Here is a 57,671-nt window from a genome sequence, read left to right on the forward strand (position 1 = left end):
ATAACCTTATTTTGTAAGTCATCTATACCGTTAAAATAATCAACAAGACCTTCCTTATCATTATAGGCGAAAGCATTTATTGTAAAGTCACGTCTAGATAAGTCTTTTTTAATATCACTTACAAATTCAACTTTTTCAGGATGTCTATTGTCTATATAGTTTCCTTCTGTTCTATAGGTAGTAACTTCAAAATTTTCTTTATCAATTACAACAGTAACTGTGCCATGTTTAATGCCAGTAGGAATTGTTTTAGAAAATAAATCTTCAGTTATTTTTGGTAAGGCAGATGTTGTAATATCAAAATCTTTTGGCTTTAATCCTAGTAAGGAATCACGAACACATCCTCCTACCATAAAGGCTTCATAATTATTATTATAATAAGTGTCAATTATATATTTAACATTTTTAGGTATATTAATATTCATATAAAACATCCTTTTAGATTTTAATAATAAATATTTTAACATATATTATAATATAATCACTATAGAGGCGTTGAGTAAAGTTTTAATTTAATTAATAATAACCTTAGTGTCATCATCAATAGTATCATAAATCCATTTGGCATCTTCTGTATTTAAGCGTATACATCCATGGGAAGAAGGAGTTCCTAGAGTATAATCAAGAATTTGATTTTGACTTTCATCATAAGGTAAAGAATGAAACAAATAATCGCCTAGAAATTGCACCCAGTACTTACCACCTTGACCATAATCTTTAGAATAAAACCATTCACCACGATTAGTTACAGTAAAAATCCCCATAGGAGTATCTTCGCCAGCAATTCCTGTTGAACAAATATATTTATTTACTAGTGACCAATTATTAGTATAGCCATTGTAGATAGAAACAGTTTGATTATTAATATCTACATGAATTAAATATGGTGTATTGCTGGAGATATTTAAAGTGTTAATATTGGTAGAATTTATGGTAGTTGAAATTAAATTAGTGGCTGCTTCATCATCTGAGTATGTTATTGCAGCAAGATAATCAGTACGTTTATCATCAATTTCAGATATTTTGATGTTAATTTTTTCATCATCAGCTGGCAATATTGAAGTATCATAGTTTGATAATAAATCTATAGCTTTGGAAAAGTATTCATTATCAGATAACTTTTCTGCTTCAGCAATGAGATTATTTCTATATTTATTCCTACACTTTTCAAGCATATTTTCAGCCTTGGCATGATAATATTCTTCACTTGTAGGTATTTTTTTTAATAGTTTTATGGCATAAGAAAAATTATTATTATCAAAAGCTTCATTAGCTAGTTCTAAAATAGAATTATAGCCATGAGAAGTTGATGGGCAATAATTTTCATCTAGAACAAGAATTAGTTTATCTAAAGATGAATTTAAAATATTATAAGAATTTATTTCGTTAAGGTAAACTAATGCTTGATACTTTGTAATAGAGTTAATTTTTAGATCTTTACAAAGAGTATCTATCACTGAAGTAAAGTATTTATTTAAGTCAGAGCTTTGGGAATTTTTCTTCAGGACATTGATAATTTTATTATCTGATAAAATTTCTTTGGCTGTTTTAAAATTACCAGAACTAAATTCAGTATAGAAATTATTCATAATATTAGAGTACGAAACATTTATATAGTAATTAAAAGCAATTAAAAGCATAGCTAAAAGTATAAAATAAGTAAAAAATTTAAAAATATTAAATTTTTTAAAGTTTAACTTTTTAAACAAGGTTATCCCTCCTTAGTATATTCATATAATAATGTTTGACAAAAGAGTGAAATTATAAACATTAGATAAGTTTTTTATTTTACTAAAATATCACAAAGAAATTGTAACTGATTGAAAAATATGGTAATATTAAAATAATCAATAAAATATCTTGGGGGATGTAAGTAAATGGAGGATAATAATAGAAAGTTATCAAGTGATGAAAGTAGTTTGATGTCGATAAATGAACTATTGAAGAATAATGATCAATATTTATTAAATATCATTCATGATTTGAGAAGCCATTTAAATGTTATAACATCAGCTGCCCAGTTTATGGAACATAACTATAAAGATGATAAGAGCCTTAAATATATTGAGATAATAAAGAGAAATAGCTTTAAAATGTTAAAGTTAATAAATAATTTAATAGATTCTAACAAAATAAAGAATAATTATTATAAATTAAATAAGAAGAATATTGATATTGTTCCGATGATAGAAAATACTATAAGTTGTATAGAGAAATTTGCTTCGGAGAGAAATATAAACCTTATATTTGACACAAATGAAGAAGAATGTATTATGGCAATAGATCCAGAAGCAATAGATAGGGTTATAATGAATTTATTATCTAATGCAATAAAGTTTTCTAATGAAAATTCAAATATTTATATTAATTTAGTTGTAAAAGATAAAGAAATTGAACTATCTTTTAAAGATGAAGGCTGTGGTATTTCTAAAGAAGAAAAGGAAAGAATTTTTGATAGATTTTATAAAGGGAAAAATAATGACAATATAGAAGGGAGCGGAATTGGCTTAAATTTATGTATGCTTTTTGTTAAAGCTCATGATGGAAAGATATTTTTAGAAAGTGAAATAAATAAGGGTTCTATCTTTACGGTAATTTTACCAAGAAAGATAGAAGATCATATTGAAACAGTAAAAGAAGAAGGCAATTTAATTAATAAAAATCAAGAGGTAGAAATAGAATTTTCTGACACATATAAGTTTTAAAATATATTTTTGTATTGATATATTAATTAGTTTATGTTAATATTAATACTGTTAAGGAGCGTTAGTTAAACGGATATAACACGCCGCTACGGACGGCGCATTAAGGGTTCGATTCCTTTACGCTCTGCCAAACACCGATTTTTATAAATCGGTGTTTTTTTCTTTATTATATTTTTTTTGACAATGGTTAAATTAATAATATAAGTTTATATAAGGCGGTAATTATATGGCATTGTTGATAAATCAATTAGACGAACATAATGAAAGTGGTATTATTTATTTAATTAAAAATAAAATAGAGGAAGTATTGTTTTTATACGATACTGAACAGATAGATTTGATGAAAAGTATAAGGGAATATTATTCATCAAATTTTTCCGATATAAAATTATATGAAGAAATAGTTACTGAAGGTAATATAGATGGCTTGAGGAATATACTTAAAAAATATAAACAAGATGATATGGTTATTAACCTTACTGGTGGAAAGCGAATAAATTCATTAATATTATTGAGTTTATGTAAAGAAAACAAAATTAAATGTTTTTATACAGATATAAGAAAAAAATTTATCTACAGTTTTAATGAACAGTTATTAAAGGTCAATGAAGAAATAGAAGATTTAAATTTACTATCAATAATAAAGGGTTTTGGTGGAAGTATAGTAGATGATTCCTATGAATTATGTTTAAAGGATGATTTAATATATTTTTCAAAGCAAATTTATAATAATTTAGATTTGTGGAATAAACATAAACAAAAATTATATGATAAGTCAATTTTTCTACATGAAGAAAATAATCCTGAAATTATTAATATAGATTATAGTAGAATTGAAGATGAAGAGAGGAATCTTCTTGATTTAATACTTAATAAGATGAAGGAAATGAATGAAATAGCCTTTAGCAAGAATAATGATAAAGTAAAGGTGCGTTTTTTAAATAACTATATTAAGGGATTTATCTTTAAAAGTGGAACATGGTTAGAGATAGCTACTAATAATTTACTTAAGAATATTAAAGAAATAGATGAATGTAGGAATGGCGTTATTTTTTTATGGAATAATGGTAGAAAAACAGTAAGAAATGAATTGGATATAATAGCAGTAAAGGATTCAGTACCTATATGTATATCTTGTAAAGATAGTGATAAGTACAATGAAATGGCTTTAAATGAATTAAATGTTTATGCCAGTAAGATAGGTGGGGAAAATGCTTATAAGATTCTTGTTGCTACAAAAGAGCCAATAAAAGAACCAGTAAAGATGAGAGCAAAGGAAATGGGAATACATCTTGTTATATTTGATGGCAATGAAAAAAAATTTATCAACACAATAAAGAATATAATTAAAAATTGATAATTTAAAGGAGCAGATACTAAAAAGTACTGCTCCTAATTTTATAGTTAAACAGTGAATGTTTCTTTGTATTCACTTAGTTAAGTTGCTTATTAATTAGTAGAAGGACATTTAACCCCAATTTTTTCTCCCATTTGTACCGCTGTTTCAAAGCCTAGGGAAGATTGTATAATGATATCTTCATCTATGTCTACAGTATTGGGTTTAAAGAAGAGAATAGTTGTTGATCCACCAAATTTAAAGTATCCTTTTTCATCACCTTTTGATACTTTTTTATTAGGACAGTAGCTTTGAATTATTGATCCAACGCATGTAGCACCAACCTCTACATGAATTATATCTCCAAAGTTTTCTGATTTAAAAATAGACCATTCTCTTTTATTTTGGCAGTAAAGCTTAGCAACTCTTTCTAAAGCTGTAGGATTTACAGAATAATAATTACCCTTTATAAAGTGATTTTCTAAAGGAACTCCATTATCAATAAAGTGAAAACGGTGATAATCAGTTGGACATAATCTCAAGACTAAACATGTTCCACCTTCATATTCTTTTGCTAGAGCATTATCTTCTAATAATTCAGCCAGGCTATAATGAATATTTTTTACTTGTACTAAGTTTTCCATAGATATATTAGTATAAGCTAGTAATCTTCCATCACCGGGAGAAATAAGTGTATTTGAATTTTTATCAAAAGGTCGTGCTTCTGGAAGTAGTTTTCTTATGAAGAAATCATTAAAACTTTTATAAGTATTTATACTATCAGCACATTTACTCATATCTATAGAAAATGAGTTGATAAATGATTTAATTTTTCTTTTACTAAATTTCGTATTACAATAAAAGCCATAAATTTTTGAAAAAAGCTTTCTTTTTATAAAGAGTTCTAATAAGCTTTTGCCTAAAGGAGATTCATATGTCCATTTAATATATTTTTCTCCAGCCACCTTTTCAATGTCATATTTTCCTGTTTTTCTGTTGTAAATTCGTATCATCACTTAATACCTCAATAAAAGATTTTTAGTATGTATATTATTCATATTATCACATTTTCATAAAAATATGATAAATAAAAAAGTGGCAAAAGCCACTTTAATAATAAAATATATAAATTATAAGCTGAATTTTTCTAAGAATTCATCATATGACATAGATCTATCGAATATTGAACCATTGTCATCAATTCTTATTATTCTATTAGCTATAGTTTGAACGAATTGGTGGTCATGAGAAGCAAATAAAATATTGCTGTTATAATCCTTTAATCCGTTATTTACAGCTGTGATTGATTCAAGGTCTAAGTGGTTAGTAGGACCATCTAAAACTAAGACATTAGCATTAGTAAGCATCATTTTAGAAAGCATACATCTAACCTTTTCTCCTCCTGATAATACGTTAGCTTGTTTTAAAGCTTCTTCTCCAGAGAATAACATTCTACCTAAGAATCCTCTTATATAACTTTCAGATTTTTCTTCAGAATATTGTCTTAACCAGTCAACTAGGTTTAAGTTACAATCATTGAAGTATTCAGAGTTATCCATTGGGAAGTAAGCAGATGTTATTGTAATTCCCCATTTGTATGAACCTGCATCTGGTTCCATTTCGCCATTGATTATTTTAAATAAAGTAGTTATGGCAATTTCGTTACCAACGAAAGCTATCTTGTCTTCTTTATTAACTCTGAAGCTTACATTATCTAATACTTTAACACCATCGATAGTCTTGCTTAATCCTTCAACTGTTAAGATATCATTTCCAACTTCTCTTTCAGGTTTGAATCCAACGAATGGATATCTTCTGCTTGATGGTTGAATATCATCTAAAGTGATTTTATCTAATAATTTCTTACGAGATGTGGCTTGCTTAGATTTAGAAGCATTAGCACTGAATCTAGCAATGAAGTCTTGTAATTCTTTAATTTTTTCTTCTTTTTTCTTGTTTTGATCTTTAGCCATTTGAGCAGCTAATTGGCTTGATTCATACCAGAAGTCGTAGTTACCAACATATAATTTTATTTTTCCAAAGTCAACATCAGCCATGTGAGTACAAACTTCATTTAAGAAGTGTCTATCATGTGATACTACTATAACTGTACCTTCAAAGTCACCTAAGAAGTTTTGAAGCCATCTAATTGATTTAATATCTAAGTGGTTAGTAGGTTCATCTAGGATTAATATTCCAGGATTTCCAAATAAAGCTTGAGCAAGTAATACTTTTACCTTTTCTGCTCCTGTAAGTTCTGCAATTTTTTTATAGTGCATATCAGTTCCGATACCTAAACCTTGTAAAAGTGATGATGCTTCAGATTCAGCTTCCCATCCGTTTAACTCAGCAAATTCACCTTCAAGTTCAGATGCTTTAATACCATCTTCATCTGTGAAATCTGGCTTAGCATATAAAGCATCTTTTTCTTTCATTATGTCATATAATCTTTTATTACCCATTATAACAGTTTCTAAAACTTCGAAATCATCATATTGGTAATGATCTTGTTTTAAGACTGACATTCTAGTATTTGGAGCAATTACAACTTCACCAGTGTTTGGTTCAACTTCTCCAGCTAATATTTTTAAAAATGTACTCTTACCAGCACCATTGGCACCTATAACACCATAACAGTTACCAGGAGTAAATTTTATATTTACATCTTCAAATAATTTACGAGAACCATATCTTAAACTAACGTTTAATACATTTATCACTAAATCTACCTCATTTCATTTATTATTCTTTCGATATTATAACATAAATTAATATTAAATAAATGAAAATATGCAATATTAGGATAGTAAATTAGTGAGAAAACTGTAAAAAAACATTGCTATATTACATAGCAAAATACTGAAATAAAGTGACTTAAGCTTCCTAATATAATAAATATGTGAAAAATTTCATGAAATTCAAATTTACCGATTTTTAATTTAGCAGGCTTTGCACCATAGATTATTCCACCAACTGTATATAGTACGCCACCAAGTACTAGCCAAAATATGCTCATGACAGGAAGATTAGCACATAGCGGTTTTAGCATAAAAATTGAGGCCCAGCCCATTCCTATATACATAGAAGTTTGTAACCATCTTGGACAATTAAACCAACAAAGCTTAAATACTATACCAATTATTGCAATAGTAAACATAATTAAAAGCATAGGCAATCCAATTGAATTTCTTAAAGAAATTAAACAAAATGGAGCATAAGATCCAGCAATTAAAACGAAAATCATTGAATGATCTAATTTTTGGAAAAAATTAATAACTTTTTCACTAGACATTATTCCATGATATGTTCCAGAAACTGTATAAAGTAATATTAAACAGATACCGAATATTGTAACAGAAATTATAGAAGTAAAGTTTGGATCAGTTAATACAACTTTTGATAGCATAGCGATTAATGCAATAAAAGATAGTATTGCTCCAGCTAAATGAGTAATAGAATTTATAGGTTCTCTAAGTTTATTTATCATCAAAAGCACCTCACAATTAATATAGTTTTTTAAACTACTTATTACTATATTAATATTATGAGATGTATATAGATATATGTCAAAAGTCATTAATCTCGAAATTTTGGGATATTTTATTGAAAAATAAGATTAACATTGAAATTTTAATAAAATACTATTAATATTAAATTATATTAACTGTATGATATAGTTTTAGAAACTATATGGAGGTATTATGGAAGTTAAAGATATTTTTAATGAAATGAATTTTGATAATAGAATTGAACTGGAAGAAATGCCAGAGCTTGATTTATATATGGATCAAGTTATACAACTTTTTGAAAATAAACTTTCTTCGTTAAAGAGGAATGATGAAGAAAAGATATTAACTAAAACAATGATTAATAATTATGCTAAGGGTAAACTATTATTACCTATTAAAAATAAAAAATATACTAAAGAACATCTTATTATGATGGCTTTTATTTATAATTTAAAAGGTGCATTATCTATAAATGATATTAAGATTAGCCTTGATGAAGTTATAGCAAATTATAGTGAAGAAAAATCTAATGATTTAAGAGAGTTATATAATAACTACTTATATGAAAGTAAAGAGGATGAAGAAATTTTTAAAAGTAGTATTAAAGAAAAAATAGAAGAATTGGATAATAGAGTTTGTACATCAGAGAATTTATCAAATGATTATAAAAAGAATTTTCTTCTTTTATGTTCATTAGTAAATATGAGTAATATGTATAGAAGAGCCAGTGAAAAATTAATAGATGAGTTTTTTACAAAAAATAATGAATAAAAGGAGAAAGAGAAATGAAGAGTTCTGTGGAGCTTAAAAATGAACTTTTTAAGATTGATGGTAAAGGGTATAAGGCATATAAAGTATTAGAAGGAAAATATGATTTTAAAAAATATGTTTTATCCATAGATCATGTTCAGGGAGATCCATTTGCTTCACCATCAAGAGTAAGGATTATTATTGATAATAAAATTGCTCAAATTCCTGAAGAGTTATTTGATAATAAGAATAAGGAAATTGCTGTATGTGATTTTTTAACTAGATTATTTAGCAAAAATATCAAAAATCAAAGTGAGAAAATATTTGGTTCTGGAAAAAGTGGTTTAATTGAAATAAGTAGATGTCCACAAGAAATATTAGAAAGAACAGCAATTATAAGAAATAAAAATTTTTTTGAAGCAAGATTTTATGTAGGATTTCCAGCTAGAGGAAGAAGCGTGTTAGCAAGAGAGTTAGAAAAGATAATATTTAATATAATTCCTAACATAGTGGAAAATACATTTATTTATAAAAATATTAATAAATTAAATTTAATTAATAGAGTTAAATTAATAGAAGATCAGTTTTATATAAGAAAAAATCTTAAGGAAAAAGGGTTGGTAGCTTTTGTGGCCAATGAATCAATATTACCTAGAGAAAGTGGTGTTTCTGCAAGGCCATTAAGAAATGGTAAGAAATTTATTTCACCACAAGCTTTAGAAGTGGAATTTGATACGCCAAATAGAGGGAAGATAAAAGGGATGGGAATACCAAAAGGAATAACTCTTATTATAGGAGGGGGATACCATGGAAAATCAACTTTATTAAGGGCATTAGAATTAGGTATATATAATCATATAGAAGGTGATGGCAGAGAGTTTGTAATTACAGATGAAAGTGCATTGAAAGTAAGAGCTGAAGATGGTAGGGCAATAACATCAACGGATATTTCTTTATTTATTAATAATTTGCCTAATGGAAAAGATACCATTAAATTTAATACGGAAAATGCCAGTGGAAGTACTTCTCAAGCCGCTAATATTATTGAAGCAATAGAAAGTAAGTCTAAAGTTCTTTTAATAGATGAAGATACATCAGCTACTAACTTTATGATTAGAGATGATATAATGCAGCAGCTGGTGGTTAAGGAAAAGGAGCCAATAACTCCATTCATAGATGTGGCAAAAAGTTTATATAAACAATTAGGAATTTCAACTATTTTGGTAGCAGGAAGTTGTGGTGATTTCTTTGATATAGCAGATTTAGTGATACAGATGGATAGTTATGAACCATATGAAGTGACAGCTAAGGCAAAAGAATTAAGCAGAGGAAAAGTAAGCTTAAGAGATGATTTAGATATAAGTATTGATTTTGGAAGAGTTTTAGATAAGGGCTCTATTTCTGAAGGACCTAAAGGTATTAAGATTAAAACCTTAGGAAAAGATGGGTTATCTATTAATAAAGAGAATATTGATTTAAAGTCAGTGGAGCAAATTGTTGATGGTGAACAAATAAATACTATTGGTATGGCAATTAAATTTATAGAAGATAAATATTCTGGCAAAGATTTAACCATTGAAAAAATAGCAGATGAAATAGAAAAGGATATTACTAAAAATTTAATAGGTATAGATAACATAAAAGGTGGAAATGGAAGTTTGGCTATGCCGAGAAAACAAGAAATACTTTGTGCAATAAACAGACTTAGAACTTTAAAAATTAAAAAATAATTTTTAAAGATAAACTTATATAATTATAAATTAAGAATGATGAGTTATGAATTTTAATTCACCTCATTAATTCTTAATTTTTTATTTATATGTAAATTTATAGAAAAATTAATAAAAAATGTAGAATAAATTTTTAAAGTATGGTAATATTAGTTATATAAAGAAATAATAGCCTGTTGGTCAAGCGGTGAAGACGGCACCCTCTCACGGTGCAATCAGGGGTTCGATTCCCCTACGGGTCACCACATAAAAAAAGCAGTACGGAGATACTGCTTTTTTTATTAAAATAGTAAATTTGCTATTAATACTATCACTGGTAGTGTAACTAAAGTTCTTTCCAAAAATATTAGTATTAAGTCTTTTAAATTTACAGGTATTTTTGACCCTAGTAAAAGTCCACCTACTTCAGACATATATACAAGTTGTGTTACTGATACACAAGCAACTATAAATTTTGTCATTTCATTAGTTATTGTATTAGCAGCTAAAACAGATGGTAATAACATATCTGCAAAGCCAACAATTAATGTTTGAGATGCAGCTGTAGCTTCAGGAACCTGAAGAAGTTTTAAAATAGGTATAAAAGGTGTACCTAATACCTGGAATATAGTTGTATACTCAGCTATTATTAAAGCAAGTGTAGCAAGACACATAACCACAGGTAAAACTCCAAGCCACATATCTAATACATTCTTAAATCCTTCAGTAAAGAATTTTTTTATATCATAAGCGTTAACAGCTTTTTCTAATGCATTTTTATATCCCCATGAAAAAGAGTTATATCCTTCAGGAATTACCTCTAAATTTTCCTTAATATTGTCATTATAATACGTATCACTTTTTCTTGATAAAGGTGGTATTCTTGGAACAATTATAGCAGCAACAATTCCAGCAAAAGAAACTGTTAAATAAAATGGAATAAACATATGAGAAAGTCCAACTTGACTTATAACTATTAAACTAAATGTAATTGATACAGCAGAAAAAGTAGTACTTATTGTAGCAGCTTCTCTTTTTGTATAAAATCCATCTTCGTATTGCTTACTAGTAAGCAATATTCCAAGTGTACCGTCACCAAGCCATGAAGTGATACAATCAATTGATGAACGTCCAGGTAATTTGAATATTGGTCTCATAACTTTTGTTAATAATGCACCAAAGAATTCTAAAAGTCCAAAATTTAAAAGTAATGGTAATAGTAAACCTGCAAATAAGAAAATAGAAAATAAAACTGTTAATAGATCGTTTAACACAAAGGCACCAGTTGAATCTCCAATAATAAATTCAGAACCTATACCAAAAAGAGTTAATAAACTAAATATTGCACCAAATATTCTTGCTAAAAGCCATAAAGGTCCAACATTAAATAATGTTTTTAAAAAGCTATTTTCTAAAATGAATTTTGGCTTGAATATTTTAGTAATTATACTAATTACAGCAGAAATTACTAAAATAAAAGTTATTATGTAAATTAATGATGAACCTAAAAAGTTTACTAAAGCATTTGAAAAAATAGCTACTGGAATAGTTATTTGGTCATTATACTTAATAGGAATCATAAAAAGAATTATTCCTAATAAAGAAGGTAGTATAAATTTTAAATTGTTTTTTATATTAGAATTTGAATTATATTTTATATTTGAACCTTCCATTTCTTCCTCCTTTACATATATTAAAAATTTATAAATATACACTAGTATTCATTCTATATGCAAAAATATTAAAAATCAAGAGTGAATATGTGCAAAAAAGTTAAATATTTAATTATAGTTTGGATAAATTTAAGGATAAATATAGCTTTGTAATTAAAAATATAGAAAAATAGAATAAAAGTAATTATAATTAAATAAAAAATACTTTATTATTTTATTTCGATAGAACATAAACATAAAAGGATAAGAAAAACTATGTAGGAGCTGGGATAGTGGATTATAGACAAAATATTAAAAACCATAAGAGGATAGTAGTCAAAGTAGGGACTTCAACATTAACATATAGCAATGGCAATATAAATTTATCAAGAATAGAAAAATTAACTAGAGTATTATCAGATTTAATGAATAGCGGTAAAGAAGTAGTTCTTGTTACTTCAGGAGCTGTTGGCGTAGGGGTAAATAAGCTTAAACTTAAAGAAAGACCAAAAACAATAAAGGAAAAACAGGCAGCTGCAGCTATTGGTCAAAGTGAGCTTATGCATATATATAGTAAGTTGTTCGGGGAATATAGCCATATAGTAGGGCAAGTATTGTTGACAAGGGATGTAGTTGAAGATGACCATGTAAGAAAAAATGTTGTTAATACTTTTGAGACATTAATTGAAAATAAAATAATTCCAATAGTAAATGAAAATGATACAGTAGCTATAGATGAAATTGAAAATATAGTTAAGTTTGGTGATAATGATAATTTATCAGCAATTGTTGCAGGATTAGTATCAGCAGATTTATTAATAATATTATCAGATATAGATGGATTCTATGATTCTGATCCAAGAAAAAATCCAGATTCAAAGATGATTAAGGAAGTAATTGAAATTACTAGAGAATTAGAAGAATGTGCTGGAGGAGCAGGAACAAGTTTTGGAACAGGAGGAATGGCCACAAAATTAACAGCTGCTAAAACAGCTACAAATTTTGGGGTTGATATGATATTAGCTAATGGAGATGATCCAAAAATTCTTTTTGATATAGTTAATGGAGAGGAAATAGGAACGTTATTTATTAAAAAGTAGGGGAGGTAAATATGAGTAGTTTAATTAGTTTAGGGAAGAAAGCTAAAGAAGCAAGTTATATTTTAGGTAATCTTTCTTCTAAAGATAAAAATGATGCATTATATGCTATGGCAGATTTTCTTATTGAAAATTCTAAAGTAATAATTGAAGCCAATAAGAAGGATCTAGAAACATCAAGAATAAAAGGAACTAGTGAAAGTATGCTTGATAGATTGGCTTTAAATGAAGCAAGAATTGAAGGTATGGCTAATTGTCTTAGACAGGTAGCGGCACTTGAAGATCCTGTAGGCGAAGTTTTAGGAATGTGGACTAGACCCAACGGATTACAAATAGGTAAGAAGAGAGTTCCTATGGGTGTTATAGGAATTATATATGAGGCAAGACCAAATGTTACTAGTGATGCAGCGGGACTTTGCTTTAAATCAGGAAATGCTGTGATTTTAAGAGGTGGAAGTGAAGCAATAAATTCTAATAAAGCTATTGCAGAAGCGTTAAGAGAAGGGTTAAAGTCTGTAGGATTAGTGGAAGATGCAGTACAATTAGTAGAAGATACATCTAGAGAAGTTGCCACAGAAATGATGAAACTAAATGATTATATAGATGTATTAATACCTAGAGGTGGAGCAGGTCTTATAAAAGCTGTAGTTAATAATGCAACAGTACCTGTTATTGAAACTGGAACAGGAAATTGCCATATATATGTAGATGAAGATTGTGATTTTGAAATGGCAAAAAATATTATAGTTAATGCTAAAACTTCAAGACCATCAGTATGTAATGCAGCAGAAAAGTTATTAATTAATGAAAAGATAGCAGGAAAGTTTATGCCAATTATCTTTGAAGCATTAAGGGAAAATGGTGTTGAAATAAGAGGCGATGAATCACTAAAAGCCTTAGATGATAGTGTTATTTTAGCATCTGAAGAAGAGTGGTATAATGAATATTTAGATTATACTATTGGTGTAAAAATAATTAAAGATATAGATGAAGCTATTAATCATATAAATAAATTTGGTTCAGGGCATTCAGAAGCTATAGTTACTAAGAGTTATGAAGCCTCTCAAATATTCCTTCAAAAAGTTAATGCAGCAGCTGTATATGTTAATGCATCAACAAGATTTACTGATGGAGAGGAATTGGGATTTGGAGCAGAAATAGGAATAAGCACCCAAAAGCTTCATGCAAGAGGGCCAATGGGACTTAAAGAACTTACAACTATTAAGTATATTATTTTTGGTAATGGACAAATAAGATAATAAGAAATAGGCATTTTTTATATGCCTATTTCTTATTTTGATATATTTCAAAAATTTTTAAAGTTTATTAATTCTTAAAGTGAAAAAAATCCTAGTGTTATTAAGTTAGGGGGATAAATAACTCTAGGTTAGGAGTAATAATAAATTTTAACTACTTTATAATATTATAATAACTTATTAATATGTCAATTTAGTGTCATATTAATAAATAAATTAAAAAAATTAACATTAGGAGGAAATTTATGAAATTTAGGATTTGTAAATTTAATGAGCTTACAGCTATGGAGATGTATGAAATAGCTAGATCAAGGTTTGAAGTATTTGCAATGGAACAAAAAATAATTCAAGAACCTGAATTAGATGGAATAGATAATGAATGTTATCAGGTTTTCTATATGGATAATAATAGAGTTGTAGCATATTGTAGAATAGTGCCTGCAGGAGTTGCCTATAATAATATATCTTTAGGAAGAGTATTAGTGCTAAATGATTATAGAAGGAAAGGCTTAGCACTAATAATGATAAAAGAGGCTCTTAAATTTATAAAAGAAGAGTTGCAGGAAGATACTGTAGTATTATCAGGTCAAGTTTATGCAAAAGGATTATATGAAAGTGTTGGATTTAAGATAATATCAGATGTATATGATGAAGTTGGTATCCCTCATGTGAAAATGAAAATTGAATTATAGTGGGCTTAGTATTGACTAAACTCTTTTTTCTATATAAATATACAAGAAAAATTTACAAGCAATAAAAAATAAGTACAAAAGTAAAAAAGATATCATACTATGGTACAAAGAAAAAAGAGGTGAGAATAAGTGGTTTATTTAATCGCATTTTGTTTGTTTTTAATATTAACTATATTAACTATATTTGGTATATATGAATACTATGAAAGAAAATATATAGTAAATTTAAAAGAGCTTCCAAAGTCTTATGATGTAATTATTGTGCTTGGTGCTGGTATAAGGCCTGATGGTACTCCTTGTGATATATTAAAAGATAGGTTATTTACAGCTGCAAAGGTATATAATGAATGTATATGTAGGAAAGTTCTTTTAACAGGTGAACATAAAGATGAAGATTATAGTGAGATATTTTCTATGAAGAACTGGATAATGCAATATAATATTCCAGAAAAAGATATAATTCTTGATGGATATGGATATTGTACTTACGATAGCATTTTTAGGGCAAAATATAAATTAAAAATTAATAAAGCTATAATAGCAACTAATAGATATCATTTGCCAAGAGCAATTTATATTGCTAGGAAGATTGGGATTGAAGCATATGGTATTGCTTCAGACTTAAGGCAATATGATAGAATGAAAAAATATATAAAAAGAGAAAAATTAGCACAAATTAAAGATTTCTTTTTAGTTAACTTTTCACTGAATAAGGGAAAATAGTTGCAGGGGGAGTAAATATTGAGTAATTACGTATTAATAACTGGTGGAAGTGATGGCATTGGTTTAGAGCTAGCAAAATTATTTTAAAAACTAACAAAATTTAAAATAAAATTTGAATATTTAATCTTGACAATAAGTGGAAAAAAATATAGAATAGTATAAAAGAATAATAAAAATAGTTAAAAAGTACACTTTAAATTGGTTCAGAGAGGCCAGAAAGGAGTATGTAGGTATGTTATACGCAAAACACTATAACTATAGTTACATCGTTGAATTATTAAATAAGTTTTCTAACCACGGTTTTAAATATTTAAAGGATAATAAGGAGATAATTTTACATTAAATTATCTCTCTATTATCCTTTTCTTTTTAAGGATTTTTGTAAGTGAGAAACAAGCAAAAGGCATTTAAGATTGAGAAGTTTATAGGTGTATTTTTAAAAAAAAGTTTATACATAAAGCTAAAGGGAGGACTAAATAATGAAAGCAAGGCTTATACTTGAAAATGGAATGATTTTTGAAGGCAATGCATTTGGGTATTTAAAAGAAAGTGTTGGAGAAGTTGTATTTACTACAGGAATGACAGGATATCAAGAAATTCTAACAGATCCGTCATACTATGGTCAGATTGTAATAATGACATATCCTCTTATAGGAAACTACGGAATAAACCTAGAAGATTCAGAATCTAATATGCCAAAGGTAAAAGGATTTGTTGTAAGAGAAAACTGTCATTTTCCAAATAATTTTAGATGTGAGATGCAATTAGATGATTATTTAAAACAAAATAAGATAATAGGTCTAGAGGGAATAGATACAAGGGCTTTAACAAAAATATTAAGAAATAATGGAACTATGAAAGGTATTATTTCTTTAGAAAGTGAATCATTAGATACAGTGAAAGAAAAAATGGAAGGCTTTTCAAATAAAGAAGCAGTTAAAATAGTAACTACTAAAAAGCAATATACCATTGAAGGTTCAGGCAAACATGTAGCTATAATTGATTTTGGTATAAAGGCAAATATAATAAAAAACTTTAAAAAGAGAGGCTGTAAAATCACAATATTCCCAATGGATGTAGATGCCCATGAAGTTTTAGCAGTAAATCCTGATTTAGTATTTTTATCAAATGGCCCTGGAGATCCAGAGGATTTAACAGAAGTAATAGAAAATGTTAAAAAGTTAGTAGGGGTAAAACCAATAGTAGGTATTTGCTTAGGCCATCAATTATTAGCATTAACACTTGGTGGACATACTACTAAATTAAAATTTGGACATAGAGGATGCAACCATCCAGTTAAAGATTTAGAGACAAATAGGGTTCATATTACATCACAAAATCATGGATATGTGGTAAATGAGTTACCAGAAGATGTGGTAGCAACACATATAAACATAAATGATGGAACTGTGGAAGGTATGAAACATACTAAACTACCAATATATTCAGTTCAATTTCATCCAGAGGCTGCAGCAGGACCAAAGGATAGCGAATATATATTTGATAAATTTATGGAATATGCACTTTAGGAGGATTTTAAGATGCCATTAAATAGAGATATTAAAAAAGTTTTAGTTATAGGATCAGGTCCAATTATTATAGGTCAAGCAGCAGAGTTCGATTATTCAGGAACTCAGGCATGCCAAGCATTAAAAGAAGAAGGGGTAGAAGTTGTTTTAGTAAATTCTAACCCAGCTACTATAATGACAGATAAGGAAGTTGCAAACAAAATTTATATAGAGCCATTAACAATAGAGTTTGTGGAAAAAGTAATTGCTAAAGAAAAACCAGATAGCTTACTTGCAGGAATGGGTGGACAAACAGGGCTAAATCTTGCTGTAGACTTGCATGATGCAGGAATATTAGATAAATATAATGTAAAAGTAATAGGAACTTCAATAGAATCTATTAAAGAAGGGGAAGACAGAGAACTATTTAGAGACATGATGAATAGAATCAATGAACCTGTTATCACTTCAGAAATAGTAACAGATATGGAAGCAGGGATAGCTTTTGCAAATAAGATAGGATATCCAGTTATAGTAAGACCAGCATATACTCTTGGAGGTACTGGTGGTGGTATAGCTGAAAATCAAGATGAATTAAAGGTTATCTTAGCTTCAGGTTTACAATTAAGTACAATAGGACAAGTTTTATTAGAAAAATCAGTTAAGGGATGGAAAGAAGTAGAATATGAAGTGATGAGAGATTCTTACGGAAACTGCATAACTGTATGTAACATGGAAAATATCGATCCAGTAGGTATTCATACAGGTGACAGTATAGTAGTGGCACCATCTCAAACTTTATCAGATAAAGAATATCAAATGCTTAGAACAGCAGCTATTAATATTATAAATGCTGTAGGAATAGAAGGTGGATGTAATGTACAGTTTGCCTTAAATCCAAATTCATTTGAATATGCAGTAATAGAAATTAATCCAAGAGTTTCAAGATCATCAGCACTAGCTTCCAAAGCAACAGGATATCCAATAGCAAAGTTAGCAGCTAAGATAGCTTTAGGTTATGGTTTAGATGAAATAAAAAATGCAGTAACGCAAAAGACTTATGCATGTTTTGAACCTACTTTAGATTATGTAGTGGTGAAGATTCCTAAATGGCCATTTGATAAATTCTTTACAGCAGATAGAGAGCTTGGAACAAAGATGATGGCAACTGGAGAAGTAATGGCTATTGGTGCTAACTTAGAAGCTGCTTTATTAAAAGGTATAAGAAGTTTAGAAATAGGAAAATACTCTTTAGACCATCCAAAGTTTAAGGAAATGAGCATTCAAGAATTAAAAGAAGCAGTAATGAAGCCAGATGATGAAAGATTATTTGCTTTAACAGAAATGATAAGAAGAGATTATAGAATAGAAAGTATTGCTAAGATAACAGGTATCGATATGTTCTTCTTAGAAAAATTCAAATGGATAGTTCAGGAAGAAACAAGATTAAAATTATCTTCTATAGATAAATTAGATAAGGAATGGCTATTAAAGCTTAAGAAAAAAGGATTTTCAGATAAAGCAATAGCAGATATGCTTAGAGTTACACCAGATGATATTTATAGATTAAGAAATATATGGAACATAAAGCCAGCATATAAAATGGTTGATACATGTGGTGGAGAATTTGAAGCATTATCACCTTACTATTATTCAACTTATGAACAATATGATGAAGTTGAAGTTTCAGATAAGAAGAAGGTAATTGTAATTGGTTCAGGACCAATAAGAATAGGTCAAGGCATTGAGTTTGATTATGCATCAGTACATTGTGTAATGGCTCTTAAGAAAATGGGCATTGAAACTATAATTGTAAATAACAATCCAGAAACAGTAAGTACAGACTTTAATATTTCAGATAAGTTATACTTTGAGCCATTAACTGAAGAAGATGTATTAAATATAATTGAAAAAGAAAATCCAGATGGAGTAATACTTCAATTTGGTGGGCAAACAGCCATAAAGTTAGCTAACTTCTTAAAGGAAAAGGGTATTAAGACTTTAGGAACTACAGCTGATCAAATTGATATGGCTGAAGATAGAGAGAAGTTTGAAGAATTACTTGAAAAGTTTGATATAGCAAGACCTAAGGGAAGAGGTGTATGGACTTTAGAAGAAGGTATTGAAGAGGCAAGAAGACTTGGATTCCCAGTACTTGTTAGACCTTCATATGTATTAGGTGGGCAAGGCATGGAAATAACTTATGATGAAGAAGAATTAATATATTACTTAAAAAATGCCTTTATAAAGGATAAGAAAAATCCAATTTTAATTGATAAATATTTAATGGGTAGAGAGATAGAAGTAGATGCTATATCTGATGGAGAAAATATCTTAATTCCAGGTATCATGGAACATTTAGAAAGAGCAGGAGTTCACTCAGGAGATTCTGTAACCATGTATCCAAGTCAAAATATCAGTGATAAGATTAAGGCGGATGTTTTAGATTATACTAAGAAGCTTGCTTTAGCAATTGGTATAAGAGGTATGATTAATATTCAGTTTATAGAGTTTGATGGGAAACTATATGTTATAGAAGTTAATCCAAGAGCTTCAAGAACAGTACCATATATAAGTAAGGTTAGTGGAGTGCCAATTGTTGATATAGCAACAAAGGTAATGCTAGGAGAAAAATTAGTTGATTTAGGATATGGAATAGATATATATCCAGAACCAGAACTAGTGTCAGTAAAAGTGCCAGTATTTTCAACTCAAAAACTTCCTAAGGTTGAAGTATCTTTAGGACCTGAAATGAAATCTACAGGAGAAGTTTTAGGTGTTGGTAGAAATGTTAAGGAAGCATTATATAAAGGTTTTGTAGCAGCTAATATGTATCCTTCTAATGAAAAAGGAAAAATACTAGCCACAATTAATAAGCATGATAAAGTTGAATTCTTACCAATAGCAAAGGAATTAGCAAAGGCAGGGTATAAATTTATTGCTACAGAAGGAACTTGCAAATTATTAAGAGAAGCTGGTATAGAAGTAGAACAAGTAAGAAAACTTAATGAAGAATCACCAAACATCCTTGATATAATTAAAAATAAAGAAGTAGATTTGGTAGTTAATACACCTACTAAAGGAAATGACTCTAAGAGAGATGGTTTCTTAATAAGAAGAGCAGCTGTTGAAAGAAATATAGGAGTAATTACGGCACTGGATACTTTAAGAGCTATAGCAGATGTAAAAGTTGAAGAAATTGAAAATAACAATTTAGAAGTTTTTAACATGGCAGAGTAGAAAAAAAGTGGGCATTAAAGCCCAAAAAAAGAATCAGTTCGCATTAGATTTAAGCGAACTGATTTTTTTTATAAACTTTATTTATATTAAACAAAAATTTGTTCAAAATTTAATCTGTGGATAATGTGGATAACATTTCACAAACTGTGGATAACTAAAGAGAAAAATACTTAAAGCATATATTTTTACTAATAAGATAATATAAGATATACTATATATATGTAAAGTAAAAATAATCTTTAATAGAGAAGATATAAATTGGAGTGAGATTATTATGGATAAAAAATATGAAGCTATAGGAGTGTTGGATTCTGGGCTTGGTGGTTTAAGTGTTTTAAGAGAAGCAATAAAAATAATGCCTAATGAGAATTTTATATATTATGGTGATTCAAAAAATGCTCCATATGGAGTAAAAAGTTCAGAGCAAGTAAAAAAGCTAACCTTTGATGTTGTAGAATATTTATTATGTAGAGGTGTTAAAGGTATAATGGTTGCATGTAATACAGCAACTAGTGCAGCTGTAGCAGAGCTTAGAATTAAGTATACAGATATTCCAATAGTAGGTATAGAACCAGCTTTGAAACCAGCAGCTAATAGTAGTAAAGAAGGCAAGATATTAGTTATGGCAACACCAATGACTTTAAAAGAAGTTAAATTTCATAAACTTTTAGATAGATATAGAGATATGAGAGAAATAGAGCCTGTACCATGTGGAGGTTTGATGGAATATGTGGAGCAGGGAATTTTAGAAGGTGAAGAACTTGATGCTTATTTAAGAGAAAAACTAGAGCCATTTATGGATACTAAAATAAGCTCTATAGTATTAGGATGCACACATTATCCATTTGTAAGAAGTGCCATAGCAAAAGTGGTAGGACAAGATATAGATATAATTGATGGAAGCTTAGGTACATCTAGAGAGTTGATGAGAAGATTAAAGGAAAGGGATTTATTAAATGATAGCATGGAAAAAGGAACTATCGAAATGATAAATTCATCTAATAAAAAAGAATTAATAGATTTATGTTGGAAGCTCATAGAAATGTAAAAGAATCGTTTTATTAATGATTCTTTTTTGTTTTTAAAAAAAGTTTGTTAAAAGCTTGACAAATAGATAGAAGAAGAATAAGATATAAGTATAGAAAGAATTTTCAGAAAATTTTAAAATATTGAGGGGATGTTACATATGAAAAAGAATGTCAAAGTAAGAGAAATATTAGGAAAAGAGTGTAATATAGAGGATGCAATATTATTAAGAGAAATAATAAGAAATAATTTAGAAGATGGAATCCAACTAGATTTTGAAGGGGTTAATAGAGTAGCAACAACTTTTCTTAACTGCTTATTAAATGATTTGATTACAAAGTATGGTAGAAAATATGTTTTTCAACAAGTTGATGTTAAAAATTTATCAAATGTTAGGGATTTTTCAAGAGTAGTGTTAGGAACTACCTTTTAATGAAGATAAAAATACATACAATAAGAAGGTATATAGAAGCATTTAGTATAAGTATTATAAGAGAAAAGAATGGATATATAAGATAAGGTTAATTATAGGAATTAACTTTATCTTATTTTTTTGTGGAAATAATACAAAAGATTAAAATATTTTTATAAAATAAGCAATTAACCTTGAATTACTATGGATAAATATGATAATAATAAACTATAAATAAATGAAAGAGAGGAACTTTTTATGAAGAATCCAATAGTTACAATAGAAATGGAAAATGGAGGAGTTATCAAAGCAGAATTATATCCTGAAATAGCTCCCAATACAGTTAGAAATTTTATAGATTTAATTGATAGAGGATTTTATGATGGAATTATGTTCCATAGAGTAATACCAGGATTTATGATTCAAGGAGGATGCCCAGAAGGCACAGGAATGGGAGGCCCAGGGTATAGAATTAAAGGTGAATTCTCAAGAAATGGATTTAAAAATGAATTAAAACATAAAAGAGGAGTTCTTTCAATGGCAAGAACTATGATTCCAGATTCAGCAGGAAGTCAATTCTTTATAATGGTAGCAGATGCACCACATTTAGATGATCAATATGCTTCATTTGGTAAAGTGATAGAAGGAATGGAAGTGGCTGATAAGATAGTTTCAACTAAAACTGATTATAATGATAAACCATATGAAGATCAAGTAATGAAGAAAGTTACAGTAGATACTTTTGGTGAAAAATATGATGCACCAACAATAATTGAAGATTAATAAATAATCAGGAATGATGAGTTAGCTTAATTCATCATTCTTAAATTATAATTTTATATTTAATAAATAGGAGAAAAGATGTTAAAGAATAATAAGTGTATATTAGTTTATAATCTTAAAGATGAAGAATTACAAAAGCTTAAAAGGCTTCCTTTTAAAGTAATTGAAATTACAAAAGAAATGGCTAGTATGACCGTTAAAGATATAATTGAAGGATTAGAAGTAGAAACAGAAACAACAAATGAAAATAGTCCAGAAGAAAAAATGATTTTATTTAATAATTTTGCACAAAGAGAAATGAAAAATATGATTTCTACAACAAGAAAGATAGTTAATGGAGGAATATTAGCAATGGTAACACCAATATCAATTAATTGGACTGTAAACTATCTAGTGAACCATCTTGTTTTAGAAAGAGAAACTATGTCTAAGGGTAGGAGATAAGAATATGAGTAGAGTAGGGGAAAAGATTAAAGAGGCAAGATTAAAATCTGGTATGACTCAAAAGGTTTTAGCTAAAAAGCTAGGTGTAGCAGAAAAATATATAAACGAAGTTGAAATGGGAAAAAAGGTAGTACAGGAATCTTTTATTGATAGAGCTGCTAAAATATTAAAGGCTGATTTAAATGATATAAGTATGGTAGTTACAGATGAAGCTTTAATGGAAGAAAGAAAAAATGAAGCTGTTAGTAAAAAGCCCAATAAAATTGAAGTAAATGAATTTTGGAATGATGCTTTTTCTTCAGTTTTAAAGAGCGTACCTGTCTATGGATATGGTTTAAATGTAGCAAAAGGAAGAAAAGAGTTGCCAGTGCATTCTAATAAAATAGAAGGTTTCCCACAAGATAAAGTTTTATATATAGAAATTGAAGATAGTGAAATGTCTGGTTTTAGAATGATGCCGGGAGATTTGGCTTTTGCTCATTTAGTAAAGGAAATAAGTAATAATGGATTCTTCTTAGTTGAGTACAAGAATAAGAGAAAAATAAGACAGATTAAGAATCTTGGAAATTCAAAAGTTCTTCTAGTAAGTAATGGAGGAGCTCTTATGACTGAAACTGCAGAAATAAAAGAGATAGAAGTCTTAGCTAAACTAGAAAGAATAGAAATAAAATTATAAGAAGTGCCGAAAGGCACTTTTTTTTGTTATAAAGACATATATTGTTATAAACCAATATAATGAGGTGTTAGATATAGAAACTAATTTAGGATTATTAAAAGAACTTCCAAAGGAAGTCCTTAGTAAATTAAATATTTCTAGTAGCTATCTTTTAGGTGAAACTGAAAAAGAAATAGAGGTTGTGATTATTTCAGGAGATAATCCTGATAATATTTCAAAAATTGTAGATAATTTAGGTGGGAAATACTTAAATTTAGGATATAACTTTGGAATTGTGACAATACCTTTTGATAAAATAATTAATTTAGCACTGATTCCTACAATACAATACATTGAATTTCCTAAAAATTTATACACAACAGATTTTGAAAGTAATAGAGCTAGTTGTATAACACAGATATCAAAGGCTAATGGACTAAATGGAAAAGGAACTATTGTAGGGTTTCTTGATACAGGAATTGATTATACTCATCCAGCTTTTATAAATGCAGATGGTACTAGTCGAATAGAGTATATATATGATTTAAGTTTAGGTGGAGTAGTATATAGTAAAGCACAAATAAATGAAGCTTTAAAGACTGAAAATCCTTATGATATTGTACAGTCTAGAGATGATGTAGGTCATGGTACTCATGTTACAGGAATTGCTTGTGCAGGTGGAAATATTCCATCTAGATATTATGGAGTTGCACCTGAAAGTTCAATAATAATGGTAAAGGTAGCTAGAGGATTATTTACTTTAAGTACTGATATAATGAAGGGCATAAAATTTCTTATAGATAAAAATAAAGAGCTTAATATGCCATTGGCAATTAATATAAGTTTAAGCACAAATGATGGAGCACATAATGGTAGTAGCCTTCTAGAACAATACATTTCAACAGTTTCAACTTTAGAGCGAGTAACCATTGTTATTGCAGCAGGAAATGAAGGTGAAGCAGCGCATCATATATCAGGAAATTTAGAAGAAGTAAATGAAATACTTTTTAATGTTTCATCTGATGAAACTACAGTTGTAATAAATTTATATAAGTCATTATTACCTTCATTGAGTATAAAGCTAATTTCTCCAAGTGGAGGTAGTACTGGAGAAATAACAATAAAAGAAGGATTTCAAGAAGGTGCAATTGGTAATTCAAGATATTCTATATATTTAACAGGACCTAAGCCATTTGATATAAGTGGTGAGATTGGAATTATAATAAGTGGAATTAATGAATATATAACACCAGGTGAATGGAAAATAAATTTAAGAAAATTGGATAATTATGATGGAACTTTTGATATGTGGTTACCTATTTCAGAAGGGTTAAATATTAACACTAAATTTGTAAATCCAGTTGTTTATAATACTTTAGGAATTCCTGCTACAGTAAGAAATGTAATATCTGTTGGTAGTTACAATTACTTAATAGACACCATATCACCATTTACAGGAAGAGGAAAAAAATTTGAAGGTCAATATATAAAGCCAGATATAGTTGCACCAGGAGAAGGAATTTATTCAGCTATTCCTAATAGAAGTTTTGATAAAAAAACAGGTACATCTATGGCTACACCACAAGTTACAGGAGCTGCTGCACTTATGATGCAATGGGGTATAGTAAATGGAAATGATTATTACTTATATGGAGAAAGATTAAAGTATTTTTTAATATTAGGTGCTAAAAAAAATAGAAAAGATATAATATATCCAAGTCCATCATGGGGATATGGTGAACTTTGCTTAAGAGATAGTTTTAATATATTAGCACAAACATTAGGCATAGGATTTAGAGATATTGATATTGAAAATAGACAAAATAGTAATTTTGATTTAGAGCTGTCAAATATAGGTGTTAAATATGATACAACTAGTGAAGATAATGTATTTCTTTTAGTAGAAGTTACAGGAAAAACCAATCTTGATGATATATTAAAAATACTGAATATTTCAGGTGTTATGGTATCCTCAAATTTTGCTATTATAATAACACCAGCTAATAAAGTTAATGAAATAAGTAATATAGTTTTAAGGATAGTTAATATTGAAGTTTCAACAATATTAACATTAAATGCTATATCTCCGTTGGAAGCTAGTGGCGCACCAGTATTTAATAATAATCCTTATTTAAGGCTTAATGGAAGAGGTGTATTAGTAGGAATAATAGATACAGGAATAGATTATCTTAATAAAGAATTTCAAAGAGAAGATGATACAACAAGAATAGTAAGAATATGGGATCAAACTATACAAGGAAATAAGGAGATATATAGCTTGAAATATGGAACAGAATATACTGAAGATCAAATAAATCAAGCTATAAGATTACAAGCTTCAGGAGGAGATCCATATAGTATAGTTCCGTCTAAAGATGATATAGGACATGGAACAAGAATGGCTGGAATTATTGGAGGAAGAGGAATAAACCCAGATTTAAAGGGAGCTGCTTCAGATTGTCAATTTATTATTGTTAAATTATCTAGAGCAACTAAAGTAGAACTTGATGTAGCTGTCATTGATAAAACAGATGTGCCTTCATATAGTCCATGGAGTGCATTATTAGCATTAAGATATATAATTGCTGTTGCCAGAGAATTAAAGCGTCCAGTAGTTGTTTTTGAACCTCTTGGAAGTAATATGGGTTCACATACAGGAAATGGGATTGTTGAACAATCTATAAATAACTATTCAACACAATCAGGAACTGTTGTTGTTGTTCCTACAGGAAATCAAGGAAATACAGATACTCATACTGAAGGGATAATAGAAAGTTCTGGTGATATAAAAGATATAGAAATAAGAGTTGGTGAAAAGCAAAAGAATTTACCAATAGAAATATGGGTAAATAAGCCTAATAGGGTGAAGCTTTCTATAATTTCACCTTCAGGAGAGATGATAGATAATTTAGATTCTAAAAATGCGAATAATGAAAGAATTAAATTTTTATATGAAGGAACTGAAATGATAGTTAATTTTACTTCCCCTGAATTATCAACTGGAGATTCTCATATTTTTATAAGAGCTTATAATTTAAAAGCAGGAATTTGGAAGTTTAGATTAACTGGTCAATATATAGTTGAAGGAAAATATTATGCTTGGATACCACAAAGAGAACTTTTAGATAGTGAAACTAAGTTTTTAAATTCAGTTGGTTATACTACACTTACATTATCTAGTACATCTAATAGAGCAATTTCAGTGGCATATTACAATCAAGAGGATAATTCAGTTGTAACTGAATCAGGAAGGGGTTATACAAGAGATAAAATGATAAAACCAGATATAGCAGCAGGAGGATTTAATGCGATAGTTACTAATCCAGGTGGTGGAACTGCTGTAATTAGTGGAGCTTCTGTTGCAGGAGCTGTAGTTGCAGGTTGTTGTGCTCTTATTCTTCAATGGGCAGTTACTGACAAAAACTATCCTGATATATATGCAGAACAAATAAAGGCATATATCATAAGTGGGGCTAAAGGAAGGCCAGGAGATGTTTATCCTAATAAGGAGTGGGGATATGGAATGTTTGATATGAAGGGAATATTTGATAGGATTAAAGATACGTATAATCCTAGAAAAAGTGAAGATTATGAAGAATATAGAGTTAATAACTTATTCATAAGGATTCCAAAATCTAGATATAATAGAACTATTAACTAAAAAAAGCATATTAATATAATGGATTAATATATTAAGGAGTAATATATGGCAGAGCAAGGTGGATTAAAGATTCAATGTTTTGTAGAAGATAGTTATGTGCCTGTAGATAAAGTAACAGCAACTTTAACACCAGCAGAAGGACAAGTGGGTGAAAGTCAGTCAATAGATCTTACTACTAATTCGTCTGGGGAGTCTCAAATAATATCATTAGAAGCTCCGCCTCTTGAATATTCACAGCAGCCAATAGGAAAAATTCCCTACAGTCTGTATGATTTAAGAGTAGAAAGAGAAGGATTTCAAAGCATAGTAGTTAATGGGATTCAGATATTTCCAACACAGATAGCAATACAACAATGCTTTCTAATAGAATCCTCAAGAAAATTTGGTTCAAGGGCAGATATAATAAATATTCAACCTAATACATTAAATGGAAATTATCCTGCTAAAATTCCTGAAGAGGTAGATAAACCTTTGCCAGCTCCCACCAGTGGAGTTGTTTTACCTAAACCTGTTATACCAGAATATATTACAGTACATCAAGGCTCACCTAACAATACATCAGCTTCAAATGTTACAGTGCTCTATAAAGATTACATTAAGAACGTTGCTTCATGTGAAATATATTCTACATGGTCAGAGTCGACAATTAGAGCAAATGTTTATGCAATAATTTCATTTACCCTAAATAGAATTTATACAGAATGGTATCGTGGAAAAGGGAAAAATTATCAAATAACTAATTCAACAGCATATGATCATGCCTTTAATTATGGCAGAAATATTTATGACAATATAGGTGCCATAGTAGATGATATTTTTTCTACTTATATAAGGAGGTATGGCAGGAAGCAACCACTTTTAACACAATATTGTGATGGGAAAAATGTTCAGTGTCCAGAATGGATGACTCAATGGGGAAGTAAATATCTTGGTGATAAAGGAAAGACTCCATATGAAATACTAACTCATTTTTATGGTACAGATATTGAGCTTGTTACAGCAGAACAAGTTGCTGGTAGTCCTGCATCATACCCAGGATATGACCTTATTGTAGGTTCAACAGGTGACGAAGTTAGTACAATTCAAGAACAACTTAATAGAATAGCAAGAAATTATCCACTAATACCTAAGGTAGCTGTAGATGGAGTTTATGGAAGTACAACGCAGGAAGCTGTAAAAGTATTTCAACAGGTATTTAATCTTCCACAGACAGGTGTGGTAGATTATGCAACTTGGTATAGGATATCTGATATTTATGTAGGGGTTTCTAAAATAGCAGAACTTAAGGATGCAAGAAAAGGAACTAAGAAAATATTCAGACCACCAGTTTCAATTGATATGATAAATGACCCTAATGTACCAACCTTCGAGTACTTCGATTAGAAAGGTTCTGGGAATAGTAAATTAGAGAGAAGCTTAGCTTTAGCCAAGCTTTTCTTTATTTTTGTAGAAAAAGTAAATGCATTGGGTAATAAAAATTAGGCTGAGTATACCAAACATAGGATAAAGGGTGGTAATAAGATTAGAAAACCCTATTTGTGATATTGGAAGGGCAAAAGCTAAGACAATAAATATTCCTTTTTTAAAAGGTAGCTTAAAGGTTTGTTCTAAAGTCTTGCTAATGGAATAAACATCTGATACTTCTGTAGAAAACATTTCAAGCCAGATTATAATTAATAGCAGTGCTTGAATTATGTTACTAAACCTTTGGGCACATAAAAGAAGTGGTATTTCATATTTATATATATAAGGCTGATTCATTAATAATAAAATATTAATTATGGTAGATAAAACAGTTAGGCCAATGGCACCAAGAGCGATGCCAGATACCATAATTTTAGATTTACGTGTTTCATTGCTTAAAGGCACTAATACACCACAACAGCAAAGAGTGTTATATCCAGCATAAAGTATGGTGGATATTAAAACTCCTTTTTTAGGAGGAGTAAATTGAGAAATATAATTTATGCTGAGATTATCACCACAAAATATAATATATAATATGAATATTAAAGTAATAGTAGTAAGTAAGGCAGGAACGATAAATGAATTTACTTCAATAAGTCCATTGGTTCCTCTAAGAAGAAAGAAAGAAGCTAAAGCAATCATTATTAGAGTTCCGATTATTTTAGGAATACCAAAAAATTGATTAATAAGTGCTCCGCTTCCGGCTAAAATAATAGAGGCACTGGAAATTAAGTAAACGGTAGTAATGGCACCAGTAAATTTTCCAAGAAGATTGGGGCTTATTACTTTAATTACATCACTATAGGAGTTGAGTTCGTATCTGATGCTTATTTTTGATATAATGGTGCCAATAATTATATAAAAAATTCCACAAAAAATAATGCCAATAAAGCTTATTAAACCATAGGAAGTAAAAAATTCTGTAATTTCTTTGCCAGAAGCAAGTCCGGCACCAACAATTGTCCCAATAAAAACAAAAGCAATTTGAAAAATTTTATATATGTCTTTTTTCAATCATATCACTCCAGCTATTAAAGTATTATTTAATTTTCCCTCAATTAAGTATATAAAGATTACAGTATATTTATTCTTTATTTAATTTTTATGAATAAGCTATATTTTTATATGAAAAAATATAATTAAGCTAAACCATAATATTTTGAGGGAGGAATTATCAGTGAAGAATAAAAGATTTATTAGTTTATGTGTGGTATTATTCAGCTTATTTAATTTTACGTCTTGTAAAAAAACAGAAAAGGAAGAAGTCAAAGTAGACTTATTTGATAGCAAAAAAGCATTAAATATAAGTAAAGAATATTTATTTAATATTAAAAATGGAAATATTGATGGTGCTAATAAGTTATGTACTGAAGAGTTATTAAAGGATAATGTAAATATTGGTGAAGGAATATCACAAATTACTTCGTTTGATAAAGAAAAGTCCATTGAAGGAAATAACTTTGCATACTATATTTACAATATAATAAGAACTTCCTCTACAGAACCTAAAAGTGATTTGGAAAGTTTAACTATTAAAGTTGAAAAGATTAAAGATCAATATTTAATAAATGGAGTTAAGTCTCAATCTAAGAAGGAGCTTTTTGTAGATGGAAAATATTTAAGAATATTAGAAGAGGAAGGAAGCAATAGTAACTTGGTGGTATCTTTAAATAGCATTCCTAAAGATACTTATGTAAGTGAGAATGATATAATGCTTTATAAAGCAAAGGTTCCTAATGAAGCTTTTGGCAAAGTAGGATTGAGTTTTACAGGAAAAAAAGTTGCTATATCTACAAAAGGACAAGAACAGACATATATATGTGTAGCTAATATTGAGGATAGTATAACAACATTTATGGGAGATAATTCAGCTACTAGTGGAGGTAATGGAGATAGCACTATGTCCCAGCTAGAAGAATTATTTGAAAAGCCAATAGCTAAGAAAATAGTATCACTAGATTTATTAAAAGATTGTAATATCAATAATTTTATTTTTTCAAAGAAGGAAGATTCTTTGGCTGTTGTTTATAGTAATGGTAATGGTGTGAGAAGGGTCAACATATATAATGCCAATGAGGGAAATATCATAAGCAAAGCAATAAATGAAGAATTTAACGAAGCAGAATATAATATTGATGAAATTGGTTTTAATCAAGAAGAATTTATTTTTAATGTAAGTAAAGCAAAATCAGATGGAGCTATTAATGAAAAAGAAGGTAAATATTCTTTTGATGTTGAAAGTTATGAGATTAAGAAATTGTAATATCCTAAGAAGTAATTTATAATTATTAAACAAGGAAATGAATAAAGGAAACTTTATCATTTCCTTTTACTTATAACTTTTAGACTAGATGAAAGGTTGATATATATGAAAGAATGGAATGGAAAGAGATATCACAGCTTAAATTATTTTTTAAGAAATAAATATGGTGAAAAAATTTATAAGATTCCTTTAGATGGAGGATTTACATGTCCAAATAGAGATGGAAAGGTAGCTAAAGGAGGATGTACTTTTTGTAGTTCACACGGTTCTGGAGATTTTGCAGGAAGTAGAATTTTAACTATAACAGAGCAATTTGATGATAGAAAAAAAGTCATGGAGAAGAAATGGAATAAGGGAAAGTACATAGCGTATTTCCAAGCGTACACTAATACATATGCACCAATAGAAGAGTTAAGGGAAAAATATAGTCAAGCTATAGCAGAAGAAAATGTTGTTGCTTTATCCATAGCAACAAGACCAGATTGTTTAGGTGATGATGTACTTGAGCTATTAGAAGAAATGAGTAAGAAGGTTTACTTATGGGTAGAATTAGGGCTACAAACTATTAATGATGAAACTGCAGAAAATTTTAATAGAGGATATAAATTTGAAGTTTTTAAAGAAGGTATAAAGAAATTACAGGATAGAGGGATAGAAGTTGTTGTTCACTCTATATTTGGACTTCCTGGAGAAACAAAAGAAGATATGCTTAAGACAATAGATTACATAGCTCATAGTGGGGCACAAGGAATCAAATTCCACTTACTACATTTAATGAAGTATACAAAGATGGCTGAGCAATATTATAATGGAGAATTTGAGTTATTAAGTGAAGAAGATTATATAGACCTTATTTGTGAGGGAATATCTATGATTCCAGAGGATATGGTTGTACATAGACTTACAGGAGATGCTCCAAGAGCAACGCTTATTGGACCAATGTGGAGTCTTAAGAAATGGGAAGTGTTAAATGCTATTGATAAAGCACTTGTAGATAGAGATATATGGCAAGGGAAAAACTTTAAATAATTAATAATTGAAAATTGATAATTTAATAAGTTATGTTGTTTACAGCACAAGTACAGATGAAGTTGAAAATTTACAAAAAGAGATATCCAATTTAATTTCAAATTAATTGGATATCTTTTTTGGTGTTAATCACTTATTTAGACTACTTGGAAGATAAAGAATTTTAAGTAGTAAGATTCATCTGAGTTCCAAAGGATTGGATGGTCACAGCTTTGAGTTCTAACTTCTATTTGTCTTAAAGTTCTTCGTGCATCATGAGCAGCTTCTAATACTGTTTTCTTTAATTGTTCTTCACTCATGTAATGAGAACATGAACAAGTTGCAAAATATCCACCAGGTTTAACCATTTTTAAACCTCTAAGATTTATTTCTTTATATCCTCTGATGGCAGCATTAACAGTTCCTCTTGATTTAGTGAAAGCAGGAGGATCTAATATTACAACGTCATATTGTTTACCTTCTCTTGACCATGTACCAAGGACATCAAATGCATTATGACATTCAAATTTTACAATATCTTGTAAATTGTTAAGTTCAGCATTTCTAGTTGCACAATCAACAGCATGTTGAGAAACATCGATTCCAAGTACTGATTTTGCACCAGCTATACCAGCATTTAAAGCAAAAGACCCTGTATGAGTAAAGCAGTCTAAAACGTCTCTTCCTTTACAAATCTTATGTATAGCAGCTCTATTTTCTTTTTGGTCTAAGAAGAATCCAGTTTTTTGTCCGTTTTCAATATCAACTATGTACTTAACACCATTTTCAATTATTTCAACATCTGTGTTGAAAGGTTCAGTTAAGAAGCCTTTTCTTTGCTCTAAGCCTTCGATTTCTCTAGTCTTTATATCACTTCTTTCATATACACCTTTAGCATTATATTCTTCAACAAGTATTTTAACTATTAAATCCCTATATTGATCCATTCCTAAAGTTGATATTTGAATGACGTAGTAATCATTAAACTTATCTATTGTAAGTCCAGGTAGAAAGTCAGCTTCACCAAAGATAAATCTACAAGAAGATGTATCTATTACAGTTTTTCTATAATCCCATGCAGCAGCAAATCTTCTTTTAAAGAATTCCTCATCAATTTCTTCGTTTATATCTCTAGTCATTATTCTAATTGTTATCTTACTTTGATCATTTATGTATCCTTTTCCAATGAAATAATTCTTGTGATTATACACTTCAACAATATCTCCATTTTCATAATCACCATCATATTCATTTATTTCATCAATATATATCCAAGGACGACCATTTTCAGCTTTTTTATTTTTCCCTTGGTGCAAGTAAAATTTACTAGACATTATATAAAAACTCCTTTCAAGACAATTCTCAGCCATATGGGTTATGGGAGAATGTGTATGTATTTTAAATAAATAAAAGTAACTAAATTATAGCATAAAGAAAAGTAAAGGTAATGAATATTATGAAAATAAAGAATTTTGAAAAAATAATAGCGTTGTATAAATATTTAGTAAATTATTAACATATAAAGAAAAATATTGACAAGTTAATAAAGCAGATATAAAATATTACCAAATAAGTTAAAAATAAATATAAATAGGTAAAAATAGAAAAAGATAATATATTGTATTATTAAAGTGCATATATAACTTTTTACTATATATTTAAATTAATGGGGGGTATATTTATGAACAAAAAGAGAATTTTATCATTACTTTTAGCTAGTTCATTAGTAGTAACAGCTTTTGTTGGATGTGGAAGTAGTGAAGACGAAAGTAAAAATAATGGAGGTGCAAGCTCTTCTGATAGCCAGCAAGTATTAAATACTTTATATATGCAAGCGGCTACATTAGATGTTAATGATTGTTCTGATGCAGAAACAACTACATTACTAGGAGCTTTACAAGAAGGTCTTGTAAGAATTTATAACGATGGAAATGGAGATGAAATTAAACCAGCAGGGGCTGAAAGTTGGGATACTTCAGAAGATGGATTAACTTGGACATTCCATTTAAGAGATAATAAATGGTCAGATGGAGAGGCAGTAGTAGCTCAACATTATGTTGATTCAGTTTTAAGATTATTAAATCCTGATAATGCATTCCAATATGCTTTCTTTGCTTATGACATAGTTGGTGCAGAAGATTATAACTTAAATGGTGGTTCAGCTGATAATGTTGGAATAAAGGCTATTGATGATAGTACGTTAGAAATAAAATTAAAAGAAGCAGTTCCATACTTTTTATCTAAGTTACAATATACTGTATTTAAGCCAGTTAGATTAGATATAATTGAAAAATTAGGTGATAATTACTCAAGTGATTATAAAAATAATGTTTATTGTGGACCATTTAAATTAACGGAATGGGATAATATGAATAAAGAAGTACTTGTTAAGAATGATAGCTATTGGGATGCTGATAATGTTAAGTTAGAACAAATTAATGCAACATATATTAAAGAAATGGCTACAAGAGCTCAATTATTTGAGTCAAAAGAACTAGATAATATGGGGCTTAAATTAATTGAATATATTGATAAATACGATTCATTAGCAGATGAAGGAGATTGTCAATTAATAACGGGTAATGCACCTTCAGTATTTTATTTAGCATTTAACCAAGATAGTGAAAATGGAAATGGAATGTTAAAGAGTGCTAAGGTTAGAAAAGCAATTGGTTTGGCTTTAGATAGAGATGAGTATGTAGGAGAAATTAAGGGTAGATATAATGCAGCAGCAGGATATGTTCCTCTAGATGTTGATTTTGATGGAGATTTCTATAGAGAGCAAGTAGATGAACCATTAACAGATGACATTACTAAATATAATAACAATAGTGATGAGCTTAAAGCATTATTAAAAGAAGGTCTTGCTGAATTAGGACTTCAAACTGATGATTTAAGTCAATATACATTAACTTACCTATCACAAAGTGATTCTGAAGATGGTACTATTGAAAATGAATGGATACAACAACAAATTGAAACTAAGCTTGGAATAAATATTGATATTAAAGTTCAAAATGAATGGGCATTATTCATAGATATGTATAATAATCAAGAGTTTGATTTTGTGTTAACTGGTTGGTCAGCAGACTATGATGATCCAATGACATTCCTTGATATGTGGGTAACTGATGGTTCTAATAACCATACAGGATATGGAAGTGAAGAATATGATAATTTAGTAACTTCATTAGCAGGTGAAAATGATAATACTAAGAGATTAGAAACTTATTCAAAATTGGAAAATATTTTAGTTGATGAAGATGCAGTTATATCACCAATATTCTACTATGACACATATTCAGTAGTTCAAAACAATATTAAAAATCTACAATACCCAGAGTTTGGACCAAAAATAGAATTTAGATGGGCTTCAGTTGAAGATAAATAAAAATTAAAAAATAGAATTTAATGCATATCAGCTGAGCTGATATGCATTAATAAAATAAAGAGGTGTGAAAATTAATGACAAGATATATATTAAGAAGGTTTTGTGAGATGGTTTTAACACTTTTTCTTGTAGCTTCAGGAACATTTTTTCTATTATCAGCTGTTCCAGGTAATGCATTAAGTCAAAAGATCAATAAGCTGCCAGCTGCTACACAAGAAAGGGTTTTGGCAAAGTATGGTTATGATAAGCCTGTATTAGAAAGGTATGTAGTAACGCTTAAAAATTATATAGTAAATAGAGATTTTGGAGAATCTATTGTACAAGCAGGAGATACAGTTTCAGGAATTATTTCAAGTAAGCTTCCTGTTTCAGCAAGGCTTGGATTACAACAAATAGTAATAGGTGTGACACTAGGAATTCTTTTAGGAACAATAGCAGCAATGAAGCGTAATACAATAATTGATTACATAATTTTAGTTGGGTCAATGTTATTAAAATCAGTTCCTGTAATAGTTTTAGCTTTATTACTACAAAAATATCTAACTAAGGGAGCTGTTTTTGATTTCCCAATAGTAGGATGGGCTAGCGGTAAAGAATTATGGTTTGGTGGATGGAAATATACTATACTACCAACAATAGCTGGTGCAGGTATTTATCTAGCATATTATTGTAGGCTTACAAAAACAAGTATGCTTGATTGTATAAATCAAGAATATACACTTACAGCTAGATCTAAAGGTTTATCAGAAGCGAATATAGTACGTAAGCATGTGCTTAGAAATTCATTTATTCCAATAGTTACAGTATTACCAGTTACTGTTTCAGGGATAATGGAAGGTGCATTTTTCATTGAAAATGTATTTGCTATTCCTGGAATAGGTAAATACTTCATAAGTGCAGTAAATCAAAGAGATGTAGCAATAGTAATGGGATTAACTATATTTTCAGCAACAATTTATATAATAGCTATTTTTATAACAGATATATTATATACATTGGTTGATCCACGTATAAATCTAGCAAAGTAGGGGGACAAACTAATGGAAAAGGTAAAAGATAAGAGATTTGAATTAGTAGATTTGTCTAAATTAAATAGTGAAGAAGTTGTGAGACCTAATATAAGCTATTGGAAGGATGCTTGGAGAAGATTAAAAAAGAATCCAGTAGCAATGGTAGCTTTAGTAGTATTAGTGCTAGTGACAATTATTGCTATCATAGGACCTCATATTAAAAATTTAGATTATTTAACAATTGTTACATCAGCAAAAAACAAAGGACCAAGTTCAGAGTTTTGGTTTGGAACTGATAACTTAGGTAGAGATTTATTCACAAGAGTATGTATAGGTACTAGAAAGTCACTTCTTATAGCATTATTTGCTACATTAATTGATGTGGTAATTGGATGTTTATATGGAGGAATAATGGCTTATACTGGTGGCTATGTTGATGAAATTATGATGAGGGTAGTAGAAGTTTTAAACAGTATTCCTTATTTAATTGTTACATTAATAATAATAGTTGTTTTAGGAAATGGATATTTACCACTGATGATTGCCTTATGTATAACTGGATGGACAGGAACTGCCAGAATGGTAAGAGGTAAGGTACTTCAATTAAGAGAAAGTGAATATGTATTAGCAGCAGAAGCTTTAGGAGCATCTACAATGAGAATAATAATTAAACATTTATTACCTAACACAATTGGTCTTATTATTCTTGATGTTGCACAAACAATACCAGCAGTAATTGTTGCGGAAACATCGCTTGCATTCTTAGGATTAGGATTAACAACACCAAGATTTAGTTTAGGTTCATTATTATCATCTGGACAAGCAAGTATGTCTTTTTATCCATATCAATTATTATTCCCAACTATAGTATTAGTACTTTTAATATTATCATTTAATATATTGGGGGATGGGCTTAGAGATGCTTTAGATCCAAAACTTAGACAATAGGAGGAAGAAACTATGAACAATACAAATAATGAAAAGAAGAACACTCCAATGTTAGAGGTTGAAGATTTAAAGGTATCTTATCATACTTATGCAGGAGAAGTACAATCAGTTAGAGGAGTTTATTTTTCTGTAGATAAAGGTGAAGTTTTAGCTATTGTTGGAGAATCAGGTTGTGGTAAAAGTGTTACTTCAAGAGCCATAATGAGACTTGTTGAAGCACCACAAGGTGAAATTAAAAAATGTAGTAAAATACTTTTTAATGGTGAAAATATTTTAAATTATGATAAGAAAAAGATTAGAGAGTTTAGAGGTGGAGATTGTGCAATGATATTCCAAGATGCACTTACTTCTCTAAATCCAACAATGAAAATTGGTAAGCAAATAATGGAGAACTTAATTATTCATAGACATATGAATAAAAAGGCTGCAAAAGAAGAAGCAATAAAAATATTAAAACTTGTAGGAATTCCTAATGCTGAAAAAAGAATTAATCAATATCCACATGAATTTTCAGGTGGTATGAGGCAAAGAGCTATGATTGCTATAGCAGTTGCTTGTGAGCCTAAAATATTAATAGCTGATGAGCCAACAACAGCTCTAGATGTTACAATACAAGCGCAGATATTAGAGCTTATAAATGACTTAAAAGAAAGATTAAATACATCAGTAATATTGATAACACACGACTTTGGTGTTGTTGCAGGAATGGCTGATAAGATAGCAGTTATGTATGCAGGACAAATTATAGAAAGAGGAACTAAAAAAGAGATATTCTATAATCCTAAGCATCCATATACATGGGCATTATTAAATGCAGTGCCTAAGTTAGAATGGAAAGGGAAACAAATTCTTGAGACTATACCAGGAACACCTCCAGATTTAATAGCACCTCCTAAAGGATGTGGATTTGCTAAGAGATGTAAGCATTGTATGAATATATGCCTAGAAGAAGAACCGGCAGAATATAATTTTGAAGATGGACACGTTGCGAAATGTTGGTTATACAATGAAGAAGTTCCAAGCGCTGTTTTGGAATTAGCTATTGGAGGTAGAGATTAATGGGTAAAGAAGGAAATGTAATACTACAAGTTAAAAACTTAAAAAAACATTTTAAAGTTGATGGAGGTGCTACTTTAAAAGCAGTTGATGATGTTTCTTTCTTTGTTAGAGAAGGAGAAACTTTAGGGCTTGTTGGAGAGTCAGGGTGTGGTAAAACTACTTGCGGAAGAACTGTAATTGGAATGTATGATAAGACAGACGGGGAAGTTTTTTATAAAGGAAAAAGTGTTCATGGATTAAAAGGAAAAGATAGGAAGGACTTTACAAAAGAAGTTCAAATAATTTTCCAAGATCCATATGCTTCTTTAAATCCAAGAATGACAGTTGCAGATATTATAGCAGAAGGTATTGATATTCATGGACTTGCAAAAAGCAAGGGAGAGAGAAGTGAAAGAGTATATAAACTATTAGAACAAGTTGGATTAAATAAAGAACATGCCAATAGATTTGTTCATGAATTTTCAGGTGGGCAAAGACAAAGAATAGGTATCGCTAGAGCACTTGCTGTAGAACCAAAATTCATCCTTTGTGATGAGCCTATATCTGCCCTTGATGTTTCTATTCAAGCGCAAATAGCAAATATGCTTATTAAGTTTCAAAAAGAACTAGGACTTACTTATCTTTTTATAGCTCATGATTTAGCTATGGTAAAGCATATATCAGATAGAGTTGCTGTTATGTACTTAGGAAGTATGGTTGAACTTGCTGAATCGGAAGCATTGTATTCAAATCCTAAACATCCATATACTGAAGCCCTTATGTCAGCTATTCCAATAGCAGATCCAGATGTGGAGGAAAGCAGACAAAGAATAATGCTTGAAGGAGATGTACCAAGTCCAATAAACACTCCTCCAGGATGTAAGTTCCAAGGAAGATGTAGTAAATGTATGGATATTTGTAAGAAAGAATCTCCTTTATTTAAAGAAGTTGAAAAAGACCACTATGTAGCATGTCATTTATATGACTAAAATATAAGATAGGTGATACAAATGAAAAAGATAAGTGAACTATTTAAGGATATAGTTAGATGTATAGCTATTGGAATAACAATATCTGCAATTATATCCATAGCAATATCAATAATGTGTGTATTTATGTATAAAGGAAATATAGTTAATATTGTATGTGGAATAAAGACAGTGCTTATTTGTATTGGAGCATTTGGAATGATATTAGTAGCAATGCTTTTGATGAAAAAGAAGAAAGAAAAGCCAATGAAATATATTAATGAATGGAAGAAAAAATATAAAATCTTTTCATATGAAATGGTTATGTTATTTATTACACTAACAATATTAATTTGTGGGGGAATTATTGATTGGTTTTTATTTTATAAGTTATAATGTATATATTAATTAATTTAGGAATGATAGTAAATGAATTATGTATATATTTTAAGTTGTAGTGATAATACATTATATACAGGATGGACAAATGATTTAGAGAGAAGGATTAATGTTCATTCCAGTGGAAAGGGAGCAAAATACACTAGAGGAAGGCTTCCAGTAAAGCTGGTATATTTTGAGAAGTTTAATGATAAAAAGTTAGCAATGAAAAGAGAATATGCAATAAAGAGGTTAAGCAGAGAGGAAAAGCTTAAGCTTATAAAAGATTGGAATGTGTAATTAATGCACTTCCATCTTTTTTTATTAATAAATTAATGACAAGGTGTAAATAAATTTTAAAAAATATTTAGTAAGTAATTAAGATGTACGAATAAATAAGTGTAAAATAATTATTATAGAAAGAGGAGGCGGTTAGAATATTATATTCTAGCAAGAATTAAGATGAAGACTATTTTACATATTGAGCCAAGTGCCTTTTTTGTTGAAGTTATACGAAAGAAATTTAATGACAGTGAATACGAATATTTATCTACAGATAGTTATAATGAAGCTTTAATATTATTGGAAGAGTTTGATGTAGATTTAATTATTAGTTCTTTTGAAGGAAATGGTATGACTTGTGAAGAGTTTATTAAGAATGTAACTTATTCATATCAGGATATTCCAGTTTGCATTTTATCAGGAAATAAATTAAATTCTAATATGCAACAGTTTATGAATTTAGGTGTTATTCAATATATAGATAAAGAAGAGGTTAATGAAGCATTAATAAAATATATAGATAATATATTTAAGATGGATAAATATTTACAGATATTAAAAGAAAAAGAAATTGCAGTAATAGAAGATAGTCATTTTTCAAGGTTACATTTAAAAGATATATTTGATAGATATAAAATAAAATCAGTGAGATACTTTGAATCAGGAACAGAATTAGCAGAAAGTAAAAAGATTTATGATATATACCTTGTAGATTTAGTATTACAAGATGAGTTCGGAAAAAATATTATTGCAGAACTAAGAGAAAAAAGTGATGAATCATTAATTTTTGCTGTAACATCTTTAAATAATCCAAATCTTCTAGCTGATGTGATAGATAGTGGTGCTGATGATATAATAATTAAGCCAATAGAAGAAAAAATATTCATTGCAAAACTAAAATCATTCGTTAGAAAACTACAGTAGATAATTGATAATGGACAATTGAAAATTTATGAAGAAAGTCCTTAGGGACTTTCTTCAAAAAATTATTACATTGAATCTAAGTGCTCTGTAATTAACTCTTGAATCTTAGATCTACATCTACAGCCTTTGCAGCTACCAGTAGTTGCACCAGTTTCTTTAGCAACAGCTTCTACAGTGTGAGCACCATTTCTAATAGATTCCTTTATTTTAGCTCTTGTAATAACTCTACAAGGGCATGTTTTTGTCATTTTATCTAAAACTTGTTGTCTTAATTCATCATTTTCCATTTATAACTCTCCTAAATTTTAAATCTATCTTTATTAAAATTAAAGCATTTTTATATAATCTTTATTAAAATTAAAGCATTTTTATATAATATAGTCAATATTAAGTAATAACTATTATTTATATAAAAGAGATAAAATAATGTTAACATACTTAATTGACAATGAATAAAATAGTATAATATAATTAGTGTAATAACTATGAGTAGGAAAAGTATTTATATGGTATCTTTTAAGAGAGTGATTGGTTGGTGTAAAATCACAAGATAGTATAAGGAAAATCACCTAGGAGTTGGAGACTGAAAGCAAGGAATTGTAATTAAGTTTATCCCGTATATCTGCGTTAAAGATTAGGATATGATAGTATCTGAAGATAGAGACTTAATTTTTATAATATTTTAGAGTCTTTAAATAATAGGTGGTATAGCGAAAGTGAAACTTCGTCCTTTTATGGATGAGGCTTTTTTTATTTTTAGGAAAAATAAGTTAAGCGGCTGTGTAGCTAATGCAACAGTCCAGCTAAGAAGTTAGGATAGTAAGAAAATGAAATTATTTAAGAAAATTTTAGATTAAATCTTAACTAATTATTAAACTGATAATTTTTGTTAATACTAATACAAAGAAGAATAGTAGTAAATTTGGTAATTTAACCAATTAAATTGGTTTTATATAAAAATATGGAGAGGAGAAATTTATGTACAAGAAAGTTGAATTGCCACAAGGTTTTGTGGGAATGGAAAAAGAAATTGCAAACCTTTGGACTGCAAGAAATGTAATAAAGAAGAACTTTGATATGAATCAAGATGGTGAATATTTCACATTCTATGATGGACCTCCAACAGCAAATGGAAAACCACATATAGGTCATATCTTAACAAGAGTTATGAAAGATATTATTCCAAGATACAAAGTTATGAAGGGATATAAAGTTATAAGAAAAGCTGGTTGGGATACTCATGGTCTTCCAGTTGAACTTGAAATAGAAAAGAAACTTGGTATTTCAGGAAAAGAACAAATCGAGGAATACGGAGTAGAAAAATTCGTTAAGGAATGTAAGGAAAGTGTTTTTACATATGTTAGCATGTGGGAAAAGATGACTGAACAAATAGGTTACTGGGTTGATATGGAAAATCCATATGTAACTTATCATAATCCATATATTGAATCAGTATGGTGGGCATTAAAGCAAATGTGGGATAAAGGTCTTTTATATGAAGGACATAAAGTAATGCCATATTGTCCAAGATGTGGAACTGCATTATCTTCACATGAAGTTGCTCAAGGATATAAAGATGTTAAAGACTTAACTGCAATTGCTAAATTTAAAGTTGCAGATGAAGAGAATAAATATATCTTAGCATGGACAACAACTCCTTGGACATTACCATCAAACTTAGCTTTATGTATAAACAAAGCTTATACTTACATTGAAGCAAAAGTTAACGATGAGATATTAATATTAGCTAAAGATTTAGCTCCAAAGGTTTTAGGAGAAGATTTTGAAACAGTAAGAGAGTTCCAAGGAGCTGAATTACTTGGAACTAAGTATGAACAATTAATGCCATTTGGAAAAGTAGAAGGAAAAGCTTTTGAAGTAATTCATGGTGATTATGTAACATTATCAGATGGTACTGGTGTAGTTCATATTGCACCTGCTTATGGTGAAGATGATAGCTTAGTTGCTAAAGCTAATGGAATTACTTTCATAAACTTAGTTGATAAAGCAGGTAAGTTTGTTGAAGAAGTAACTCCATGGGCTGGTAAGTTTGTCAAGAAATGTGATGAAAGCATTTGTAAATGGCTTGAAGAAAACAACAAGTTATTCAAAGCTGAAAAACACTTACACTCATATCCACATTGTTGGAGATGTGATACACCACTTCTTTACTATCCTAAGGAAAGCTGGTTTGTTGCAATGACAACATTAAGAGATAAGCTTATAGAAAACAATAATAAAATAAACTGGTATCCAGATAATATAAGAACAGGTAGATTTGGTAAATTCTTAGAAAATGTTATTGATTGGGGTATTTCAAGAGATAGATATTGGGGAACTCCATTACCAATTTGGCAATGTGAATGCGGACATAAAGAATGTATTGGAAGTATTGAAGAGTTAAAGAATAAAGGTATAAATGTTCCAAAAGATATAGAATTACACAAACCATATATAGATGAAGTTCACTTAAACTGTCCAGAATGTGGTAAGGAAATGGAAAGAGTTAAAGAAGTTATTGACTGCTGGTTTGATTCAGGATCAATGCCATTTGCTCAATTACATTATCCATTTGAAAATAAAGAGTTATTTGAACAAAATTACCCAGCTCAATTTATTTCAGAAGCTGTTGACCAAACAAGAGGATGGTTCTATACATTACTTGCAATTTCAACGGCTGTATTTGATAGAAATCCATTTGAAAACTGTATAGTTTTAGGCCATGTTCTTGATAAGAAAGGCTTAAAGATGTCTAAGTCTAAAGGTAATGTTGTTGATCCGTTTGAAGTATTAGCTAGTGAAGGTGCAGATGCTACAAGATGGCATTTCTATACTGCAAGTGCTCCATGGCTTCCAACAAGATTCTCTACTGATGATGTATCTGAAGCAGGTAGAAAGTTTTTAAGCACATTATGGAATGTTTACTCATTCTATGTATTATATGCTGATTTAGATAAATTCAACCCAACAGAATATGCTGATTTCGTATCAGATAACGTAATGGATAAGTGGATTATGTCTAAATTAAACACATTAGTTAAAGACGTTGATGATAAATTAAACTCATATGATATAACTAATGCTGCCTTAGCAATAGAAGATTTCACAGATGAATTATCTAACTGGTATGTAAGAAGAAACAGAGCAAGATATTGGTCTGAAACATTAACAGATGATAAAATTGGTGCTTATGTAACATTATATAGAGTATTAACTACTTTAGTTAAAGTTTCAGCTCCATTTGTTCCATTCATTACAGAAGAAATTTATCAAAATTTAGTAGTTAATTTAGATCCTAAAGCAGAAGAAAGTGTTCACTTATGTTTATGGCCAGAAGTTAATGAAAAGGCAATAGATAAAAACTTAGAAGCTGAAATGGACTTAGCTTATAAGATAGTTAAGCTTGGAAGAAGTGCAAGAAATGGTGCTAACATTAAGAATAGACAGCCATTATCTAAGATGCTTGTTTCAACAGACTCACTTCCTGTATATTATGGAGATATCATAATTGATGAGTTAAATATTAAGGCTGTTGAATTTGGTGCTGACCTTTCAACTCACGTTAACTTTGAAATTAAACCTAACCTTCCTGTATTAGGTAGAGCGTATGGTAAGATGATACCTCAAATAAGAAAAGAAATTGGTGCTAGAAACCAAATGGAATTAGCTCAAACTATCCAAAATGGTGGAGTTGTTACTATCAATGTAGATGAAACTGAAATTGAATTAAATAAAGAAAATTTACTTGTAACAATGCAAGGATTAGAAGGATATGCTTTTGCTGGTGAAGGTTCTATAGGTGTTGTTCTTGATACTCATATTTCAGATGAATTAAGAGAAGAAGGTCATGTTAGAGAAATGATTTCTAAGATTCAAAACATGAGAAAAGAAAGCGGATTCCAAGTAGCAGATAAGATTAAGCTATACGTTTCTGATAATGAAATGTTAATGGACGTTATTAAGAAGTTTGCTGAAACTATTAAGAGAGATACTTTAACAGAAGAAATAATATTTGCAGCAAATAGAGAGTATACTGAAACAACAATAAATGGTGAAAAGCTAAATATGGCTGTGGAAGTTATAAAATAATAAATAATAATAAGTAAGGTAGGGATTAGTTATAATTCCTACCTTTTTTGAAAGAATATAAATATAGGGAATGAAAATGTTACAATTTAATGGTATAATAAATTAATTAAAAATTATGAAAATGGAGTGATGTTGTTATGGCTACATCTATAAAAGATGTTGCAAGGGAAGCGGGAGTTTCAATAGCTACGGTATCAAGAGTTTTAAATGATATAGATGTTGTTAATGAAGACACAAAGAAAAAGGTATTAGATGCAATAAAAAAATTAGGATATAGACCTAATATAGTTGCAAGAAGTCTTAAGACGCAAAAAACTAAGACTATAGGAATACTAGTGCCAGATATATCAAGTGGATTCTATCCTGAAATTGTTAGAGGTGCAGAAGATGTTGCGAATATATATGATTATAATGTAATTTTATGCAACTCTGATTTTGATTCAGATAAAGAAAAAGATTACTTAAGAGTATTAAAAGAAAAAATGGTTGATGGAGTTATTTATATGAGTTCATCATTAGAAGAAGAAACATTGAATATAATAAATGAGTTGGATTTAAAGACAGTTTTAGTTGAAACAAAAGATAATGAAGGAAGACTTCCAAGTGTATATATAGATAATATTGAAGCAACTTATGAAGCAACAAAACACCTTCTTGATAAAGGAATAAAAAATATTGCTTTCATTGGTGTTGATAAAAGTTCTGCAAACGCTTGGGGAGATAGATATATCGGATATAAAAAAGCATTAAATGAAGCTGGAATTACTATAGACGAAGATTTAGTTTATTTTGAAGGCTTAAAAGTTAAGAGTGGATACAGAGCATCAGAAAAATTCTTAGCTTCAGGTAAGAATTTTGATGGAATAATATGTGCATCTGATGAAATTGCCATGGGTGCTATAAATGGATTAAGAGAAAAAGGAGTTAACACTCCAGAAGATGTAAGTGTAATAGGATTTAATGATAATGTTGTTGCATCTTACTTCTATCCAAAATTAACTACAGTTAAACAGCCAAGTTATGATATGGGTTCTGTTGCTATGAGAATACTTATAAAAATATTAAATAATAAGCCATTAGAAGAAGCAGAATTTATTTTAAGTCATGAATTGGTGGAAAGAGAAAGCTGTAAATAAAAAGGAGCCTTGATAGGTTCCTTTTTATTTAATTTTTTTACAAAGAAAGTGATTATAATTTGTATATTATTATAAAATATAAATATTATATTGTAAAATTCCCAGTAATATGATAGAATGAAATCAAAGTGGTTGATAACGTTTACTAAAGTGAGTTGTAAGTGAGTATGCATTCAGCTATGTATAGGTATTATGATTGTTGAGAATTTATTGGGTAAAATTGAGGAAAGAGTGTCAAAACCATTTTAAAAATTTACATTTAGTAACGGATATTAATAAAAAAGGGGCTATAAAAAGTCCCTTTTTTATTATGTATTATTTAATTAAAGAATACCTTCTATCTTTAATAAATTTTCTAATTGTTGTACTTTTTCAGATAAAGCAACAAATTTTTGTTTTAAAACATCTTTTTCTAATGATTCATCATTAATGAAATTCTCTATATCTTCCACAGCTTTTAATGCTGCTTCAATATCTTCTTGTGCTAATTTTAAATTTCCTTCTTTCATTGGTGTATCTCCTTTTTAGGTAAAATATAGAATAAAATATATATTGATATCTTTATGGTATCACTAATAAAAAAGCTATGCAAGGCATATATTTTAATTATCTAAGGGGGGATTTTTAGATGATTAACTACATATGGTTTATTATGATTTTTTTAGGTTTATTGGTGAGTGTTTTATCTGGAAATGGTGAAACTATGTCTAATGATATTATTTCATCCATAGAAAGTACAGTAACATTTGTGGTGGGTCTTACAGGATTAATGTGTTTTTGGTGTGGAGTAATGAAGATAGCAGAAAAAAGTGGATTTACTGAAAAGTTAGCTAAAGTTATGAAGCCTATATTAAAATTGATATTTAAGGATGCAGCTAAAGATGAAAAGGCGTTAGGGGCTATAGTAATGAATATAACAGCAAATATGATGGGTCTTGGAAATGCAGCAACGCCTTTTGGAATAAAGGCTATGGAAGAAATGCAACGCTTAAATAAAGATAAGGAAAAGGCATCTAATGATATGTGTTTATTTTTAGTATTAAATGCAGCTTGTATACAACTTGTACCATCTACTGTTATTTCCATTAGAGCTACTGCGAATTCTAGCAATCCAGGTGTGATTATAATTCCTGCAATAATTTCAACGGCAATGGCATCTATATGTGGAGTGATTTGCTGCAAGGTTTTGCAAAAGTACTTTTAATTTGGAGGTAAAATGTTTAATTATATAACCAAAAGTATTATACCAATAATAGTACTTATAATAATAACTTATGGAATGATAAAAGGTAGGAAAGTATACCAATGGTTTGTTGAAGGTGCTAAGGAAGGGTTAAAGGTTTGTGCCAATATATTTCCATATTTATTAGCAATGATAGTGGCAGTGAATATATTTAGAAGCGCTAAATTATTGGATTTTGTTAATAATTTTATATCGCCTGTAGCAAGTATTATAGGTTTGCCAAAAGAAGTTGTTCCATTAGTACTAATAAAACCTTTATCTGGCAGTGGAGCTATGGGAATTTTTACAGATATATTGAATAATTATGGCGCTGATAGCTTTATTGGTCTTGTAGCATCTGTAATTATGGGGACAACAGAAACAATTTTTTATACTGTAACAGTGTATTTTGGTGCTATAAAAATAAAAAAAGTGCGTCATACTGTATGGGCAGCTGTTATGGCAGATATGATAGCGATAATTATGGCAATTTTAATGGTAAAGTTATTAATATGTTAAATTTCCCAATTGTGTAGAAATATTATAGCCTTTATGTTTTTATTTAGTTATAATGAAAATAAATAATTTCAAAAGAGGAGGATAAATATATGAAAGGACAATTCTATAAGGCAAAAAGACACAAGCTATTAGAAAAAGTTAAGGATAACTCAGTGATAGTTTTATTTGCAGGTAATGCACCAAAGAAAACTGCTGATGAAGCTTATCCATTCACACCAAATAGAAATTTTTATTATTTAACTGGTGTTCAAGAACCAGATCATATTTTATTAATGAGTAAGATAAATGGTAAAGAAAAGAATATTTTATTCATTAAAGATATAGATTTAGAACTAGAAAAATGGATAGGAAAAAGCTTAAGAGAAAATGAAGCTTTAGACATTGCTGGCGTTGATGAAGTTATGTTTAAGAGCACTTTTGAAGATTATTTTCATAGATTAATTTCAATGAAAGAAGAATTCAATTTATATTTAGATTTAGAAAGAGATACTTTTAATTCAATGAATAGTATTTCACAAATATTTGCTAAGGAAATAGTAAGTAAATATCCTCAAATTTCCGTAAGAAACATATATGCATCTATAGCAGCCTTAAGACTTATTAAAAGTAATGAGGAAATAGAAAATATTAAAGAAGCCATAAAAATCACTATAGCTGGCGTTGAAACATTAATGAAAAATGCACAAGATGGAATGAAGGAATATGAACTTGAAGCATATTTTGATTTTAACTGTAAAAGTAAAGGTGTTAAGGATTTAGCTTTTAACACTATTGCTGCTACAGGAAAAAATGCTACAGTTCTTCATTATGTTGATAATAATGCAGAAATGAAAGATGGAGACTTAATTCTTTTTGATTTAGGTGCACAATATAAATATTATAATGCTGATATTTCTAGAACTTTTCCAGTAAATGGTAAGTTCACAGCAAGACAAAAGGAAGTTTATAATGCGGTATTAAAAGTTAACGAAGAAATAATAAAGACAATTAAACCAGGTATAACAACAGCAGAACTAAATGCTAAGGCAAATGATTTATTAGGAGAGGCTTGTGTAAGTTTAGGTTTATTAGAAGATAAAAAAGATTTTAGAAAGTATTATTTCCATAGTATAGGTCATAGTTTAGGTTTAGATACTCATGATGTAATAATAGATAGAAACTTTACTTTTGAACCTGGTATGGTTTATACAGTGGAACCAGGTCTTTATATACCAGAAGAATCAATTGGTATAAGAATAGAAGATGACATTCTTGTTACAGAAGATGGGTCTATTAACCTAACAAAGGATATGATTAAGACAGTGGAAGAAATAGAAGATTTTATGTCAAGAAATAGAATAAATTAATTAAAGTTAAAAAATTCTATTGCATAATAAAAAAATAATTGTATAATATAAGTTGAAAAATGAATAACGTAAGGGTAGAGGCGCAATAATTATTAGTATTATTAATGAGGTAAGCACTATGATTTAGTAAGAAAGGAATTGTTGCCGAAGTATACAACTGATGCTTTAAGGTTGTATAGCTGGGGATGCATAAAATATATGTATCACTGTCACAAATTACATTTGTGGTGAGCTATCATTTGAGGAATTTTATGATTATTATAAGCCTTGAGTGTTAACTCAAGGCTTTTTTGTTTAAGATAGTTACTCTTAAGTGTATTCATTAAAATATGATAGTGTAAAGTTTTGCATGAAAAAATAGTCTATGGATAATTTTTAATAATAATTAAAAAATAACGTTAGAATTTAAAAGAAAAGTAGTGTAAAAAAACTTTATACCAACCAAAATATTTTAGGGGGTAAAAATATGAAAAAAAATTTTAAGAAAATTTTTGGTTTAACTATGATGATATTTATGTTATCAACAACATTTGTTTTTGCATCAGAATTTGAACTGACAGTAAGTAATGCTGAGGAATTTGGAATATTTACATTAGTACCACCAATAGTTGCAATATTATTAGCATTTATAACTAAAAATGTTGTTATTTCATTATTTATTGGAGTTTTATCAGGTGGATTTATTTTGAATCTAACAGGATTTAATGTATTTGGAGCTTTAACACAAGCATTTTTAGATTTTATTAATAGAGCATTAAATTCATTATCTGATCCATGGAATGCAGGAATTGTAATGCAAGTTCTTGTAATTGGAGGAGTTATTAATTTAGTTGCTAAAATGGGGGGGGCAAAGGCTATTGCTGAAGCTTTAGCAAAGAAAGCAAAAACTGCAAAAAGTGCTCAACTTATAACTTGGTTTTTAGGAATATGCGTATTCTTTGATGATTATGCAAATTCATTAATTGTTGGTCCAATAATGAGACCAGTGGCAGATAAAATGAAAATATCAAGAGAAAGATTAGCATTTATAATTGATGCAACAGCAGCACCAATAGCTGGTCTTGCCATAATATCAACTTGGATTGGTTTAGAAGTAAGCTTAATTTCAGAAGGATTTGAATCAATAGGTGTTGAAGCTAGTGGATTTGGAGTATTCCTTCAAACAATACCTTATAGATTCTATAACATATTAATACTTGCATTTATTGTGATTACAATAATAACTTTAAGGGAATTTGGTCCAATGAGAAAAGCTGAAATATCAGCAAGAAAGTTAAAAGATTTAACTAATGAAGAAATTGCAGTAACTTCTTCTCACATGGATGAATTAGAACCAAAAGAAGGTGTAAAACTAAGCATTTGGAATGCAATTGTACCAATAGGTGCATTAATTATTTCAGCTATAGTTGCTTTTTACTATAGTGGATATTCATCAATAATGGCTGGTGATGATATAGCTATTAAAGCGATAGTAACAAATTCACCATTATCATTTAAAGCAATATTAGAAGTTTTTGCAGCATCAGATGCATCAATTGCATTATTACAATCTGCAATATTTTCTACTGTAGTTGCAATAGTTATGGCAGTATGGAAGAAGATATTTACTATAAGTGAAGCTATAGAAGTATGGATTGATGGAATGAAGGGCCTTATAATAACAGCAGTAATTCTTATATTAGCCTGGTCATTAGGATCTGTAATAAAAGAATTAGGAGCTGCTGAATATTTAGTAGAAGCATTGAATGGTGCTATACCTGCATTTTTATTACCAAGTTTAATATTTATTCTTGGAGCAATAATATCTTTCTCAACAGGTTCAGCATATGGAACAATGAGCATACTTATGCCATTGGCAATTCCATTAGCATATAAAATTAATCCAGAAATGTCATTTGTAATTGTAAGTACAAGTGCTGTATTAACAGGAGCGATATTTGGGGATCACTGTTCTCCAATATCAGATACAACAATACTTTCGTCAATGGGAGCTGGATGTAGTCATATAGATCATGTTAAGACACAAATGTGGTATGCATTATTTGTAGCTGCAATAACTATACTATTTGGATATATTCCAGCAGGATTTGGACTTCCAATATATATAGTATTACCAATGTCTTGTGTAGCATTGTTTATAGGAGTAATGATATTTGGTAAGAAAGTAGAAGAAGAGTAAGCAAGCATAATAAAAAATAGGGCATTAAATATAGGAGCAAATAAAAAAGATTTCTAACAGAATTATTAGGGGCAATTCTGTTGGAAATCTTTTTAAATTAAATATTTTGATTTTTATATACTTGTATATAAAAATTTAACTAGTAAACAAGCGAAGTGATATGCACTGTTTAATTATTTATGTGGTGGTGGATTAATAAGTGTATTTACCAATATAGAGATTATTATTCCAAGAATTGTTTCAAAAGATCTATTTAATGCATAATATATTGGATCAGAGTAAGCATGAGCAGTAGTTACTCCAAGGAATGCTATGCATGTGATATTAATTGCACCAGGTCTTTTAATTTTATTACATAGTGATATCATAATAATTATACCAAGACCAATTAACATATAGATTATCAATTTAGAGATATATGTATTTGAAATATGATTTTCTAAAAATCTAAATATTAATAAGAATAATAATCCAGAAAATGCCCCAATTATAGTTCCAACGCCACGATTTATGCCTGTGCGAACAGAATTTGTAACAGTATCACCTAAACAAATAACTGCTGTAAGGCAAGAGAAAAATGGTTCATTAGGAATTAAAAGTAGACATAGAAAAACAGCAAGTCCTGATTTGAAAGTTCTAAGGCCTACTTTAGGTAATTTAAAATAATTCATTGTATACATCCTTTCATGTTATTATTATAACAAATAAAAAACAAAAATATAGAGGTATAAGTATATAAAATTTGACAGTTTTTTTATTTTATAATATCATAAAATTGATAAATGTATAGAAGAGAAGAGTAGTATAATTAATTGCTAAAGAGAGCTGGAGATGGTGGAAACCAGTGCATTAAAATTATATGAAGATGGACTTGGAGCAGATCATCTGAAAGTTTAAGTAAGATGGTACGGGTGCAACCGTTATATTGCAAAGTGAAGATATTCACTTAATGAGAAATTTATTGTGAAATAAGTTTAAAATAGAGTGGTAACACGTATATAACGTCTCTATATGGGTAAAACAGCCTATATAGAGACTTTTTTTATATAATTATTTTTTAGGAGGAATAGATATGTGTAAAAAACCTTACTATATAACTACACCAATTTATTATCCATCAACTAAGCTACACATTGGTAATACATATACAACTGTAGCAGCTGATGCCATAGCAAGATATAAGAGATTAACAGGATATGATGTAATGTTCTTAACAGGAACAGATGAACATGGACAAAAGATTCAAAGAATCGCTGAAGAAAAGGGAATAACACCAAAAGAGCACGTTGATGAAATTGTTGCTGGAATCAAAGATTTATGGACTATGATGAACATAAGCTATGATAAATTTATCAGAACCACTGATGATTATCATAAAGAAACAGTTCAAAAGATATTTAAGCAATTATATGATCAAGGAGATATATATAAATCTTCATATGAAGGATTATACTGTACTCCATGTGAATCATTTTGGACTGAAACTCAATTAGTAGATGGAAACTGTCCTGATTGTGGCAGACCAGTAGAAGCATCAAAGGAAGAAGCATACTTCTTTAGAATGAGCAAATATGCTGATAGATTAATGGAATACATTGAATCTCATCCAGAATTTATACAACCAGAATCAAGAAAAAATGAAATGGTTAATAACTTTTTAAAACCAGGTTTACAAGATCTATGTGTATCAAGAACAAGCTTTAACTGGGGAGTTCCTGTAACATTTGATGAAGGACATGTAGTTTATGTTTGGATAGATGCATTATCAAACTATATTTCTGCTTTAGGGTATGGGAGTGATAATGATGAGTTATTCAAAAAATTCTGGCCAGCAGATGTTCATTTAATAGGTAAAGACATATTAAGATTCCATACTATTTATTGGCCAATAATGTTAATGGCATTAGGTCTTGAATTACCAAAACAAGTATTTGGTCACGGATGGTTACTTGTAGATGGTGGAAAGATGTCAAAGTCAAAAGGCAATGTAGTAGATCCAGTTACTTTAGTGGAAAACTTTGGAGTTGATGCTGTAAGATATTATTTATTAAGAGAAATCCCATTTGGAGCAGATGGATTATTTAATAATGAAATATTCATCAAGAAGATAAACTCAGATTTATGTAATGACCTAGGAAATCTTCTTTCAAGAACAGTTGCAATGGTTGAAAAATACTTTGATGGAGAAATTCCAGCACCACTTGCTAAAGAATCAATTGATGATGAACTTATCACATTAGCATTAGAAACTCCTAAAAAAGTTTCAGCTTCAATAGATGAATTAAGAATTCCAGAAGCATTAGAGCATATATTTGAGCTTATAGGAAGAGCCAATAAATATATAGATGAGACAACTCCTTGGATTTTAGCTAAGGATGAAGAAAAGAAAGAAAGACTTGGAACAGTTTTATATAACTTAGTAGAAAGTTTAAGATTCTCTTCTGTATTATTATCAGCATTTTTACCTTCAACAAGTGAAAAGATAGATGCACAATTAAATATAACTACAAAGTCATTTGAATCCTTAAGTGGATTTGATGGAACTACTCCAGGAACTAAAGTTTCAAAAGGAGAAGCATTATTCCCTAGAATAGATGTTGAAAAGAAATTAGAGGAATTAGAAGCTTTAAGATTAGCTGCAATAGAAGCTAATAAGCCAAAGGAAGAATATAAAATGCAACCTATAAAGGAAGAAATCACAATAGATGATTTTTCAAAGATAGATTTAAGAGTTGTAAAAGTTCTTGCTTGTGAGCCAATTAAAGGAGCTAAAAAGTTATTAAAATTAAAAGTTGATTTAAATGGTGAAGAAAGACAAGTGGTATCAGGAATAGCAGTACATTACAAGCCAGAAGAATTAGTTGGTAAGTATGTAGTTCTTGTTGCTAACCTAAAGCCAGTTAAATTAAGAGGAGAATTATCTCAAGGAATGATCCTAGCAGCATCAACAGATGATGATAGCATATTAACTTTAGTAAATCCGGGTGAATTACCAACAGGAAGCCAAGTTAGATAATTAAAACAAGGTGTTGAGCATGCTCAGCACCTTATTTTTAAAATTGATAAGAGGGGTAGTTTATGAATATATTAATAGGCAATGCATGGCCATATGCCAATGGACCACTTCATTTAGGAAGAATAGCAGTATTACTTCCAGGAGATATTTTAGCTAGATATCATAGGATGATGGGAGATGATGTTATTTTTCTTTCAGGTACAGATTGTCATGGTACTGCTGTAAAAGCTAAGGCTGAAGAGGAAGGCATAACTCCTTTAGAAGCAGTGGAAAAATATCACAATGAATTTAAGAAATGTTTTAAGACCTTAGGATTCTCTTTTGATATTTTTGAAAAAACACATACTCAATATCATGAAGATAAAGTTAAAGAGTTCATTTTAGATTTATATGATAAAGGTTATATTTATGAAAAGGAAGTTGAACAGACTTTTTGTGAAAAGTGCAATTGTTATTTAGATGATAAGAATATTGAAGGATTATGTCCTATCTGTGGTGAAAAAGCTCATGGATATGCTTGCAGTAAATGTAGGGCACAATTTGAATCTCATGAAGTAAAAGATAAAATTTGTGGAATTTGCGGAGAAAAGCCCGTAGCAAGGAAAACAAAACATTTATTTTTCACCTTATCTAAATTTGAAAATTATGTTAAGCGTATGTATATAAGGCAAAATGGTTGGAGAAAGAATGCACAAAACATAGTTAAGAGGTATTTAGATGAAGGTCTTAGAGATAAGGCAGTAACAAGAGATTTTAATTGGGGTGTCCATGTACCTTTAGAAGGGTATGAAGATAAGAGGATATTCGTGTGGATTGAAGCTGTCATGGGATATCTTACAGCTAGTATGAAATGTATTGAAGGAAGAAATGAAGATTGGCGAGAGTATTGGCAAGGTGATGATTCTAGAATTTATTTTGTCCATGGTAAAGATAATATACCATTCCATACAGTAATTTTCCCAGCTATTTTATTAGGATTAGGAATAAAGAATCCAAATTTAAGAATTATATCAAGTGAGTATTTAAAGTTGGAGGGAAAATCTTTCTCATCAGCAAAGAACTGGGCTATATGGGCTGATTATATAGCTAAGAATTATAATATAGATAGCTTTAGATATTATTTAGCTTTAAATTCACCTGAAGAAAGAGATACTGATTTTACCTGGAGAGATTATATAAACGTTAATAATCATGATTTAGCATCAAATTTAGGAGGCTTTACAAGTAAAGTTATTTCTTTTATTAATAAAAAATATAATGGAAGAATACCTAATGGAAAGATTAGCAAAGAATTAAAAGAAGAAATGTTTAATCTGTATTTTCAAGTGGGAGATAATATTGAAGAGGGATATTTCAAGGAGGCACTTACCTTAGTGATGAATTTCTGTAGAAAGTATAGCAAATATTTTGATTCATCAAATGTATGGTCTCTTATAAATACTAATCCAACAAAATGTAGTGAGATTATATATAATTGCTTACAGATAATAGTGAATTTATCTAATTTATTAGAACCCTTTATACCAAATACCTGTGAAAAAATAAGAAAATCGCTTAAAATAGAAGAACCTATTTGGAGTTACACTGAACAAAATAATATTAAAATTGATGAAATAGATATATTATTTAATAGGATTGATAAGAAAAGAGCCATAGAAGAAGTAAGTATATTAAAAGAAAAAAGAGCATAAAAAAACCTAGAGCTATTACATTTGGGGGACGAATAGCTCTAGGACCAACTATAAAAAGATGGTTTTAGGGGTAAATAATAATGCTTTAACTACTTTACAAGTATTATAATAAGGTAATTATGTGTCAATATGGTGTCAAATAAGCGAATAATATATGAATAAAAGCTTTCGAAAACATTAAGAATTATTTACTAAAAAAATATGAAAATTTTGGAGGAAATTATGGAAAATAAATATAGAATTATTGATACACATGCTCATTATGATGATGAAGCATATGATGAAGATAGGGCAGAGGTATTAAAGCAAATAAAAGAAGCTGGTGTAGAACAGTTGATGAATATAGCTTGCTCAAAGAAGAGTATAGAAACTACAAATAATTTAACATTAGAATACGATTTTATATATGGAGCATTAGGCATTCATCCTAGCGATGCAGATGATTATAATGAAGAAGTTAGAGCAGATATTATTTCAAAAGTTAAATCAAATAAAAAAATATTAGCCATTGGAGAAATTGGTTTAGATTATTATTGGGATGAAAATCCTGATAGAGAAGTTCAAAAATTCGTCTTTAGAGAACAAATGAGGTTGGCAGAAGAATTAAATCTTCCAGTGGTTATTCATGATAGGGATGCACATGCAGACACCTTGGAAATTATGAAGAGTTTTCCTAATGTTAAAGGAGTAGTTCATTGTTTTTCAGGTAGTGTTGAATTTGCCAGAGAGTGTGTAAAGATTGGTTATTATATTGGCATTACTGGTGTTGTTACTTTTAAAAATGCTAGAAAGATATGTGAAGTAGTGGAAGCTATACCATTAGAAAGATTATTGGTTGAAACTGACTGTCCTTATATGGCTCCTACACCTTATAGAGGAAAAAGAAATAAATCAGACTATATTGAACATATAATAGAACAAATTTCCCAAATAAAGGGAATTGATCCGAAAGAAGTGAATATGGCTGTAAATAGTAATTTTAGTAATTTGATTAGGAATACTAAATAAAGTAAAATAGAAGAGTATATTACAAAAAATCCCAATTTTAGTTTACTGTATTTACTTATAAGCTGTGTACAAACTATTATTTTTATTATTAATATTTTTTATGACGCAGTGTGGTTCATTAACAGTTTATTAAGCGGTAAGATGCTGAATTTGACAAAAAGTTAGGTTCTATAATATAATTCAAAAGACGCTCTTGCCAAAGGAGGTTGAAAAAGATGATGGAAAAATGTAAGGAATACCTTAAAAACAATTTTTCTAATGGTCCTAAGGCAAAAAAAATATTAGCAATTGCTACACCACTTTTCGTTATAAGTGTTATGTCAATATGTGTAGTAGCTAATGCAAGAAAAACTGTAACAATAAACGTAGATGGAAATGAACAAATATTTGTCACATATAAAAGGACTATTAAAGATGCTCTAAAGCAAGTAGGGATTGAGTTAGGCTCTAAGGATAAGGTTGAACCAGCTTTAGAAAAGAAATTAGTTAAAGATGAAGTAATAGAAGTAAGAAAAGCAGTTAATGTGGAAATAGTATCAAAGGATAAGACAATATCAATAATGACAGCAGAGCCAACTATTGGTGCTATGCTTGAAGCTGAAAGTGAGAAACTTAAAGCGGAAAATATTA

47 protein-coding genes, 1 tRNA gene, 1 pseudogene, 1 riboswitch and 2 other annotated features (1 of these 52 only partly in view) are annotated in these 57,671 nt (G+C 29.2%); of the genes and pseudogenes, 38 read left to right on the forward strand and 11 right to left on the reverse strand.

Going from position 1 to position 57,671, the window contains the following annotated elements; genetic code table 11:
• Nucleotides 1–425: pseudogene (locus Q5O29_RS01385) on the reverse strand (polynucleotide adenylyltransferase); the annotation flags it as partial.
• 87 nt (nucleotides 426–512) lie between these two features.
• Nucleotides 513–1,709 carry a L,D-transpeptidase gene (locus tag Q5O29_RS01390; RefSeq protein ID WP_022211238.1) on the reverse strand — a complete coding sequence of 399 codons (1,197 nt, stop codon included), beginning with the start codon at nucleotides 1,707–1,709 and terminating at the stop codon, nucleotides 513–515.
• Nucleotides 1,710–1,877: 168 nt separating this feature from the next.
• Here Q5O29_RS01390 and Q5O29_RS01395 point away from each other — a divergent pair, with 168 nt between their 5' ends.
• The 3 genes from Q5O29_RS01395 (at nucleotide 1,878) to Q5O29_RS01405 (ending at nucleotide 4,062) form a co-directional block, all read left to right on the forward strand.
• Complete coding sequence (locus Q5O29_RS01395; protein ID WP_022211239.1) at nucleotides 1,878–2,705, forward strand: sensor histidine kinase KdpD; 828 nt, start codon at nucleotides 1,878–1,880, stop codon at nucleotides 2,703–2,705.
• A gap of 55 nt (nucleotides 2,706–2,760) precedes the next feature.
• Nucleotides 2,761–2,835, forward strand: a tRNA-Arg gene (locus Q5O29_RS01400).
• Nucleotides 2,836–2,931: 96 nt separating this feature from the next.
• Nucleotides 2,932–4,062, forward strand: coding sequence for a Card1-like endonuclease domain-containing protein (locus Q5O29_RS01405; RefSeq protein WP_022211240.1), 1,131 nt, complete (start codon nucleotides 2,932–2,934; stop codon nucleotides 4,060–4,062).
• Between the two features lie 92 nt (nucleotides 4,063–4,154).
• Here the strand turns inward: Q5O29_RS01405 and Q5O29_RS01410 are convergent, their stop codons facing one another.
• The 3 genes from Q5O29_RS01410 to Q5O29_RS01420 form a co-directional block, all read right to left on the reverse strand.
• Nucleotides 4,155–5,054: a phosphatidylserine decarboxylase gene (locus tag Q5O29_RS01410; protein WP_022211241.1), complete on the reverse strand. Its 900-nt coding sequence runs from the start codon at nucleotides 5,052–5,054 to the stop codon at nucleotides 4,155–4,157.
• A gap of 117 nt (nucleotides 5,055–5,171) precedes the next feature.
• The gene (locus Q5O29_RS01415; protein WP_022211242.1) at nucleotides 5,172–6,761 is read right to left on the reverse strand and encodes an ABC-F family ATP-binding cassette domain-containing protein; all 1,590 of its coding nucleotides are present in this window, start codon (nucleotides 6,759–6,761) and stop codon (nucleotides 5,172–5,174) included.
• Between the two features lie 119 nt (nucleotides 6,762–6,880).
• Nucleotides 6,881–7,528: a hemolysin III family protein gene (locus tag Q5O29_RS01420; RefSeq protein WP_022211243.1), complete on the reverse strand. Its 648-nt coding sequence runs from the start codon at nucleotides 7,526–7,528 to the stop codon at nucleotides 6,881–6,883.
• Nucleotides 7,529–7,742: 214 nt separating this feature from the next.
• On the opposite strand from Q5O29_RS01420, the gene Q5O29_RS01425 reads away from it, so the two are divergent.
• Nucleotides 7,743–8,321, forward strand: a complete 579-nt coding sequence (locus tag Q5O29_RS01425) for a DUF1836 domain-containing protein (RefSeq protein WP_022211244.1) — start codon at nucleotides 7,743–7,745, stop codon at nucleotides 8,319–8,321.
• A 14-nt stretch (nucleotides 8,322–8,335) separates the two neighbouring features.
• A complete protein-coding gene (locus Q5O29_RS01430) occupies nucleotides 8,336–10,030 on the forward strand; it encodes an ABC-ATPase domain-containing protein (RefSeq protein WP_022211245.1) in 1,695 nt (564 codons plus the stop codon).
• Between the two features lie 281 nt (nucleotides 10,031–10,311).
• Here Q5O29_RS01430 and Q5O29_RS01435 read toward each other — a convergent pair whose 3' ends face one another.
• Nucleotides 10,312–11,682, reverse strand: coding sequence for a YjiH family protein (locus Q5O29_RS01435; RefSeq protein ID WP_022211246.1), 1,371 nt, complete (start codon nucleotides 11,680–11,682; stop codon nucleotides 10,312–10,314).
• Nucleotides 11,683–11,954: 272 nt separating this feature from the next.
• Here Q5O29_RS01435 and proB point away from each other — a divergent pair, with 272 nt between their 5' ends.
• From proB to Q5O29_RS01500, 13 genes are all read left to right on the forward strand, one after another.
• Nucleotides 11,955–12,761 (forward strand): glutamate 5-kinase, encoded by an 807-nt coding sequence (proB, locus tag Q5O29_RS01440; protein WP_022211247.1) that lies wholly within the window; start codon nucleotides 11,955–11,957, stop codon nucleotides 12,759–12,761.
• An 11-nt stretch (nucleotides 12,762–12,772) separates the two neighbouring features.
• Complete coding sequence (locus tag Q5O29_RS01445) at nucleotides 12,773–14,017, forward strand: glutamate-5-semialdehyde dehydrogenase (protein WP_022211248.1); 1,245 nt, start codon at nucleotides 12,773–12,775, stop codon at nucleotides 14,015–14,017.
• A gap of 242 nt (nucleotides 14,018–14,259) precedes the next feature.
• Nucleotides 14,260–14,706 (forward strand): GNAT family N-acetyltransferase, encoded by a 447-nt coding sequence (locus Q5O29_RS01450; RefSeq protein WP_022211249.1) that lies wholly within the window; start codon nucleotides 14,260–14,262, stop codon nucleotides 14,704–14,706.
• A 129-nt stretch (nucleotides 14,707–14,835) separates the two neighbouring features.
• A complete protein-coding gene (locus Q5O29_RS01455; RefSeq protein WP_022211250.1) occupies nucleotides 14,836–15,429 on the forward strand; it encodes a vancomycin high temperature exclusion protein in 594 nt (197 codons plus the stop codon).
• A gap of 479 nt (nucleotides 15,430–15,908) precedes the next feature.
• Nucleotides 15,909–16,958: a glutamine-hydrolyzing carbamoyl-phosphate synthase small subunit gene (gene carA, locus Q5O29_RS01460; RefSeq protein ID WP_022211251.1), complete on the forward strand. Its 1,050-nt coding sequence runs from the start codon at nucleotides 15,909–15,911 to the stop codon at nucleotides 16,956–16,958.
• A 12-nt stretch (nucleotides 16,959–16,970) separates the two neighbouring features.
• Nucleotides 16,971–20,177: a carbamoyl-phosphate synthase large subunit gene (gene carB / locus Q5O29_RS01465; RefSeq protein ID WP_022211252.1), complete on the forward strand. Its 3,207-nt coding sequence runs from the start codon at nucleotides 16,971–16,973 to the stop codon at nucleotides 20,175–20,177.
• A 274-nt stretch (nucleotides 20,178–20,451) separates the two neighbouring features.
• Nucleotides 20,452–21,225: a glutamate racemase gene (gene murI, locus Q5O29_RS01470; RefSeq protein ID WP_022211253.1), complete on the forward strand. Its 774-nt coding sequence runs from the start codon at nucleotides 20,452–20,454 to the stop codon at nucleotides 21,223–21,225.
• A 138-nt stretch (nucleotides 21,226–21,363) separates the two neighbouring features.
• Nucleotides 21,364–21,636 carry an STAS-like domain-containing protein gene (locus Q5O29_RS01475; RefSeq protein ID WP_022211254.1) on the forward strand — a complete coding sequence of 91 codons (273 nt, stop codon included), beginning with the start codon at nucleotides 21,364–21,366 and terminating at the stop codon, nucleotides 21,634–21,636.
• A gap of 237 nt (nucleotides 21,637–21,873) precedes the next feature.
• Complete coding sequence (locus Q5O29_RS01480) at nucleotides 21,874–22,398, forward strand: peptidylprolyl isomerase (protein ID WP_022211255.1); 525 nt, start codon at nucleotides 21,874–21,876, stop codon at nucleotides 22,396–22,398.
• A gap of 78 nt (nucleotides 22,399–22,476) precedes the next feature.
• Nucleotides 22,477–22,842: a DUF3783 domain-containing protein gene (locus Q5O29_RS01485; protein WP_022211256.1), complete on the forward strand. Its 366-nt coding sequence runs from the start codon at nucleotides 22,477–22,479 to the stop codon at nucleotides 22,840–22,842.
• Between the two features lie 4 nt (nucleotides 22,843–22,846).
• Nucleotides 22,847–23,518 carry a helix-turn-helix transcriptional regulator gene (locus tag Q5O29_RS01490; RefSeq protein WP_022211257.1) on the forward strand — a complete coding sequence of 224 codons (672 nt, stop codon included), beginning with the start codon at nucleotides 22,847–22,849 and terminating at the stop codon, nucleotides 23,516–23,518.
• Nucleotides 23,519–23,582: 64 nt separating this feature from the next.
• A complete protein-coding gene (locus Q5O29_RS01495; protein WP_022211258.1) occupies nucleotides 23,583–27,158 on the forward strand; it encodes a S8 family peptidase in 3,576 nt (1,191 codons plus the stop codon).
• A gap of 45 nt (nucleotides 27,159–27,203) precedes the next feature.
• Nucleotides 27,204–28,541: a peptidoglycan-binding protein gene (locus Q5O29_RS01500; protein ID WP_022211259.1), complete on the forward strand. Its 1,338-nt coding sequence runs from the start codon at nucleotides 27,204–27,206 to the stop codon at nucleotides 28,539–28,541.
• Nucleotides 28,542–28,580: 39 nt separating this feature from the next.
• On the opposite strand, the gene Q5O29_RS01505 is transcribed toward Q5O29_RS01500, so the two are convergent.
• Complete coding sequence (locus Q5O29_RS01505; protein WP_022211260.1) at nucleotides 28,581–29,639, reverse strand: transporter; 1,059 nt, start codon at nucleotides 29,637–29,639, stop codon at nucleotides 28,581–28,583.
• A gap of 163 nt (nucleotides 29,640–29,802) precedes the next feature.
• Between Q5O29_RS01505 and Q5O29_RS01510 the strand changes: the two genes are divergently transcribed.
• Nucleotides 29,803–30,888: a hypothetical protein gene (locus Q5O29_RS01510; RefSeq protein WP_022211261.1), complete on the forward strand. Its 1,086-nt coding sequence runs from the start codon at nucleotides 29,803–29,805 to the stop codon at nucleotides 30,886–30,888.
• A 105-nt stretch (nucleotides 30,889–30,993) separates the two neighbouring features.
• Entirely contained in the window at nucleotides 30,994–31,917 is a 924-nt protein-coding gene (locus Q5O29_RS01515) for a TIGR01212 family radical SAM protein (RefSeq protein ID WP_022211262.1), read from the forward strand.
• 137 nt (nucleotides 31,918–32,054) lie between these two features.
• On the opposite strand, the gene Q5O29_RS01520 is transcribed toward Q5O29_RS01515, so the two are convergent.
• Nucleotides 32,055–33,230: a class I SAM-dependent rRNA methyltransferase gene (locus Q5O29_RS01520; RefSeq protein WP_022211263.1), complete on the reverse strand. Its 1,176-nt coding sequence runs from the start codon at nucleotides 33,228–33,230 to the stop codon at nucleotides 32,055–32,057.
• A 347-nt stretch (nucleotides 33,231–33,577) separates the two neighbouring features.
• On the opposite strand from Q5O29_RS01520, the gene Q5O29_RS01525 reads away from it, so the two are divergent.
• The 8 genes from Q5O29_RS01525 (at nucleotide 33,578) to Q5O29_RS01560 (ending at nucleotide 40,835) form a co-directional block, all read left to right on the forward strand.
• The gene (locus tag Q5O29_RS01525) at nucleotides 33,578–35,287 is read left to right on the forward strand and encodes a peptide ABC transporter substrate-binding protein (protein ID WP_022211264.1); all 1,710 of its coding nucleotides are present in this window, start codon (nucleotides 33,578–33,580) and stop codon (nucleotides 35,285–35,287) included.
• A 74-nt stretch (nucleotides 35,288–35,361) separates the two neighbouring features.
• Nucleotides 35,362–36,315, forward strand: coding sequence for an ABC transporter permease (locus Q5O29_RS01530; protein ID WP_302631566.1), 954 nt, complete (start codon nucleotides 35,362–35,364; stop codon nucleotides 36,313–36,315).
• A gap of 12 nt (nucleotides 36,316–36,327) precedes the next feature.
• Complete coding sequence (locus Q5O29_RS01535) at nucleotides 36,328–37,245, forward strand: ABC transporter permease (RefSeq protein WP_022211266.1); 918 nt, start codon at nucleotides 36,328–36,330, stop codon at nucleotides 37,243–37,245.
• Between the two features lie 12 nt (nucleotides 37,246–37,257).
• Nucleotides 37,258–38,304 (forward strand): ABC transporter ATP-binding protein, encoded by a 1,047-nt coding sequence (locus Q5O29_RS01540; RefSeq protein WP_022211267.1) that lies wholly within the window; start codon nucleotides 37,258–37,260, stop codon nucleotides 38,302–38,304.
• Nucleotides 38,304–39,272: an ABC transporter ATP-binding protein gene (locus tag Q5O29_RS01545; RefSeq protein ID WP_022211268.1), complete on the forward strand. Its 969-nt coding sequence runs from the start codon at nucleotides 38,304–38,306 to the stop codon at nucleotides 39,270–39,272. The genes Q5O29_RS01540 and Q5O29_RS01545 overlap by 1 nt, the downstream gene beginning before the upstream one ends.
• 21 nt (nucleotides 39,273–39,293) lie before the next feature.
• Entirely contained in the window at nucleotides 39,294–39,647 is a 354-nt protein-coding gene (locus Q5O29_RS01550) for a hypothetical protein (protein ID WP_022211269.1), read from the forward strand.
• Between the two features lie 33 nt (nucleotides 39,648–39,680).
• A complete protein-coding gene (locus tag Q5O29_RS01555; RefSeq protein ID WP_022211270.1) occupies nucleotides 39,681–39,929 on the forward strand; it encodes a GIY-YIG nuclease family protein in 249 nt (82 codons plus the stop codon).
• Nucleotides 39,930–40,091: 162 nt separating this feature from the next.
• On the forward strand, nucleotides 40,092–40,835 hold the full coding sequence (locus tag Q5O29_RS01560; RefSeq protein ID WP_022211271.1) for a response regulator: 744 nt from the start codon (nucleotides 40,092–40,094) through the stop codon (nucleotides 40,833–40,835).
• Nucleotides 40,836–40,900: 65 nt separating this feature from the next.
• Here Q5O29_RS01560 and Q5O29_RS01565 read toward each other — a convergent pair whose 3' ends face one another.
• Complete coding sequence (locus Q5O29_RS01565; RefSeq protein ID WP_022211272.1) at nucleotides 40,901–41,122, reverse strand: (2Fe-2S)-binding protein; 222 nt, start codon at nucleotides 41,120–41,122, stop codon at nucleotides 40,901–40,903.
• A 189-nt stretch (nucleotides 41,123–41,311) separates the two neighbouring features.
• Nucleotides 41,312–41,570, forward strand: a binding site (T-box leader).
• A 243-nt stretch (nucleotides 41,571–41,813) separates the two neighbouring features.
• On the opposite strand from Q5O29_RS01565, the gene ileS reads away from it, so the two are divergent.
• Nucleotides 41,814–44,924: an isoleucine--tRNA ligase gene (ileS, locus tag Q5O29_RS01570; RefSeq protein WP_022211273.1), complete on the forward strand. Its 3,111-nt coding sequence runs from the start codon at nucleotides 41,814–41,816 to the stop codon at nucleotides 44,922–44,924.
• A gap of 137 nt (nucleotides 44,925–45,061) precedes the next feature.
• On the forward strand, nucleotides 45,062–46,060 hold the full coding sequence (locus Q5O29_RS01575) for a LacI family DNA-binding transcriptional regulator (RefSeq protein ID WP_022211274.1): 999 nt from the start codon (nucleotides 45,062–45,064) through the stop codon (nucleotides 46,058–46,060).
• Between the two features lie 323 nt (nucleotides 46,061–46,383).
• On the opposite strand, the gene Q5O29_RS01580 is transcribed toward Q5O29_RS01575, so the two are convergent.
• Nucleotides 46,384–46,569: a hypothetical protein gene (locus Q5O29_RS01580; RefSeq protein WP_022211275.1), complete on the reverse strand. Its 186-nt coding sequence runs from the start codon at nucleotides 46,567–46,569 to the stop codon at nucleotides 46,384–46,386.
• A gap of 119 nt (nucleotides 46,570–46,688) precedes the next feature.
• Here Q5O29_RS01580 and Q5O29_RS01585 point away from each other — a divergent pair, with 119 nt between their 5' ends.
• The 4 genes from Q5O29_RS01585 to Q5O29_RS01600 all read left to right on the forward strand — a co-directional run bounded on the left by Q5O29_RS01585 (nucleotide 46,689) and on the right by Q5O29_RS01600 (nucleotide 51,326).
• On the forward strand, nucleotides 46,689–47,264 hold the full coding sequence (locus Q5O29_RS01585) for a nucleoside recognition domain-containing protein (protein ID WP_022211276.1): 576 nt from the start codon (nucleotides 46,689–46,691) through the stop codon (nucleotides 47,262–47,264).
• Nucleotides 47,265–47,276: 12 nt separating this feature from the next.
• The gene (locus Q5O29_RS01590) at nucleotides 47,277–47,801 is read left to right on the forward strand and encodes a spore maturation protein (protein ID WP_022211277.1); all 525 of its coding nucleotides are present in this window, start codon (nucleotides 47,277–47,279) and stop codon (nucleotides 47,799–47,801) included.
• An 89-nt stretch (nucleotides 47,802–47,890) separates the two neighbouring features.
• Nucleotides 47,891–49,147: an aminopeptidase P family protein gene (locus tag Q5O29_RS01595; protein WP_022211278.1), complete on the forward strand. Its 1,257-nt coding sequence runs from the start codon at nucleotides 47,891–47,893 to the stop codon at nucleotides 49,145–49,147.
• 67 nt (nucleotides 49,148–49,214) lie between these two features.
• A riboswitch (Lysine riboswitch) is annotated at nucleotides 49,215–49,390 on the forward strand.
• A gap of 223 nt (nucleotides 49,391–49,613) precedes the next feature.
• A complete protein-coding gene (locus tag Q5O29_RS01600) occupies nucleotides 49,614–51,326 on the forward strand; it encodes a Na+/H+ antiporter NhaC family protein (RefSeq protein ID WP_022211279.1) in 1,713 nt (570 codons plus the stop codon).
• 173 nt (nucleotides 51,327–51,499) lie between these two features.
• Here the strand turns inward: Q5O29_RS01600 and Q5O29_RS01605 are convergent, their stop codons facing one another.
• Nucleotides 51,500–51,997 (reverse strand): aromatic acid exporter family protein, encoded by a 498-nt coding sequence (locus tag Q5O29_RS01605; RefSeq protein ID WP_022211280.1) that lies wholly within the window; start codon nucleotides 51,995–51,997, stop codon nucleotides 51,500–51,502.
• A gap of 107 nt (nucleotides 51,998–52,104) precedes the next feature.
• Nucleotides 52,105–52,338: a binding site (T-box leader), on the forward strand.
• Nucleotides 52,339–52,398: 60 nt separating this feature from the next.
• On the opposite strand from Q5O29_RS01605, the gene metG (Q5O29_RS01610) reads away from it, so the two are divergent.
• From metG (Q5O29_RS01610) to Q5O29_RS01625, 4 genes are all read left to right on the forward strand, one after another.
• The gene (gene metG, locus Q5O29_RS01610; protein WP_022211281.1) at nucleotides 52,399–54,342 is read left to right on the forward strand and encodes a methionine--tRNA ligase; all 1,944 of its coding nucleotides are present in this window, start codon (nucleotides 52,399–52,401) and stop codon (nucleotides 54,340–54,342) included.
• A 62-nt stretch (nucleotides 54,343–54,404) separates the two neighbouring features.
• A complete protein-coding gene (metG, locus tag Q5O29_RS01615; RefSeq protein ID WP_022211282.1) occupies nucleotides 54,405–56,033 on the forward strand; it encodes a methionine--tRNA ligase in 1,629 nt (542 codons plus the stop codon).
• A 222-nt stretch (nucleotides 56,034–56,255) separates the two neighbouring features.
• Entirely contained in the window at nucleotides 56,256–57,041 is a 786-nt protein-coding gene (locus Q5O29_RS01620; protein ID WP_022211283.1) for a TatD family hydrolase, read from the forward strand.
• Between the two features lie 215 nt (nucleotides 57,042–57,256).
• Nucleotides 57,257–57,671 carry the 5' portion of a G5 and 3D domain-containing protein gene (locus Q5O29_RS01625; protein ID WP_022211284.1) on the forward strand. It continues 647 nt past the right edge of the window, so only the first 415 of its 1,062 coding nucleotides appear in the window; the start codon lies at nucleotides 57,257–57,259; its stop codon lies off the right edge, out of view.

It is taken from the genome of Clostridium sp. CAG:265 (assembly GCF_000436575.1).
Classification (GTDB): domain Bacteria; phylum Bacillota; class Clostridia; order Clostridiales; family Clostridiaceae; genus Clostridium; species Clostridium lentum.

Excerpts from the sequence above, each read along its gene's own strand:
- Q5O29_RS01395 (WP_022211239.1), top strand. The coding sequence starts at position 1,878 with ATGGAGGATAATAATAGAAAGTTATCAAGTGATGAAAGTAGTTTGATG.
- Q5O29_RS01405 (WP_022211240.1), top strand. The coding sequence starts at position 2,932 with ATGGCATTGTTGATAAATCAATTAGACGAACATAATGAAAGTGGTATT.
- Q5O29_RS01410 (WP_022211241.1), bottom strand. The coding sequence starts at position 5,054 with ATGATACGAATTTACAACAGAAAAACAGGAAAATATGACATTGAAAAG.
- Q5O29_RS01420 (WP_022211243.1), bottom strand. The coding sequence starts at position 7,528 with ATGATAAATAAACTTAGAGAACCTATAAATTCTATTACTCATTTAGCT.
- Q5O29_RS01425 (WP_022211244.1), top strand. The coding sequence starts at position 7,743 with ATGGAAGTTAAAGATATTTTTAATGAAATGAATTTTGATAATAGAATT.
- Q5O29_RS01430 (WP_022211245.1), top strand. The coding sequence starts at position 8,336 with ATGAAGAGTTCTGTGGAGCTTAAAAATGAACTTTTTAAGATTGATGGT.
- Q5O29_RS01435 (WP_022211246.1), bottom strand. The coding sequence starts at position 11,682 with ATGGAAGGTTCAAATATAAAATATAATTCAAATTCTAATATAAAAAAC.
- Q5O29_RS01445 (WP_022211248.1), top strand. The coding sequence starts at position 12,773 with ATGAGTAGTTTAATTAGTTTAGGGAAGAAAGCTAAAGAAGCAAGTTAT.
- Q5O29_RS01450 (WP_022211249.1), top strand. The coding sequence starts at position 14,260 with ATGAAATTTAGGATTTGTAAATTTAATGAGCTTACAGCTATGGAGATG.
- carA (WP_022211251.1), top strand. The coding sequence starts at position 15,909 with ATGAAAGCAAGGCTTATACTTGAAAATGGAATGATTTTTGAAGGCAAT.
- carB (WP_022211252.1), top strand. The coding sequence starts at position 16,971 with ATGCCATTAAATAGAGATATTAAAAAAGTTTTAGTTATAGGATCAGGT.
- murI (WP_022211253.1), top strand. The coding sequence starts at position 20,452 with ATGGATAAAAAATATGAAGCTATAGGAGTGTTGGATTCTGGGCTTGGT.
- Q5O29_RS01475 (WP_022211254.1), top strand. The coding sequence starts at position 21,364 with ATGAAAAAGAATGTCAAAGTAAGAGAAATATTAGGAAAAGAGTGTAAT.
- Q5O29_RS01480 (WP_022211255.1), top strand. The coding sequence starts at position 21,874 with ATGAAGAATCCAATAGTTACAATAGAAATGGAAAATGGAGGAGTTATC.
- Q5O29_RS01485 (WP_022211256.1), top strand. The coding sequence starts at position 22,477 with ATGTTAAAGAATAATAAGTGTATATTAGTTTATAATCTTAAAGATGAA.
- Q5O29_RS01490 (WP_022211257.1), top strand. The coding sequence starts at position 22,847 with ATGAGTAGAGTAGGGGAAAAGATTAAAGAGGCAAGATTAAAATCTGGT.
- Q5O29_RS01500 (WP_022211259.1), top strand. The coding sequence starts at position 27,204 with ATGGCAGAGCAAGGTGGATTAAAGATTCAATGTTTTGTAGAAGATAGT.
- Q5O29_RS01515 (WP_022211262.1), top strand. The coding sequence starts at position 30,994 with ATGAAAGAATGGAATGGAAAGAGATATCACAGCTTAAATTATTTTTTA.
- Q5O29_RS01520 (WP_022211263.1), bottom strand. The coding sequence starts at position 33,230 with ATGTCTAGTAAATTTTACTTGCACCAAGGGAAAAATAAAAAAGCTGAA.
- Q5O29_RS01525 (WP_022211264.1), top strand. The coding sequence starts at position 33,578 with ATGAACAAAAAGAGAATTTTATCATTACTTTTAGCTAGTTCATTAGTA.
- Q5O29_RS01530 (WP_302631566.1), top strand. The coding sequence starts at position 35,362 with ATGACAAGATATATATTAAGAAGGTTTTGTGAGATGGTTTTAACACTT.
- Q5O29_RS01535 (WP_022211266.1), top strand. The coding sequence starts at position 36,328 with ATGGAAAAGGTAAAAGATAAGAGATTTGAATTAGTAGATTTGTCTAAA.
- Q5O29_RS01540 (WP_022211267.1), top strand. The coding sequence starts at position 37,258 with ATGAACAATACAAATAATGAAAAGAAGAACACTCCAATGTTAGAGGTT.
- Q5O29_RS01545 (WP_022211268.1), top strand. The coding sequence starts at position 38,304 with ATGGGTAAAGAAGGAAATGTAATACTACAAGTTAAAAACTTAAAAAAA.
- Q5O29_RS01550 (WP_022211269.1), top strand. The coding sequence starts at position 39,294 with ATGAAAAAGATAAGTGAACTATTTAAGGATATAGTTAGATGTATAGCT.
- Q5O29_RS01555 (WP_022211270.1), top strand. The coding sequence starts at position 39,681 with ATGAATTATGTATATATTTTAAGTTGTAGTGATAATACATTATATACA.
- Q5O29_RS01560 (WP_022211271.1), top strand. The coding sequence starts at position 40,092 with ATGAAGACTATTTTACATATTGAGCCAAGTGCCTTTTTTGTTGAAGTT.
- Q5O29_RS01565 (WP_022211272.1), bottom strand. The coding sequence starts at position 41,122 with ATGGAAAATGATGAATTAAGACAACAAGTTTTAGATAAAATGACAAAA.
- ileS (WP_022211273.1), top strand. The coding sequence starts at position 41,814 with ATGTACAAGAAAGTTGAATTGCCACAAGGTTTTGTGGGAATGGAAAAA.
- Q5O29_RS01575 (WP_022211274.1), top strand. The coding sequence starts at position 45,062 with ATGGCTACATCTATAAAAGATGTTGCAAGGGAAGCGGGAGTTTCAATA.
- Q5O29_RS01580 (WP_022211275.1), bottom strand. The coding sequence starts at position 46,569 with ATGAAAGAAGGAAATTTAAAATTAGCACAAGAAGATATTGAAGCAGCA.
- Q5O29_RS01585 (WP_022211276.1), top strand. The coding sequence starts at position 46,689 with ATGATTAACTACATATGGTTTATTATGATTTTTTTAGGTTTATTGGTG.
- Q5O29_RS01590 (WP_022211277.1), top strand. The coding sequence starts at position 47,277 with ATGTTTAATTATATAACCAAAAGTATTATACCAATAATAGTACTTATA.
- Q5O29_RS01595 (WP_022211278.1), top strand. The coding sequence starts at position 47,891 with ATGAAAGGACAATTCTATAAGGCAAAAAGACACAAGCTATTAGAAAAA.
- Q5O29_RS01600 (WP_022211279.1), top strand. The coding sequence starts at position 49,614 with ATGAAAAAAAATTTTAAGAAAATTTTTGGTTTAACTATGATGATATTT.
- Q5O29_RS01605 (WP_022211280.1), bottom strand. The coding sequence starts at position 51,997 with ATGAATTATTTTAAATTACCTAAAGTAGGCCTTAGAACTTTCAAATCA.
- metG (WP_022211281.1), top strand. The coding sequence starts at position 52,399 with ATGTGTAAAAAACCTTACTATATAACTACACCAATTTATTATCCATCA.
- metG (WP_022211282.1), top strand. The coding sequence starts at position 54,405 with ATGAATATATTAATAGGCAATGCATGGCCATATGCCAATGGACCACTT.
- Q5O29_RS01620 (WP_022211283.1), top strand. The coding sequence starts at position 56,256 with ATGGAAAATAAATATAGAATTATTGATACACATGCTCATTATGATGAT.